This window comes from Klebsiella sp. HMSC25G12, assembly GCF_001807705.1.
Lineage (GTDB): Bacteria > Pseudomonadota > Gammaproteobacteria > Enterobacterales > Enterobacteriaceae > Klebsiella > Klebsiella variicola.
On record NZ_KV789910.1, the window covers coordinates 32007 to 89307 of the forward strand.

Genomic DNA, 57301 nt, shown 5'->3' on the forward strand with positions numbered 1-57301 from the left:
CGGCGGGCCCCGCGCGGGCCCGCCGCCCGTTTCCCTCCCCTACCCCGATCGTGACGCTAATATCCCCGCATCTTGCGTGCTATAGTGCCTCTTTTCGCTGATACGAGGTTCATGATGACTACGCCTGATGCTGTTGTTGTGCTCTGTACCGCGCCGGATGAAGCGACCGCCCAGGATCTGGCGGCAAAAGCCCTGGCGGACAAGCTGGCCGCCTGTGCCACGCTGCTGCCGGGCGCCACCTCGCTCTATTACTGGGAAGGGAAACTCGAGCAGGAGTATGAAGTTCAGATGCTGCTCAAAACCGACCTTGCCCATCAGCAGGCGCTGCTGGATTGCCTGAAGTCTCACCACCCGTATCAAACCCCTGAACTGCTGGTTCTGCCCGTCATTCATGGAGACAACGATTACCTCTCATGGCTTACCGCATCATTACGCTGATCCTGCTGCTGTGCAGCACGTCAGCCACCGCCGGGTTATTCGACGCGCCGGGGCGCTCGAACTTCGTGCCTGCTGACCAGGCTTTTGCCTTTGACTTTCAGCAGCAACAGCACGATGTCAACCTGAGCTGGCAAATCAAGGATGGTTACTATCTTTATCGTCAACAGTTTACCTTTCGCGCCGCCGGGGCGACGATCGACGAACCGGCGCTCCCGGCAGGAGAGTGGCATCAAGATGAGTTTTACGGCAAAAGCGAGATTTTCCGCCAGCGCCTGACCGTGCCGGTCACGGTGAAGCAGGCGGAGAAAGACGCCACCCTCACCGTCACCTGGCAGGGCTGCGCCGATGCCGGATTCTGTTATCCACCGGAAACCAAAGTGATCCCGCTGAGCGCCGTGCTGGCGACTTCTGCCGACGGCCAGGCAACCGCCATCGAGCCCATGCCGTCGACGAGCAGCCGTCCGGCGTTCAACCCGCCGCTGCCGGTTGAGCCGCGACCGGCCCCGGAGCTCGCCACATCACCTGAGCCTGCCGCAGTGCCGCCTGCAGACACGCCTGCCCGCCTGCCCTTTACGGCGCTGTGGGCGCTGCTGATAGGTATTGGTATCGCCTTCACCCCCTGCGTGCTGCCGATGTACCCGCTGATTTCCGGCATTGTGCTGGGCGGAAAGCAGCGGCTTTCCACCGCGCGCGCCCTGTTGCTGGCCTTTATTTACGTCCAGGGGATGGCCTTAACCTACACCGCGCTGGGGCTGGTGGTGGCCGCCGCCGGTCTGCAGTTCCAGGCGGCCCTGCAGCACCCGTATGTTCTGGCGGGACTGTCGGTGGTATTTATTCTGCTGGCGCTCTCCATGTTCGGCCTGTTCACGCTCCAGTTGTCCTCGTCGCTGCAGACGCGGCTGGCGCTGCTCAGCAATAAGCGCCAGGGCGGCTCGCCCGGCGGGGTCTTTGCGATGGGCGCCATTGCCGGGCTGATCTGCTCCCCCTGCACCACCGCGCCGCTGAGCGCCATCCTGTTGTATATCGCCCAGAGCGGTAATCTCTGGTTGGGCGGCGGCACGCTGTACCTCTACGCGCTGGGCATGGGCCTGCCATTGATCCTCGTCACCGTATTTGGCAACCGTCTGCTGCCGAAGAGCGGCCCGTGGATGAGCCATGTGAAGACCGCCTTCGGGTTCGTGATCCTGGCTCTGCCCGTTTTCCTGCTGGAGCGCATTGTCGGCGACCCGTGGGGATTACGTCTGTGGTCAATGCTTGGCGTCGCCTTCTTCAGCTGGGCGTTTATCACCTCGCTGGGCGCTACCCGGCCGTGGATGCGGCTGGTACAAATCATCCTGCTTGCTGCCGCGCTGGTCAGCGCGCGGCCCCTGCAGGACTGGGCATTTGGCGCTCCGGCAGTCGAGCAGCAGGCGCATCTGACGTTCACCCGCGTCAACTCGGTGGCCGAGCTTAACCAGGCGCTGGCGCAGGCAAAAGGCCAACCGGTGATGCTCGATCTTTACGCCGACTGGTGCGTGGCGTGCAAAGAGTTTGAAAAATACACCTTTAGTTCACCTGACGTGCAGCAGGCGCTGAAAGGCACCGTGTTATTACAGATTGATGTGACGAAGAACAGCCCGCAAGACGTCGCGCTGCTGAAACACCTGCAGGTGCTCGGTCTGCCGACGATCTTGTTCTTCAACGCTGAGGGTCAGGAACAGCCTGAGCGGCGAGTCACCGGCTTTATGGATGCCGCGGCATTCAGCGCCCATTTGCGCGATTGGCAAGCGTGAGCGACACTTTAGGAGGAAAGATGGAGGAGAACACCGTGCTACGTGAAGACGTCCTGGCAGAAGCCATTAAAATTCTTGAAATTGAAGGTATCGCCAACACGTCGCTGGAGATGGTCGCTGAGCGCGTGTCCTGTCCGACGAGCGACCTGAAACGCTTCTGGCCCGATAGCGAAGCGCTGCTGTACGACGCGCTTCGCTATCTGAGCCAGCAGGTGGATGCCTGGCGCCGACAGTTGCTGCTGGACGACACCTTAAGCGCAGAGCAAAAGCTGCTGGCACGCTATGCCGCGCTCACCACCTGCGTTAGTAACCACCGCTACCCCGGCTGTCTGTTTATCGCCGCCTGCACCTTCTATCCCGATCCCCAGCACCCCATTCACCAGCTGGCGGAACAGCAGAAGCAGGCTTCGCTGGCCTATACTCATGAGCTGCTGACTCAGCTGGAGGTGGATGACCCGGAAATGGTCGCTAAACAGATGGAGCTGATCGTCGAGGGCTGCCTGAGCCGTCTGCTGATCAAGCGTAGCCAGACGGATGTGGATACGGCCCGGCGGCTGGCAGAAGATATTCTGCGCTTCGCCCAGTGTCGTATGGGCGGCGCCTTAACCTGATTCTGATATCCTAACCGCCACGTCGCGCCTATAATTTCCCCCTCACTGATTGCTGACAGGGATTGATATGCGCGCGTTCTTCTGGGCTGCCTGGCTGGGGCTGTGCTCCACACCTCTGCTGGCGGCTCCCCTGCAAGGTTTTTCCTTTACGCAAAAAGACTGGGAGCTCGCCTGCGATAACACTGGCACCTGCCGGGCGGCGGGTTACGGCGTCCGCATGGGCGAGGTCAGCGTGCTGTTGACCCGCAACGCCGGCAGCGAACAGCGCCTCGCCGCCACGGCCACCTTTGCGCAAATCGAGCACGATATCCCCGCCGACTCCACCGCCAGCCTGCTGATCGACGACCGGGATCTTGGCGCGCTGGACGCCCAGGACGACAGCCACTTCCGTCTGGACAGCGATCAGACTGCCGCCCTGCTACAGGCCCTGGCGAATCAGCGCAAAATCGAATTCACCCTTAACGGCCAGCACCTGCCGCTTTCCAGCGCCGGCAGCCGCGAGGTACTGGGTAAAATGGATGCGTTTCAGCGACGCACCGGCACCGCCGACGCGCTGCTGGATAAAGGCGATGCCGGCGACGATGCCATTTTGCCAGCCACTGCCGCCCCGGAGATTATCGCCGCCCCGGTGATCCATAACGCGCAGCCGGTGGCGCTGAGCATACTTCAGCGCCAGAAGCTGCTGCCCTCCCTGACGCCGCTGCTGAACCAGCGCTGTGACGACTGGCAGAACCCGGCCATCCCGGCGGCAGAGCGCCAGATCACGCTGACCGCGCTGGATAAAACCCATTCTCTGGTGCAGGCGCTCTGCTGGCGAGCGCCCTATAACGACGGCTATGCGCTGTGGCTGGTCGATAACGCCCAGCTGAACAAGCCACGGTTGCTGACCACCGAGGCCTCGAGCTACGCCAACGGCACTATCGTCTTTTTGCACAAAGAACGGGGCATTGCCGACTGCCTAACCGGCGAAACCCGCGTCTGGGACGGTAAAACCTTTACCCCCAGCCTGAAGTACAGCACCGGTATGTGTCGGGAAATCACCCCCGGCGGCACCTGGATGCTGCCGACCTTTGTCAGCCAGGTGATCCCCAGGCAGCAGAAAGAGGCGGATAACCTCGCCCTGCGCACGCTGTATAACGCAGTGTTAAAAGCGCAAAAAAGCGATCCAGAATTGTCGCTGAATAAGGTCGCCGAGCAGTTTCCGTTAACCGGCCATATTACCGACTTCACGCTCACCTACGCCGATGACACCCTGGTTTCGACCAGCAAACCTTCCCCGGATATCAGCGATGACGAGTGGCAGGCGTTTCTGCGCTCCTCGATCAGCGCAGATTCAGAAAACGGTAAAGTCAGCTTTACCCTGATCGATCTCGACGGTGACGGCAAACGCGATCTGATCATCGACAGCTACGTGGGCGGCACCGGGCTCTTCAGCTACACCGGGGTGCTCCGGCGCGGCGATAATGACTTTGCCGCCGTCGACGGCAGCGACAGTGATAACGGCGATGATTTCGATGCCGGGGTGCCCGGCGCCCTCTTTTCTATCAATGGCCGCGGGGCTAACCAATGGAACCACTGGGTCAAAATCAACGGTCAGGTGTATGCCCTGTGGTACAACGGCCAGTTTGGCGAAGATAATCTCTACCTGCTGCGCCCGTTCAGCACTGCGAGCCAGACGCCCGCGGTGACGGTTCGCTATCGCTATACGCTGAACAGCATCCGCTCCCCGGAGAAAGACCAGCCGTTAACCCCACCCCTCAGCGACAGCGATAAAGTGGATCTGCTGCGTTCGCTGGAGGTCATGCAGGGCAGCCTGCTGAAAGACAAACCCGTCAGCGACAACGATGCGCCGATCTGCCCCATCCCACCGGGCACCTCCGCCGACGAGGCGGATAACTACTACAGCGGCGTCGCCATCAACTATATCTATGAGACAGTGGCCTATATTCCGGTCTGGCTGAACGGGAAGTGCTATATCGGCACTATTTTTAGCCACCATGGCGCCTATCGCCACGGCGTGGATGCGGAAATTACGCTGAGCTCCCCGCGCGAGGATGAAGAGGTCATTGGCGATTATATTATCTCCGGGTTGCGCCACGTAATCGCCATTACCAGCGGCTGGAAAACCCGCGAGGGTGATAACGGCATGCAGTGAAGTTAAGCCAAAACGCGCCTTTGAACGCAGAATTGCCGCAAAGATAAGCAATCGATAAGTAATTTAAGAAATTTGGTTGACGGGGTGGGCGGATTACGGTTTAATGCGCCCCGTTGCCCGGATAGCTCAGTCGGTAGAGCAGGGGATTGAAAATCCCCGTGTCCTTGGTTCGATTCCGAGTCCGGGCACCACTTATTCAGAGAACCCAGCCCATGGCTGGGTTTTTGCTTTTCTACGACCGGACTCTCCATCGAACTCCATTCGATTATTCGCCGCACAGCGGCTCACCCCTTCGGGGCCAGCGCGACAAGCGCGCTGTTCAACGCCTGCGGCGTTAGTCCGAGTCCGGGCACCACTATTTAAAGAACCCGCCCAAAAGGCGGGTTTTTGCTTTTCTGCATCCGGACTCTCCATCGAACTCCACTCTATGATCCCCTACCCGGCGGCGCTGCGCTTGCGCGGGCCTACGCTGTTTGAACCTGTGGAGGACCCGTAGGTCGGATAAGGCATTTATGCCGCCATCCGGCACAACCGCAGGTACGGCGTCTGATGTGTATCGCCCGGCGGCGCTGCGCTTGCGCGGGCCTACGCTGTTTGAGCCTGCGGGGGGACCCGTAGGCCGGATAAGGCATTTATGCCGCCATCCGGCACAACCGCGGGTACGGCGTCTGATGTGTATCTCCAGGCGGCGCTGCGCTTGCACAGGCCTGAGGGATGAGGAAACGCCTGCGCAAACGCAGGCCGGATAAGACGAAGCCGTCAGGCAAACGCCATGAAGAAAGGGATTACTCGGCGGCCGTTTTCCCTTTGCCGGGCAGCCTGAACGCTTCGCCATAGGGCTTCGCGATACCCATGCGATATTGTGTCTCTTTGGCCGCCTGGTGCAGGTCGGCAAACTCCTCTTTCGGCGCTGGCGGACGTTGCGCCTTTTTCAGACACTGATTACGATGGTGACGGATCCACTCTCTGTCATCATCGTTCAGGCAGCGCTGCATCACCTCAATCCATCTGGATGCCGCCCGACGGTAGAGCCCACTCGCCTCTAACCGTTCAGCAATACTGTCCCTTATTCTCATCCACCTCGCTCCTCTGATGCTTTCACGATATCCCATGGTATTCCGACACCTGAGCCGGAATACCATGGTAGAGTTAATTTATGACAAAACTATTCCTGTGCAGCGCAAGGAATATATTCATTATAATAATCGCTGTGCATAGCAAACCGCATTCGCGGTAATTACTTCCAAAGAGCTCCGGAATTATATGTCGAACGCCGCCATGGATACCGGACGGTATCGACGGTTGTACCTATCAATAGCTATTTAATTTATTATATTTCCGTTATCAAATACCTTGCGATGTCATCCACTCCCTGTACAACCAAGCCTCATGGCGACCTAACGGAGTGCTCCAGCAGTTTATTTCTGAAGATAAATAAGCAGGCTTCATTAAAATTATCTAACCCCAGTCGCTCATAAAGCGCAGTGCGCTTCCGGTAAAGGCTTTTTACCGAGGTATTCAGATTCACCGCCACCTCCTCCATGGTCATACCCGCCCCAAGCAAACGTAGCATTAACTGTTCAGACAAACTTAAGCGCAGATCGTCAAACCACTCTTTGGTCAGCCGCTTGCTCTTCATCTCCAGAAAAAGCCCAAATAATGTCGCCATATCGGCGGGTGATAATGACATGTTTAAAAACGATTTCAGACTCAGTAAATGCTCTTCCCGATGGCGCATATCGAGGACGATACAACATATTCGCTTTCTGGATTGTGCCGCCTCCATCACCAGGTAATCGTAATGACAAAGCGGCGAACGGCTATCAACCAGCAGAGAGACCTCATCAACCTCATTATCTAAAATCGTTTTTCCGCTAGAATCTAACTGAATGATATCAGGAAAGAAATTCTTAACCCCTTGAAAAAGATAGTAATCCTGAGTAACCAATATCATTGAAGTTGCCACAAATCGTCCCTTTAACATTTAATCAACAAATTCTCGTCAACCAGACGTTTTCCTTCCCCCTTTGGACGCTTCGCATGGCGGTAAAAATAACGAGACCTGTGATTTATCATTAGCGCGGCATCTGACTCTGGCTGTGAAAACCCTCCTTGCGTTCTGATGGAAAATAAACGGATTAATTATAAATAAAAAAAAACCACAGAAAAGATGCTTTTTTTGGCATTGAGAATTTTTGTCAGAAATCATCTTAAATATCCAGTGAAAACCACCAACCTCTTCACAATATAAGCAGCACATCAATTTTGAAACAAAATTCCAACCCTCTTTCTTTTTTATTTATTTCAGTAAGTTAAAGAAATCAACTTCAACAACGCCGCTCGAATTAAGTCGATTTTACAGAATTATCTTAAAACGCAGCTCATCATTTACTCATATTTATCCGCTGCCGTATCGGGTATAAATTATCCATTCAATTATCGACAGGAGATATGTTTATTACTTTGCAATAAGTCATTCACCCGCAGTGCCAGTCAGCTAAATGGGACCATCCTCATCCTTTAACTCACCGTCAAAGGACGGTCGTGTTGTGCAATGGATTCTTGATGAACATATGGCAAATAGAAATGGAAAGATCACCTTATTCAAATACGTTATTGTTTAATCGCAACACGAAACTCTCGCTGTCAATCGGCTTGCTTTTGCTCTTCCCGGCGCTGGTTCAGGGAGCAGACTCGCTCTATGACCAGCAGATCCTGCAAGCGCGTCAAGGCCAGTACGCCCCCTTTCTCTCTTATCTTCAGCAGTACCAGCTGCGGCATGCCTTAACCCCTTCTCAGGTGGCGGACTGGCTGCAGGTAGCTCTCTGGGCCGGCCAGGACGATGAAGTGGTGAAAGTCTGGCGACGCTATCAGGTTTATATGCCGCTTCCCGCACGCGGTACCGCCGCGGCGGCACAGGCCCTGCGTAACCAGAAACAGTGGCAAGCCTCGCTCACCCTCTGGCAGCAGGCTCTCAGCCAGGCCCCTGACAGTGACGATTATCGTATCGGCTATATCAAAACGCTGGCCGATGCCCGCAAGGACGGCGAGGCGCTCAGCGAAGCGCGTCGCCTGGTAGCGGAGCAGGCGAGCGTTGCCCACCTGCAGACGCTCTCTTATGTCTACCTGCGGCTTGGCAAAAGCTGGGACCAGCTGTTGGTGGACACGCAGATCCTCGATCGTGAGCCGCAAAACAAAGCCGCGCTGGCCAGCCTGATGGCGACCCTGACCCGCAACCGGATCGATTCCCCTGCTCTCGGCCTGGCGGATAGCGTCGAACTGACGCCTGCGGAAAAGCGCAATCTGCAGTTGAACGCCGCCGCCGAACTGGTGCGCCTTGCCGATACCCCTTCCCGCGAAGAAAACGCGCGTTACGCGCTGGCCCGCACGGCGCTCACGCAGTATGACGCGATGATTGCCGCCTGGCACCCCGACCCACAGGCTGCGCCCGACATCATCCGGGCGCGCATTGATCGTCTGGGTGCGCTGTACGCCAATGCAGATTACGCGCAGGTCATCCGTGAATACCAAAATCTCATCGCGCAGCAGCAGACCGTTCCCGACTGGGCCATCGGCTGGGTCATCTCCTCTTATATCGCCCTTAAGCAAATTGAGCCTGCGCTGACGCTTATTCACCAGCATCCCTCGTGGCTGACAAGCCAACAGAATGAGGAACACGAGCTTTTCTACGCCCTGCTGGACACCGGTCAGTACCCGGCGGCGCAACAGTATGTCGCCCGCTTCACCCGGAATGCACCCTACATCCGTCGTCTCTACGGTTCGCCGACGCCGCAGCCGAATGACGACTGGCTCACTGCACAGTCGCTTAACGTGCACTATTTAGCGGCCACCAACGCCCTGCCGCAGGCCGAAGCCCGGATGCAGCGCCTGGCGGCAACGGCCCCCGGCAATCAGGGCCTGCAGATAGATTATGCCGCCCTTCTGCAGGACAGAGGGCTACCGCGAGCCGCCGAAAGCCAGCTAAAAGCAGCGGAATCTCTGGAACCCGCCAGCCTGCAGCTGGAGCGCCAGCAGGCCTGGGTCGCCCTCGATCTGCAGGAGTGGCGGCAAATGGATCTGCTGACTGACGACGTCGTCGCCCGCTCGCCACGGGATCTGAATACCCAGCGCCTGGCCAGAGCGCGCGAGGTCCATCATCTTTCCGAACTTCGCCTGAGCGTTGGCAAAGGGCTGCACTCCGACAACCCGGTGAGCGGCACCCACGACCTCAGTTTTGAGACGGCGATCTACAGCCCGCCGCTAGCCGACAGCTGGCGGTTGTTCGGCGGGCACCGCTTCGCTGAAGGCAATTTTGAAGAGGGGAAAGGCAGCCGTCGCCAGCTGTTCGCCGGCGTTGAATGGCGCCCGCGCGACTACTGGGGCGAGCTTGAACTCTCCAGCGTCAATTTTCACGGCGAGAACAAGCCCGGCGTCCGCCTTTCCGCCGCCCACGACGTCAGCGATCGCTGGCAGCTGGGCGGCGAACTGGAGCGGATTTCGCAGCAGACTCCGCTGCGCGCGTTACGCAACGGCGTCAGCGCCAACCGCGGCGAAGGCTGGCTGCGCTGGTATCAAAACGAACGCCGGGAATACCGCGTCAGCGTGGCCGCCAGCCGGTTTACCGATCGCAACCGCCGCCAGGAGTACACCCTCTCCGGTAAAGAGCGCCTCTGGCAGACGCCGTGGTTAACGCTGGATCTGCAGCCCGGTCTGTCGGCCAGCGCCAATAGCCGCACCGACACCGCCTACTACAGTCCGGCACGGGACCTCGCCGCCACCGCGGCGCTGGCCGTCGATCACACGCTTTACCAGCGCTATGACACCGTCTGGAGCCAGCAGCTGCTCGCCGGCGGCGGCAGCTACTGGCAAAAAAATCACGCCGCCGGGGCGATCACGGTGCTGGGTTATGGGCAGCGCCTGCGCTGGAACAACGTCGTCGACACCGGGGTGATGCTGAACTGGGACAAACGCCCCTACGACGGTAAACGCGAAAACAACCTCGCCATCACTCTTGATGCAAATATACGGTTTTAAGGATGACCATGCTGAACACGACCCTGCGCAACGGCCTGATGCTTCTCGTCTGGCTGTGCCTTATCTTCAGCGTGCGTGCTGAGGAAGTCCCCTTCCTCGCCCCGCAGCAGCGCCCCCAACCGGAGGCCAATCAACCCTGGCCGGCGGATCGCTTTCTGGTGCTGGCCTACCATGACGTCGAAGACGATGCCGCCGACCAGCGTTATCTTTCAGTGCGCACCAGTGCGCTCAACGAACAGATCGCCTGGCTGCTGCATCACGGGTACCATGCGGTGAGCGTCCAGGACATTCTCGATGCACACCATGGCGTTAAGCCGCTGCCGGCCAAGGCTTTTCTTCTCAGCTTCGACGATGGCTATAGCAGCTTTTACACCCGCGTCTGGCCGCTACTTAAAGCCTGGAATGTTCCGGCGCTGTGGGCGCCGGTGGGCAGCTGGGTGGACACTCCCGCTGGCCAGCCCGTTAATTTTGGCGGCCTGATGACGCCGCGCGAGCGCTTCGCTACCTGGGAGATGGTGCGCGAGCTCAGCCGCTCGCCGCTGGTGGAGATCGGCGCGCACACCTGGGCCTCGCACTACGGTCTGCCGGCCAATCCGCAGGGCAGCCGCGAGCCCGCCGCCGCCAACCGCGGCTGGGATAAAACCACCGGCCGCTATGAAAGCGACGCGCAGTTTACCCGGCGCATGGCCGATGACGTGCAGAAAGTGACGGCGAAAATCCACGAGGTCGCCGGGAAAGCGCCGCGCGCCTGGGTGTGGCCCTATGGCGCCGCCAGCGGCAGCACCCTGGCTATCGCCAAACAGCAGGGGTATCAGCTGGCGTTTACGCTGAACGACGGCCTGGGCAATGTGAAAGATCTGGACAATATTCCGCGCATGCTGATCGCCGGTAACCCGTCGATCAAGGCCTTTGCCAACGCCGTAACCCAGATTCAGGAAGCCGATCCTGTTCGGGTGATGCATGTGGATCTGGACTATGTCTATGACCCCAATCCCGTCCAGCAGGCGAAAAATATCGATAAGCTGGTGCAGCGCGTCTATGACATGAAAATCAGCCATGTCTTTCTGCAGGCCTTTTCCGACCCGCAAGGCGACGGCACGGTCAAGTCGCTCTATTTCCCCAACCGCTGGCTGCCGATGCGCGCCGACCTGTTTAACTTCGTCTCCTGGCAGTTGCAGACCCGCGGCGGGGTGAAGGTCTATGCCTGGATGCCGGTGCTGGCCTTCGATCTCTCGTCCGATCTGCCGCGCGTTCAGCGCTGGGATCCGCAAACCGGGAAGGCGTTACTTGCCCGCCAGCCGTACGTTCGCCTGTCGCCCTGGGATCCCCGGGTTCGCCAGCAGATCACCGACATCTACGAAGATCTGGCCCGGCACGCCAGCTTCAGCGGGATTCTGTTTCACGATGACGCCGTGCTGACCGATTTTGAAGACGTGAGCCCGGAGGCGGTCGCCGCCTGGCGGCAGACGGGTCTGGGGCACGATGCCGGCCCGGTGCCCCAACGTCCGCAAGAGCGCCAGGCATGGATGCGTTTCAAAAGCCAAACCCTGACCCGCTTCACTCTGGATCTACGCCAGGCGGTGCAGGCCATCCGCGGCCCGCAGGTGAAAACGGCGCGTAATCTCTTCGCCCTGCCGATCCTGGAGCCGCAGAGCGAAGCCTGGTTCGCGCAGAATCTGGATGACTTCCTTGCCGCCTATGACTGGACGGTACCCATGGCGATGCCGCTGATGGAGTCCGTACCGATTGACGCCAGCCAGGCCTGGCTGACGCGGCTGGTCCAGGCCGTCGCCAGCCACCCGGGCGCGCTGAAGAAAACCATCTTTGAACTGCAGGCCCGAGACTGGAACCGACGCCAGCAAAACGCCATTCCCGACCAGCAGCTGGCGGACTGGATGCGTTTGCTGCGGCTGAACGGCGTCAAAAACTACGGCTACTACCCTGACGATTTTATTAACAACCAGCCTGATATCTCCCGTATCAGGCCGCAATTTTCTTCCTGGTGGTACCCTGACCATGACTGATCGCATTATCGCATTGTGCATTTTATGCCTCGTATTCGGGCTGCCGTTAGGCGTCGCAGCGGTATTTACCGGCGAGCTTATCCTCGACTTTGTCTTCTTCTGGCCGCTGTTTATGTCAGTGCTGTGGATCACCGGGGGCCTTTATTTCTGGTTTCAGCTGGAACGCCACTGGCCGTGGGGGGAGGATACCCCGCCGCCGACGCTGCCGGGCAATCCGCTGATTTCGATCCTGATCCCTTGTTTTAACGAGGAGAAAAACGCTCGGGAAACCATCAGCGCGGCGCTGGCCCAGCGTTACGCCAATCTCGAAGTGATCGCCATTAACGACGGCTCTTCGGACAACACCGCCCAGGTGCTCCAGCAGCTGGCGCAGGAGGAGCCGAGGCTGCGGGTGATCCACCTTGCCGCCAATCAGGGAAAAGCGGTAGCGCTCAAAGCAGGCGCCGCCGCCGCCCGCGGCGATCTGCTGGTCTGCATCGATGGCGACGCCCTGCTGGACCGGGATACCGCGGCCTGGCTGGTCGCGCCGTTGATCCACTATCCGCACGTCGGGGCGGTCACCGGCAATCCGCGGATCCGCACCCGATCCACGCTGATCGGCCGCATTCAGGTGGGTGAGTTCTCGTCGATCATTGGGCTTATCAAGCGGACGCAGCGGATCTATGGCCGGGTCTTTACCGTCTCCGGTGTGATTGCCGCCTTCCGGCGCCAGGCGCTGGCGGACGTCGGCTACTGGAGCCCGGATATGATCACCGAAGATATTGATATCAGCTGGAAGCTTCAGCTCCGCCACTGGGACATCTTTTTCGAGCCGCGGGCGCTGTGCTGGATCCTGATGCCGGAGACCCTCAAAGGGTTATGGAAGCAGCGTCTGCGCTGGGCGCAGGGCGGCGCGGAGGTTTTTCTGGTCAACCTCCGTCGCCTGTTTCACTGGGAGCATCATCGGATGTGGCCGCTGTTTCTGGAGTATGCCTGCTCCACGCTGTGGGCCTTTGCCTACGCGGTTACCATTCTGCTGTTTATCCTCAGCCGCCTGATGCCGCTGCCTGACAATCTGGCGGTGCACAGCCTGTTTCCGCCGGAGTTCACCGGCATGCTGCTTGGCGTGATGTGCCTGCTGCAGTTCGTCGCCAGTCTGTATATCGAGCGACGCTACGAGAAAAAGGTCGCCAAATCACTGTTCTGGGTGATCTGGTTCCCGATGGTCTACTGGATGATCGGCCTGCTGACCACGCTGGTCGCTTTTCCGAAAGTGATGGTGAAACGTCAACGTTCCCGCGCGCGCTGGGTGAGTCCGGACCGGGGAAAAGGAAGCCTGTGATGAATGAAAATACGCTCATCTTAACCGAACACCGTGTGCTGCCCCGGCTGGTCGACGCCGGTTTAACGCTGCTGGCCTGGCTCGGTTTTCTGTTCTTTCTGTACGCCAATTTGCTGATGCAGTTCATCGCGCCGCCCTCTCCGCGCTGGGAGTCGCTGATGGCTTCACTGAATACGGCGCTGGTGTATCTGCTGATTGCCGCGCTGAACGGCTGGCTGTTGATCCTCTGGTATCATTACAACCGGCGCCGCGCTCGCACCCGGCATCATACCGCGGTGCTCACCCTGCGACATGATGAGCTGGCGAGCAGCTTTAACGTTGCGCCGCAAATTATCTCGGAGATGAGCCGCTATAATTTGCTCACCGTTTACCACGATCAAATCGGGCAGATTATTGATTTAAAAAGCCACGCGTTACCGCCGCCGCAGGAAGAGAGCGATCGCGCATGAGAGCAAGGCCGCCGTCGGCGGCCTGTATGGGTTACGACGCCGTGGATCAGCCGCCGGCTTTTTTGATGGCGGCTTCCAGCGAGGCCTGATCCGCCAGCCCCGGGAAGACGGTGATGCTGGCTTCCGTGGCGCCGGTGGTCGGCATCACGATCACGCCCGGCGTGCCGCTCAGACCAATCTCCTGCGCCAGATCGTTAATGCTCTGCAGCACCGGTTCGACGTCGGTGGCCTTCTTCGCATCAAAGCCGGCTTTCTTCGCCTGCTGCTGGATATCCGCCGTCGTCAGCTTACCTTCGTTATGGCCGGTAGCGTAAATCCCGTTATGGTAGGCCAGATAGGCATCCGCCCCTTTCTGCTGATAGATCTGCAGGCCGGTTTTTGCCGCCTCCAGCGAGCTTTCCCAGCGGCCGCCGAAAATCGGCCACTCTTTAAAGGCGAAACGGGTCTGCGGGTGCGCTTTAATCACCTGCTCCATCACCGGCGCCAGACGGCTGCAGTACACGCACTGGTAGTCGAAGAATTCGATCACCGTGACTTTGCCGTTGGCCGGGCCGTAGGTCGGGGTATTTTTATCCTGGGTCAATACAGCCGCGTTTTTCAGCACTGCCTGAGTGGCCGCGCTGGCCTGCTGTTCAGCCTGTATTTGCTGCAATTTCTGGCTCGCCTGCAGGAGGACTTCCGGGTGGGCGACCAGGTAGTCGGCGGCGATTTTGCCGATTTTCGCCTCCTGTTCCGGGGTGAAGGTCGCCGGCGCGTCAGCGGCAGAGGCCATCGCCGGCAGTAAGACAGCGCTCAGCAGGGCGACAGAGAGGTATTTCTTGTGGCCAGACATAGTGGGGATCCTTGCGATAAGTGAACGGCAGGTGAGTCTGGGTGACAAAATATCACCCTTTTTCGCCGAAGCCTTGCCCAACGGCGCGTTGATTCGTAACTTTATTTTTCAGGCACGCTTTTCCCGCGCGACGGCGTGGGTCTGCGTCAGTGGTCAATGCGCCCCAGGCGGAGTACCCTGCGCAGCGGTTTTTCTTGCTCTTTTTTCAGGTGGTTTCTCTCGAAATGAATGCGTTACTCCAACAATGGGACATGGCGGTGATTATGCTGCAGATTGTCGCCATCGATTTACTGCTGGGCGGCGATAACGCCGTGGTGATAGCCATGGCTTGCCGCAAACTGCCGCCACAAAAGCGCACCAAAGCGATCATCATCGGTACCGTGGGGGCGATCCTGGCGCGCGTGCTGCTGCTGGCGCTCGCCCTGTATCTTCTGTCGCTACCGTGGCTGAAAATAGTCGGCGCGTTGCTCCTGCTGTGGATTGGTATGAAGCTGGTGAGTAATGAGGAAGAAGAGAGCGAGGTCGGCAGCTCCGCGAGCCTGTGGCGCACCGCGATCACCATCACCGTCGCCGATGTGATCATGTCGCTGGATAATGTGTTGGCGGTCGCTGCGGCGGGAAAAGGGCACATTGCGCTGGTCGCCCTCGGCGTGGCGATCAGCATTCCGATTATCGTCGCGGGCAGTAAACTGGTCCTGGTCCTGCTCACCCGCTTTCCCGCCGTGGTGCTGTTGGGCGGAATGCTCATCGGCTGGATTGCCGGCTCAATGCTGGTCAGCGATCCCACCATTCAGCAACTGTTTCCCGCCGCCGGGGACGGCACCGCGCGCGTGGCTGGCGCCGTCGGCGCGCTGCTGGTGCTGTTTGAAGGATGGCGCCGCCGCCCACGGCCGCAGGCGAAAGAGTAGCCTCGCCCACGACGCCGCCGACCCCGACGGCGTCAAGTTTCCGCCACTTTTCTTCCCCTTCAGGGCGCATTTGCCCTACGCTTTATACTGACGCCTGTTCCAGGGAATATGTAACCACCGCACTGAGCATAGATGAGATAAAATCATGGAATTGAAGGATTATTATGCCATTCTCGGGGTGCAACCAACCGACGATCTGAAAACTATCAAGACCGCCTACCGCCGCCTGGCGCGCAAATATCACCCCGACGTCAGTAAAGAAAGCGATGCCGAAGCCAAATTCAAGGATCTCGCCGAAGCCTGGGAAGTCCTGAAAGATGAGCAGCGGCGCGCCGAATACGATCAGCTCTGGCAGCATCGCAACGATCCCGGCTTCGGTCGCCAGCAGCAGACACACGAGCAGAGCTACAGCCAGCAAGATTTCGACGACATCTTCTCCTCCATGTTTGGCCAGCAGGCGCATCAGCGTCGCCGTCAGCATGCCGCACGCGGCCACGATCTGGAGATCGAAGTGGCGGTGTTCCTTGAAGAGACGCTGGCCGAGCAGACGCGCACCATCAGCTATAACCTGCCGGTGTACAACGTGTTTGGCATGATCGAAAGTGAAACGCCGAAAATGCTGAATGTGAAGATCCCCGCCGGGGTAGTCGATGGTCAGCGTATCCGTCTGAAAGGCCAGGGAACGCCGGGCGAAAACGGCGGCCCGAACGGCGATCTGTGGCTGGTTATCCACATCGCTCCGCATCCGCTATTCGATATTGTCGGCCATAACCTGGAGATCGTCCTGCCGCTGGCGCCATGGGAGGCCGCGCTGGGCGCGAAAGTCACGGTGCCCACCCTGAAAGAGAGCATTCTGCTGACGGTGCCGCCGGGCAGTCAGGCAGGGCAGCGACTGCGTATCAAGGGCAAAGGGCTGGTGAGCAAAACCCACACTGGCGATTTGTTCGCCGTCATCAAAATTGTCATGCCGCCAAAACCAGATGAAAAAGCGCGTGAGCTCTGGCAACAATTGGCCGCCGCCGAAGCCAGCTTCGATCCGCGTAAGACATGGGGGAAAGCCTGATGGCTACAGTAACAGTGACGTTTACCATTACCGAATTGTGCCTGCGTACCGGGGTATCGGAAGAGGAGCTGACGGAGATCGTCGGCTTGGGGATGATTGAACCGCACCAGCCGCAGGCGGAAACCTGGCTATTCGACGACAGCGCGGTGACGATTGTCCATCGCGCGGTGCGCCTGCGTAACGAGCTGGAGCTGGACTGGCCGGGGATCGCGGTGGCGCTGACCCTGCTGGATGAAAACGCGCGGCTGACTCGCGAAAATCGCCTGCTGCAGCAGCGCCTGGCCCGCTTCCTCGCCCACGGATAGGGCGACATCCCGGGTGGCAGCGTTCCGCCTTCGTGCCGGATGGCGGCTACGCCTTATCCGGCCTACAAACGGCACTGGGCCCACCATTACATTGGATCCGTAGGCCCGCGCAAGCGTAGCGCCGCCGGGCATGGCCACAGGCAGGGAGCCGCCTGTATGCCGGATGGCGGCTACGCCTTATCCAGCCGACAAACTAAGCACAGCGCAAGCCGGGGAATTTCCCGGGTCGCGGCGTTCCGCCTTACCCGGGCTACCGGACAGTGCAAACAGTAGCCCGGCTAAGCGTAGCGCAAGCCGGGGAGTTTCCCGGATAGCGCAAACCGGGAATAGCGCTTAATCCGGTAACGAACCGGCGAGATTACGCGCGGAGACGCTCTCGCTGACCGGCGCGGGCGGCTCCGGCGCCTTAGCTGGAGCCGCCGCTGGCGCGGATGCCGGGGCGGAAGAGGCCGGCTGGATCTCAAGGAACGAAGCCAGCATCTTACGCAGCGTTTCCGGTTTAGTATCTTCCGCCAGCAGCGCCGCCAGCATCGACGGCAGGCGGCTATCGACTTCCCCTAACGCCAGCCCCGCCAGCAGCGCCGTACGCGACATATCGCCGCGGTCGCCACGGTGATGGGCCTCAATTTTTGCGTCCGCGAAGCGCTCGCTGGCGCTGATATCCGGGCGCAGGTAAATCAGCACTTTTCTGCGATCCAGAGTCATAGACGCTCCTTAGCCAATAATTTTCAGACCACGCACCAGGGCAAACTGCGGCTCTTCAGCCACCACGAAACGGTCCTCGCGCAGCCCCATACGTTCACGAATCGCATCGGCCACCAGCGGCGCGCCGCCGCCAATCACGATGGCGTGCGAATAGCCTTTAAAGCTATCAATCGCCGTCAGGACGCGGGTGGTCAGACGTTCAATGCTGCTATTGATCACCTTCTTCACCTCAGAAACCGCATCCGGATCGTTGATGTTGTCGGTCAGGTATTCTTCGTCGTGGCGGTTGATGATTATCTGGTCAACGTTATAGCTGGAAGTGTCGGTATTCGCCCGGGCCAGCGCCAGCTTAACGGCATCGGTCACCAGCGACACGCCCAGCTTCGGATCGCCGTAAATGCGCGAAACCGAGGTCATCTGCCCGGCGACCATTGAAATATCCAGCGTGGTGCCGCCAAGGTCGATAATCAGCACCGAATGCGACGGTTTCAGTTCATCGCACAGGCTGATCCCCGCCGGAATGGATTCCGGACGCACGGTAACTTTCGTGATATTGAACACCACGCCTTTGTTCAGTTTAACGTCGCGCAGCAGGCTCTTTTTCTTACGCTCAATGTTATCAAGACGATATTGCGCATCTTCGTCGTAAAATTCGGTCAGCGGCAGGGTGACCACAATCTCGACATCCTGCGGCTCAAGACCGCTGGTCAGCAGCGCGTGATGGACAGCGATGGAGTTCAACGGGCTATATTGCCAGTCAATGTTATTGGTGGGGAGCGCATCGGGAGTGATCAGGTCGAATGAGTACTTTTCATCATCCACGGTGTAGTTAAAAGGCTTCCCGGAACCGAAGGTGGCAGACCAGCCGCGTTTGAAACTGTTGGGGCTGATATGGGTGAAAGTTTCGCCATCTTGCTCCCACAGCATTTTGATATTGGTTGAACCATCATCGATAAAAATGCGCATCGCATTGCTCCATCACTGAGACAAATAAGAGAAAAATGTAAGACCCAAAAAGAGTAGCAAGAGTTAAAAAGCCGCGCAAGTGCACGAAAAAGAGACAATTCAGAGTTTTATTTGAGAAAAAATGGAGAAACGAACAATTCAATGCGCCCTGAAAGAGAAATAACTGAGACAAAATAGAGAAATACAGTTTCTCTCTTTCTGTCTGTTTCAGACACTGTTCTTGTACAAAAAGAGAGCATCCCTCCCCTCTTTCCTCAGCGGTTTTCGCACGCTTTTTACACCTGGTTGGGTACCACAATCGGCCGTTCCGGCTCGACGACATTTTCCGGTACCCGGCGATATTTATCCAGCAGGTGAATCTGAATACGGCGCAACATATCGCCATTCAGTTTGTAATAACGGAAATAGAGAAACAGCGTCAGGGCGAAAAAGAGCGTCGGCAGCGCAATCATAATCGCCTGCATCCCCAGCAGCGTGTGAGATGACTGCACAACATTCGGCACGTAGCCGATGATACCGAGCACGATGGCAATAAACCAGGCCGCAAACGCCGAGCCCGCTTTCACCACCAGCGTCTGTACCGAGTAGGCGATGCTTTCGCAGCGGATATTCATCGTATATTCGCCGTAGTCGACGGTATCGGCCACCATAATAACCTGCAGCACCCAGAACAGCGCGGTGCCGATATTCAACAGCACCCCGGCCAGCGAAATCAGCGCGATGTTGTAAACGCCGCTCAGCGCCATCAGCAACAGCACGCCGCAGCCCAGCACGGGCATGATCGAAGCACCCGCCCACAGAATGCGCCGCGACAGCCCTTTCACCAGTCGTGGGAACAGGATCAGCGTCAGCAAATTCGCCGCCCCCGCGTAGGACATGTAATACGGGAACATCTCCGCGCTGCCAATCACGTAGGTAAAGTAGTAAATGGCAAAGCCAGCGATAATGTTCGCCGCCGTGTTATAGGCCAGCGCCATGCCTAACAGGCAGGCCAGCTGATCGTTTTTATAGATGAGCGCCACCATCTGGCGCAGTGAAAGATGGCTGGAATCCTCGCTCACGCCGCTATCCGAGGAGTAAACCTCATGCACGTTACGCAGGGTGACCAGGGTGGAAATCACAAAGAAGGCAATCAGCACCAGGGTAAACATCTGGAAACCGAAACCGCGGTCGGCGCCGCCCACGGCGCTGACAAACGGCAGCGTGACGCCGGCCGTCACAAACCCAGCAAGGCTGGCGAAAAAGCGCGGGTAAGGCACCAGTTGTTCACGTTCACGTTTATCGAGGGTAATGGTCGGCACCAGCGACCAAAACGGCACATCCATGATGGTGTAGGTGAAGCCCCACAGCAGGTAGGTTAGCCACACCCACGCCAGTAGGGCCCCGCCGCTGAAGTGATGGGCGCTGAACAGCATATACAGCACCACCGAGTTGGTTATCGTGCCGATCAGGATCCACGGTTTAAACTTCCCCCATCGCGATCGCGTACAGTTGACGATCCATCCCATGATCGGATCGGCTATCGCATCGAGGATCCTTGCCACCAGGAACAAGGTGCCAACCACCCCAACCGACAGGCCAACAATATCGGTGTAGTAATACATCAGATACATGTAGACGATACCGATAGCGAAATCTTTACCAAAGGCACCAAATCCGTAGCTGAGCTTTGTTGTCATTGAAATACTCATAGGGTCCAGGTCGCTGTCGCCAGCGCCTCCTTCAGCGTTTGATAGAGCGTGACAGGCACCGCCGGGTTCGTTGCCCCCGGCGGCATGAGAGGATTAACGGTGCAGCCAGGCCGGCAGCCAGTCGCCGTGGCTGGCGATCAGATCGTCCACCAGCGCGTAGATCTCTTCGATCCCCAGCACCGCGGCGGTGTGCGGATCCATCATCGTGGCGTAATAGACGTAATCGCGATTTTCAGTGAGGATCGCCTGCGTCAGCAGCGTCTGCACGTTGATATTGGTCTGCATCAGCGCCGCCAGATGCGCCGGCAGCGCGCCCACTTTCGTCGGCTGAATACCGTTGGCGTCCACCAGGCAAGCCACTTCCACGCAGCAACCCTGCGGCAGGTTGTCGATGAGATCATCGTTGCGCACATTGCCGTACACCACGCTTGGCTCGCCGGTCCAGATGGCGTTCATGATGGTGCTGGCATACTCGCGGGATGGTTTCACCTCGATGCGCTCGCCGCGCTGATAGCTCTCCAGCTCCTGATGCCAGTTGGCCAGTTGCTCGACGCAGCGTTTCGGGTATTCATCCAGCGGCACTTTATAGCGAGCAATAAGGTCATCGCGGCCCGGCTTGATAAACCATGGCGTATATTCCGCGAAATGCTCCGACGATTCGGTGACAAAGTAGCCCAGCTTTTTGAACATTTCGTAGCGGACGATGTTTTCGCAACGCGGGTTGCCGTGCAGGTTAGGCTTCGGCGCCCGGCCCTCGGCGTAGGCCTGCAGCAGGTCGGGATAGAGACTGCCGTAGCTGCCATCCGCGAGCTTTTTCTCCAGCGACAGATAGAACGCCATATGGTTGATTCCCGCGCAGCGGTAGCGTAAATCCGCCGGATCGAGATCGAGGTCGCGCGCCAGCTCTTCCACCGTCCCCTGTACCGAATGGCAGAGGCCAACCTGCTTGATATGCGGGTAGCGGGCGTACATGGCCCAGGTATTCATCGCCATCGGGTTGACGTAGTTAAGCAGGGTGGCGTCCGGGCAGACCTCGGTCATATCGTCGCAGATAGCCCACAGGTGCGGGATGGTGCGCAGCGCGCGCATAATGCCTCCCGGCCCCAGCGTATCGGCAATGGTCTGCTCCAGGCCGTGGCGCTTGCAGACGGTAAAATCGGTGACCGTACAGGGCTCATAGCCGCCAATCTGGAAAGCGACCACAACGAAATCGGCACCCTGCAGGGCGGTTTTACGATCGCGATGGCAGCTGATTTCGCCGTTCGCGCCCACCGAATCCATCAGCTTGCGCACCACGATATGCGACTCTTCCAGCCGGGTTTCATCGATATCCATCAGCGCGATATGCGCCGATTTCAGCGCCGGGCGCTGGAAAACATCACCGAGAATATTTTTGACGAACACCGTCGAACCGGCGCCGATAAAAGTAATTTTTGGGGCGGTCATCACGCACTCTCCATCAGGTCATTGAACACTTGCAGAGTGGCACGTCGTTCAGCGTTACGCTGCCCTGTTCCCGCCGGAGCATTCCCGTAAACTCAGATCGGCCATTAAGCGCCACAAAATCTGAGTTTTTGGCAATAGATCGACTTAAAAGGAGAGAAAACGGGCCGGTTATTCCGCTAAGCTGTAGTCAGTTCTGGCGAAAAATGCAGCCACTCTGACAATCCAGGAATACGTTAATCATGGAACACCGCTTTACTTCCCTGCCCCCCGATCCCTTTATGTGCAGCAGCGACGAAAAGCAGAGCCGCAGCCCGCTGGCGCTCTACTCCGAGTATCAGCGTATGGATATCGAACTGCGCCCGCCGCACGCCATGCCCACCAGCCACTGGCACGGCCAGGTGGAGGTCAACGTGCCGTTCGACGGCGATGTAGAGTATTTGATTAATAACGAAGTTGTGCGCATTGAGAAAGGCTATATCACCCTGTTCTGGGCCTGTACGCCGCATCAGCTGACCCGCCCCGGCGATTGCCAGCAGATGGCGATATTCAACCTGCCGATGCATCTGTTTCTCTCATGGCCGCTGGACCGGGAGCTTATCAACCACGTCACCCATGGAATGGTAATTAAGTCCCTCGCCGCGCAGCAGTTAAGCGCCTTTGAAGTGCGCCGCTGGCAGCAGGAGCTGAACCACGACAATGAACAGATTCGCCAGCTGGCGATCGATGAAATCGCCCTGATGCTCAAGCGGCTGAGCCTCTCCGGCTGGCAGCCGATTCTGGTCAACAAAACCTCGCGCACCCACAAGAACAGCGTCTCGCGCCACGCGCAGTTTTATGTCAGCCAGATGCTGGAGTTTATCGCCGCCCACTACGACCAGGCGCTGACCGTCAATGCCGTTGCCGAGCACGTGAAGCTCAACCCGAACTACGCGATGGGGGTCTTTCAGCGGGTGATGCAGCAGACCATGAAGCAGTATATTACCGCCATGCGTATCAATCATGTGCGGGCGCTGCTGAGCGATACCGACAAGACCATCCTGGATATTGCCCTTACCGCCGGGTTCCGCTCCAGCAGCCGCTTCTACAGCACCTTTACCCGCTACGTGGGCATGCCGCCGCAGCAGTACCGTAAACTTAGCCAGCAGCGACGTCACGGTCTGGCCTTGCCGGAGGCATAAAAAATGCCGCCGGGGTCTCCCCAGGCGGCATGATTAACAGTGAAAACGGTTAGTCGTTGATACGCGGATGCTGCTGCACCAGACGCGACCGTTTTGCCTGCAGATCGGCGATCTCCTGATCGATATCTTCGATTTTTTGTTCGATGTTATCGTAGTGCTCGCCAAGGATTTCTTTCGCTTCCTGGATATCCGACGCCGCCGGGGTCGCCCCTTTCAGCGGGCGGTTAGCCGTCTCTTTCATCGACAGACCCGTCGCCATCCCCACCACCGCGATGACCATCAGGTAGTACGCCGGCATCATCAGGTTCTGAGTGGTTTCCACCAGCCACGCCGCCAGGGTTGGCGTCAGACCAGCAACCAGCACCGAGATGTTAAAGGCGCTGGCCAGGGCGCTGAAGCGGATGTGCGTCGGGAACATCGCCGGCAACGAGGAGGCCATCACCCCGATAAAGCAGTTCAGCACGACCGCCAGCAGCAGCAGACCAGCGAAAATCAGGCCAATCACGTTGCTGTTAATCATAATGAAGGCCGGGATCGCCAGGGCAAACAGCGCCACGCTACCAATCAGGATGAACGGACGACGGCCAAAGCGGTCGCTGAGCATACCGATAACCGGCTGCACAAACAGCATCCCGACCATGATGGCGATGATGATCAGCACCCCATGATCTTCCGAGTAGTGCAGGTTATGCGACAGGTAGCTCGGCATATAGGTCAGCAGCATGTAATAGGTCACGTTGGTGGAAATCACCAGACCAATACAGGTCAGCAGGCTACGCCAGTGCTTGGTGGCAATCTCTTTAAAAGAGACCTTCGGCCCGTCCTGCAGTCCTTCACGGTCGCCCTGCTCCATGGTGTCCACATGCTGCTGGAACACCGGGGTCTCTTCCAGCGCATGGCGCAGATAGAGACCGATGATGCCTAACGGCAGCGCCAGGAAGAACGGGATACGCCAACCCCAGTCGAGAAAGTTCTGTTCCCCCACCACGCTGGAGATGAGAACCACCACGCCGGCCCCCATCACAAACCCGGCGATGGAGCCAAAGTCCAGCCAGCTGCCCATAAAGCCGCGTTTACGGTCAGGAGAATATTCCGCGACGAAGATCGATGCCCCGGTATATTCACCGCCGACCGAGAAGCCTTGCGCCATTTTACACAGCAGCAGCAGGATCGGCGCCCAGATGCCTATCGTGGCATACGACGGAATCAGGCCGATACAGAAAGTACTTATCGACATGATCACGATGGTTATTGCGAGGATTTTCTGCCGACCATATTTATCGCCCAGCATCCCGAAAAACAGGCCGCCTAACGGACGAATTAAAAATGGAACGGAGAAGGTACCCAGTGCGGCAATCATCTGCACGCTTGGGTTGGCATCGGGGAAGAAGACTTTACCTAAGGCGTAGGCCACAAAGCCATAGACGCCGAAATCGAACCACTCCATCGCGTTACCCAGGGAGGCCGCGGTGATCGCCTTTTTCAGTTTACCATCATCGATGATGGTCACATCCTTAAGGGTGATGGGCTTTATTTTTTTCCTTTTAAGCATATTTTTCCTCTGCTACTCCGCCTTGAGTACACGCATCATCGCCGAATGACAAGGCCATTCGTATCGTGCGTCAGGAGCGGTGAATTGCTGTGCTCCTCATTTCAAGCGTAGCAGGTTTGCCTGCACTGTCTGCTGACAGAATGTACAACCGAACCTGTTGACGCCTGCTCTGGCTACTGGTGAATAAATAGAGCGGCCGATCGTGATACCTGATGAAATTGACCTGCTCCCCTTTTTTACCCTAACAGCGTTTATATCTGCGATCAACTTCACATAAATTTACCGCCTTATTACAGAGTGTCCGAAAATAAATAAGTTCATTTTACTGGCTGCTCGCAAAAATTATTTCCGCACTCCCCCTTATCCTCTGGCGGATAATTTTGGCGGTTATTCTGCTTTCACCCGAATAGTGTGATGGGTAATTTTTACTAAAAAAACACCCGACAAAAGTGGGTGATTGCGCTATAATCAGCCACACTTTCGGCTATCAGCCGCTGTTTAGAGGACCAACGTCCTGTTTTCCGACGACATCACGAGGAACGTCATGCAACTGCCACACTGCCCAAAATGCGATTCGACTTACACTTATGAAGATAACGGCATGTACATCTGCCCGGAATGTGCCCATGAGTGGAACCCTGCCGAGGCGACAGAAGAGAGCGACGTTCTGATCGTTAAAGATGCCAATGGCAATTTACTGGCCGATGGCGATAGCGTTACCGTCGTGAAAGATCTGAAGGTAAAAGGCAGCTCTTCGATGCTGAAAATCGGCACCAAAGTGAAGAATATCCGTCTGGTCGAAGGCGATCACAATATTGACTGCAAAATTGACGGTTTTGGTCCGATGAAGCTCAAGTCGGAATTCGTCAAAAAGAACTGATTTATTTCCGGGAGGTCGGCGTCATTATTTTCCTGCACCACCGTCGCCGCTCCCGATATCATCGTGCCCCACCCGCTCCCTGTGCAACCTGTTATTTTCCGCCTCAGTCCCCGCTATTTTCACTGACCATTTCGCCGCTATGCCGCTACACATTTTCGCGCTGCCGTCTGGCTCAACAGCGTCCCCGGCGACTACGCTTTACGGGTTACGGTCACTGAGGTATTCACCATGTCCTTAAGTCCCTACCTTGCCTTTGCAGGCAACTGCGCCGAGGCAATCGCCTTCTATCAGCAGACGCTGGGCGCGGAGCTGATGTTTAAAATGACCTTTGGCGAAATGCCGCCCCCGGCGCAAGAAGCGTCAGACGGCTGCCCGTCTGGCCAGAAGATGGCAGATGATGCCATCGCCCACGCCAGCCTGCGCATCAATAATGGCGAGCTGATGCTGAGCGACAGCGCCTTCGGGCCCGATGTGCATTACGCCGGCTTCACCCTCGTCCTCGATCCCAGCGATGTCGCTGAAGGCCAGCGCTGGTTCGACGCACTGGCCGTCGGCGGGCGCATTGAGATGGCCTGGCAGGAAACGTTCTGGGCCCACGGCTTCGGCAAAGTCGTCGACCGCTTTGGCGTCCCCTGGATGATCAACGTGGTCAAACAAGGCTGACCCCGCCAGGGCGGCCCGGCCGCCCTGTCATCCGTCTGGCACCAACTCTTCATCCTTTGGTCATCATCACTTAACCGAAATGCAACATAAACCGGTCAGGATCGGCCCACAACGCGAGGGACCTCCTCGCCTATGCTGTGTGAGGCTTGATGACTATGCACCTGTCCAGACATCCGACCAGTTATCCCACGCGCTATCAGGAAATCGCCGCCCGACTTGAGCAGGAGCTGCGCCACCACTATCGCTGCGGCGACTATCTGCCCGCCGAACAGCAGCTGGCGACGCGCTTTGACGTTAACCGCCATACCCTGCGCCGGGCTATCGACCAGCTGGTTGAACGCGGCTGGGTCCAGCGCCGTCAGGGCGTCGGCGTGCTGGTGCTGATGCGGCCGATCGATTACCCGCTTAATGCTCAGGCGCGGTTCAGCCAGAACCTGCTGGAACAGGGCAGCGATCCCACCAGCGAAAAGCTGCTGTCGGTGCTGCGCCCCGCCAGCGCGCATGTTGCCGAGGCCTTTGGCATCAATGAGGGCGAGAACGTCATCCACCTGCGCACCCTGCGCCGGGTCAATGGCGTCGCCCTGTGCCTGATCGACCACTACTTCGCCGACCTGCGTTTCTGGCCGGTATTGCAAACCTTTAGCCACGGATCGCTGCACGACCTGCTGCGCGATGAGCTCGACGTCAAACTGACCCGGGCACGCACCAAAATCAGCGCCCGCCGCGCGCAGGCGAAAGAGAGCAAGCTGCTGGAGATCCCCAACATGGCGCCGCTGCTCTGCGTACGCACCCTCAACAGCCGCCAGGGCGAGCAGACCCCCATCGAATACTCCGTCAGCCTGACCCGCGCCGACATGATTGAATTTACCATGGAGCACTGAATGCACTTCGATACCGCCACCCGCCAGCGCTGGATGTCCGTGCTGGCCCACAGTGAACCGCAAGATCTTCTGGCGCGCATGCAGTCCCTGCAGCTGGCGCCGGCGTATGAATTGATTCGCACCCCGGAAACCGGGCTGGTACAGCTCCAGGCCCGCATGGGTGGCATCGGCGACCGTTTCTTTGCCGGCGACGCCACGCTCACCCGCGCGGCGGTACGTCTGGCCGACGGGACGCTCGGCTACAGCTGGATCTTAGGCCGCGACCGCCCGCATGCCGAACGCTGCGCGGCCATCGACGCCCTGCTGCAGTCGCCTCGCCATTTTCATACGTTAATGGAAACCCTGATAACCCCGCTGGAAGCGCTACGCAGCGCGCGCATTGAAGCCCGACGCGCCGAAGTCAACGCCAGCCGGGTCGACTTCTTTACCCTGGTTCGCGGAGATAACGCATGACCTTACAACCCGCTTTTACCCTGGCTGTGCAGGATGCCCAACACAGTTTTCGTCGCCTGCTGAAAGCGATGAGCGAGCCGGGGGTGATTGTCTCCCTGCAGCAGCTTCAGCACGGCTGGCAGCCATTGAACGTGGCCTCCACCAGCCTGCTGTTGACCCTTGCCGATCATGAAACGCCGGTCTGGCTCGCCAGCGCTCTGCATAACGATCTGGTGGGACAGAATCTGCGCTTTCATACCGGCGCGCCGCTGGTGGACCAGCCGCAGCAGGCGGTTTTTGCCGTCGCCAATGACGGCATCAGCGCCGAGCAGCTCAACGTCCTTTCCGCTGGCACCGTCACTGCTCCGGAAACCGGCGTCACGCTGATTGTTCAGCTCGCCAGCCTCAGCGGCGGACGCATGCTGCGCCTGACCGGGGCAGGCATTGCCGAAGAGCGAATGATTGCGCCGCAGCTGCCGGACTGCATCATCGACGAATTAACTGAACGCCCGCATCCGTTCCCGCTGGGCATCGACCTGATCCTCACCTGCGGCGAGCGCCTGCTGGCGATCCCGCGCACCACCCACGTGGAGGTTTGCTAAATGTATGTAGCCGTCAAGGGCGGCGAGAAGGCGATCCTCGCCGCTCACGCCTTACAGGAACAGAAACGGCGGGGCGATGGACGGCTTCCCGAACTGAGCGTTGATCAGATAGGCGACCAGCTCAACCTGGCGGTGGACCGGGTGATGACCGAGGGCGGCATCGCCGACCGCGAACTGGCGGCGCTGGCGCTCAAGCAGGCCAGCGGTGATAACGTCGAAGCGATCTTCCTGCTGCGCGCCTACCGCACCACCCTGCCGCGGCTGGCGGTCAGCGAACCGATTAACACTGCGGAGATGCGCCTCGAACGCCGCATCTCCGCAGTGTACAAAGACATTCCCGGCGGCCAGCTGCTAGGCCCCACCTACGACTACACCCATCGCCTGCTCGATTTTACCCTGCTGGCCAACGGCGAAGCGCCGTCTGTGCAGCAAGCCGATGGCGAAGCAGAGCCGACGCCGCACGTCTTTAGCCTGCTCACGCAGCAGGGGCTGGCGAAGGCCGAGGAAGATCGCGGCACGCCGCCCGACGATATCACCCGCACCCCGCCGGTCTACCCCTGCTCGCGTTCCTCGCGCCTGCAGCAGCTGATGCGCGGCGATGAAGGTTACCTGCTGGCGCTGGCCTATTCGACCCAGCGCGGCTATGGCCGCAACCATCCGTTTGCCGGCGAGATCCGCAGCGGCTACGTGCAGGTGGAAATCGTGCCGGAAGAGCTGGGCTTTAGCGTCAATATTGGCGAGCTGCTGCTCACCGAATGCGAAATGGTCAACGGCTTCGTCGCCCCGCAGGATGAGCCGCCGCACTTCACCCGCGGCTACGGTCTGACCTTCGGCATGAGCGAGCGCAAAGCAATGGCCATGGCCCTCGTCGACCGCGCCCTGCAGGCGCCAGACTATGACGAAGAGATTGCTGGCCCGGCTCAGGATGAAGAGTTTGTGCTGGCCCATGCCGATAACGTCGAAGCGGCCGGCTTCGTCTCGCATCTGAAACTACCGCACTATGTCGATTTCCAGGCCGAACTGGCGCTGTTGAAACGCCTGCAACGGGAGAACGAACGTGGCTAACCCACTGACTGGCTATAACTTTGCTTATCTCGACGAGCAAACCAAGCGCATGATCCGCCGGGCGATCCTCAAAGCGGTGGCCATTCCCGGCTACCAGGTGCCGTTCGGCGGTCGCGAAATGCCAATGCCCTACGGCTGGGGCACCGGCGGCATCCAGCTGACCGCCAGCGTCATCGGCGAGAACGACGTGCTGAAGGTGATTGACCAGGGCGCGGATGACACCACCAACGCGGTGTCGATTCGTCAGTTCTTTAAGCGCGTCACCGGCGTCGCCACCACCGAGCGTACCGAAGACGCCACCCTGATCCAGACCCGCCACCGGATCCCGGAGACGCCGCTGGTGGAGGATCAGATCCTGATCTATCAAGTGCCGATCCCGGAGCCGCTGCGCTTTATCGAGCCGCGCGAAACCGAAACCCGCACCATGCACGCGCTGGAAGAGTACGGCGTCATGCAGGTGAAACTGTATGAAGATATCGCCCGCTTCGGCCATATCGCCACCACCTACGCCTACCCGGTGAAGGTCAATGGCCGCTACGTGATGGACCCTTCGCCGATCCCGAAATTCGATAACCCGAAAATGCACATGATGCCGGCGCTGCAGCTGTTCGGCGCCGGGCGCGAAAAGCGGATCTACGCGGTGCCGCCCTATACCCCGGTGGAAAGTCTCGATTTCGATGACCATCCATTTACCGTGCAGGAGTGGGATGAGCCCTGCGCCATCTGCGGCTCGCGCCACAGCTACCTCGACGAAGTGGTACTGGATGACAGCGGCCAGCGGATGTTTGTCTGCTCCGATACCGACTATTGCCGCCAGCAGAGCGAGGGGCAGAAAAAATGAGCCAGCCATTACTTGCTGTGAATAACCTGACCCATCTCTACGCCCCGGACAAAGGTTTTCGCGATGTCTCCTTCGAACTGTGGCCGGGAGAAGTTCTCGGCATCGTCGGGGAATCCGGCTCCGGTAAAACCACCCTGCTGAAGGCGATCTCTGCCCGCCTGACGCCGCAGCAGGGCGAGGTGCTGTACCAGCAGCGCTCGCTGTATGCCATGAGCGAAGCCGAACGCCGCCGCCTGCTACGTACCGAATGGGGCGTGGTGCATCAGCACCCGATGGACGGCCTGCGTCGCCAGGTCTCCGCCGGGGGCAACATCGGCGAACGGCTGATGGCCACCGGCGCCCGCCACTACGGCAACATTCGCGCCACCGCCGAAAAGTGGCTGCAGGAGGTGGAGATCCCGCCCTCACGCATCGACGACCTGCCCACTACCTTTTCCGGCGGCATGCAGCAGCGTCTGCAGATCGCCCGCAATCTGGTTACCCAGCCGAAGCTGGTGTTTATGGATGAACCCACCGGCGGGCTGGATGTGTCCGTGCAGGCGCGGCTGCTTGATCTGCTGCGCGGCCTGGCGGTGGAGCTGAATCTCGCGGTGGTGATTGTTACCCACGATCTCGGCGTCGCCCGTCTGCTGGCGAACCGTCTGCTGGTGATGAAGCAGGGCCAGGTAGTCGAGAGTGGCTTAACCGACCGGGTGCTCGACGATCCGCATCACCCTTATACCCAGCTGCTGGTGTCGTCGGTGTTGCAGAATTGATGCTGTTTTGCCGGGTGGCGGCTACGCCTTACCCGGCCTACAGGTGCGTTATTCGTAGGCCGGGTAAGCGAAGCGCCACCCGGCAACCCAACCCCGCGAGGGCTAACATGATCCGCGTTGAAAACATCCATAAAACCTTTGTTCTGCACCAGCAGCACGGCGTGCGCCTGCCGGTGCTGGCCGACGCCTCGCTGACCGTTAACGCCGGGGAGTGCGTGGTACTCCACGGTCACTCCGGCAGCGGCAAATCGACGTTGCTGCGTTCGCTGTATGCCAATTATCTGCCGGACAGCGGCCATATCCACATCCGCCACGGCGAGGAATGGGTGGATCTGGTCACCGCCACCCCACGCAAGGTACTGGAAGTGCGCAAAACCACCATCGGCTGGGTCAGCCAGTTTCTGCGGGTGATCCCGCGCATTTCAGCGCTGGAGGTGGTGATGCAGCCGCTGCTCGACCTTGGGACGCCGCGTGAAGCGAGCGCCGCGAAAGCCGCCCAGCTCCTGACCCGCCTCAACGTTCCGGAACGCCTGTGGCACCTTGCGCCGTCGACCTTTTCAGGCGGCGAGCAGCAGCGGGTCAACATCGCCCGCGGCTTTGCGGTCGACTATCCGATTCTGCTCCTTGATGAGCCCACCGCCTCACTGGATGCCAAAAACAGTGCTGCCGTGGTCAACCTGATCCACGATGCCAAAGCGCGCGGCGCGGCCATCGTGGGGATTTTCCATGACGAAGGGGTACGCCGTCAGGTCGCCGACCGACTGCACCCCATGGGAATGACAGCATGATTATCAATAACGTAAAACTGGTTCTCGACGACGACGTGGTCCACGGTTCACTGGAAGTCCAGCACGGTCGCATCCTCGCTTTCGCCGAAAGCCAGAGTCGGCTGCCGCAGGCGCTGGATGGGGAAGGCGGCTGGCTGCTGCCGGGCCTTATCGAACTGCATACCGATAACCTCGACAAGTTCTTTACCCCGCGACCGAAGGTAGACTGGCCGGCCCACTCGGCGATGAGCAGCCATGACGCCATGATGGTCGCCAGCGGCATCACCACCGTGCTCGACGCCGTGGCGATTGGCGACGTGCGTGATGGCGGCGATCGTCTTGAGAATCTGGAGAAGATGGTCAATGCGGTGGAAGAGACGCAAAAGCGCGGCCTCAACCGCGCCGAGCATCGCCTGCACCTGCGCTGCGAGCTGCCGCATCACACCACGCTGCCGCTGTTTGAAAAGCTGATTGACCGCGAGTCGGTGAGCATGGTCTCTCTGATGGACCACTCGCCAGGCCAGCGTCAGTACGCCGATCGCAGCAAGTACCGCGATTACTATCAGGGCAAATACCATCTCACTCACGACGAAATGGACCGTTTTGAAGCCGAGCAGATGGCCCTGGCCGCCACCTGGTCGCAGCCGAATCGTCAGACCATCGCCGCCATGTGCCGCGCCCGTCGTATCGCCCTCGCCAGCCACGACGATGCCACCGAGGCGCATGTGGCCGAATCCAGTCAGTTAGGTAGCGTCATCGCCGAGTTTCCCACCACGCTGGCCGCAGCGCAGGCTTCACGTCAGCATGGGATGCACGTCCTGATGGGCGCCCCCAATATCGTGCGCGGCGGTTCCCACTCTGGCAACATCGCGGCGCACCAGCTGGCGAGCAGTGGTTTGCTGGACATTCTCTCGTCTGACTATTACCCCGCCAGCCTGCTGGATGCCGCTTTCCGCATCGCCGACGCCGAGGATAACGCCTTCACCCTGGCGCAGGCGATCCGTCTGGTCAGCAAGCATCCGGCGCAGGCGCTGGGCCTTGACGATCGCGGCGTCATCGCCGAGGGGAAACGCGCCGACCTGGTGCTGGCGCACCGTCGCGGCGAGCATGTGCACATCGACCATGTCTGGCGCCAGGGAACGAGGGTCTTTTAATGCCGGGAAAACTGATTTGGCTGGTGGGCCCCTCTGGCTCCGGTAAAGACAGCCTGCTGGCGGCGCTGCGCGAGCGCGAGCACCCGCAGCTGCTGGTGGCCCATCGTTACATTACCCGCCCGTTTAACGCGGGCAGCGAGAATCATATCGCCCTCAGCGAACATGAATTTTTTACCCGCGCCGAGCAGCATCTTTTTGCTCTCAGCTGGCACGCCAACAATACTTACTATGGCATTGGCGTGGAGATCGACCTGTGGCTGCACGCTGGCTTTGACGTGGTGGCCAACGGCTCCCGCGCCCACCTGGCGCTGGCCCGGGAACGCTACGGCGAGGTGCTGGTGCCGATCTGTCTCGCCGTCTCGCCGCCGGTGCTCCGCCAGCGGCTGGAGCAGCGCGGCCGGGAAAACGCACTGGAAATCGCCCAGCGTCTGGATCGCGCCGCGCGCTATAAGCCGGACAATTGCCTGACGTTGAATAATGACGGGAGTCTTCGACAATCGGTTGACGATTTCTTCCGCCTGCTGCGCAGCCACGTGGCACGCGTAGAGGATCAGCCGGTATGAGTGAAAGGTGACACGATGAGCCTGACAATCCGTTTAACCGGCACCGGCGGCGCCCAGCTGGTGCCCGTCTTCGGTTGCGACTGCGCGGCCTGCCGCCGCGCCCGCCGCGAGGAGAGCCACCGACGCCGCCCCTGTAGCGGCGTGGTCACGTTCAACAGCGCCGTGACGCTGCTTGATGCCGGACGACCGGATCTGATGGAACATCATCCCGCCGGTAGTTTTCAGCAGGTGCTGCTGACCCACTACCATCTGGATCATGTGCAGGGGCTGTTTCCGCTGTGCTGGGGAGTCGGCGCGTCGATCCCGGTCTATGGCCCGCCGGACGACGCCGGCTGCGACGATCTGCTCAAGCACCCCGGCCTGCTCGATTTTAGCCATACCGTCACGCCGTTTGTGGTGTTTGACCTGCAGGGGTTGCGGGTAACGCCCCTGCCGCTCAACCACTCGAAGCTCACCTTCGGTTATCTGCTGGAGTCGGCCCACAGCCGGGTGGCCTGGCTCTCGGATACCGCCGGGCTGCCGGACAAGACGCTGAAGTTTTTACTCAACAACCGCCCGCAGGCGATGATCATTGATTGCAGTCATGAGCCGCGCGCGCAGACCCCGCGTAACCACAACGATCTAAACACCGTCCGCCACCTTAACCAGGTGATTGGCTGTCCGCGGGTGATCCTCACCCATATCAGCCACCAGTTAGATGTCTGGATGATGGATAACCCGCTGCCGACAGGTTTCGAAGCGGGATATGACGGGATGGAAATCGTGCTGGATTAAGTGCAGGTCCGTTGCGGAGCGATCAGTAGCTATCATCCAGACGACGCTGGTCGCTTTCTAACTGGCGACGATCCTGATCGAGCTGGCGCTGGCGTTCGTCAAGCTGGCGGCGGCGATCGTCCAGTTGCCGTTGTCGATCGTCATACTGACGCTGGCTGTCGCGGCTCTGCTGACGGCTCCCCTGATAGCGCCCGTCATCATACCGGCCATCATCATCGTATCTGTCGTCGTCATCGGAGCGGTTGCTACCCGGGTTATAGGCGTCGTTAATGGCTTGCTGAATATTGCCGATCGCGTCATCGATAATATCGGCGCGAGCGGCCAGGCTGGTCAGCGACAGGGTGCAAAAGAGCAGTGCGGTTGCGTAACGTTTCATCGGGGCCAATCTCGTCAGAGTCCTGCCGCTACCTTAATCAAGCGTACAACCCCCGAGTAGCGGAGGAATCTCAAATCCTCGCGTACGCCGCGCTCAGCGCCTGCGCCAGCTGGGCGCGGGTAAACGGCTTACGCAGCCACTCTACTTCCGGCAGGGCCGGATTCTGCGCCGGACGCAAATCCTGGCCGCTGATCAGCAGCACCGGCAGCGCCGGAAAGCGGCGTCGGGCGGTATGGATCACGTCGGCGCCGCTCAGCGCGCCGGGCAGCATCAGATCGCTAATCAACAGAGCGATATCCGGCGACGCCTCCAGCAGCTGCAGCGCCTCTTCGCCACTCGGCGTCTCCAGCGTCAGCCAGCCCAACTGATGCAGCTGTTCACACAGCGTCTGGCGTACATCTTCTTCATCTTCCAGCACCAGCGCCAGCCGTTCTCCCGCCGGCAGCGGCTCGTCCTCCGCTGGCGCCACCGTCGTCTCAACCTCGGTCATCGCCCGCGGCAGCTGCAGCCGCACCGTCGTCCCCTGCCCCGGCGCGCTCTCCAGCGCCACCCGGCCGCCCGACTGGCGCACAAAACCATACACCATCGACAGTCCCAGACCGCTGCCGCTGCCGGTGGCTTTGGTGGTGAAGAACGGTTCAAACACCCGGGCTTTCACCGCCTGCGACATCCCGCTGCCATGATCGATCACCTCCAGGGCCACCATATCCTGCCGCTGACCGCTGCTGCGGGTGACCCACTGATTCCATGTGCGTATTTTGATAACCCCGTCGCGCCCGGCCATGGCGTCGCGGGCGTTCATCACCAGATTGATCAGGGCGTTTTCCAGCTGGCCAACGTCTATCCATGCCGGCCACGCCGGCGACTGCGCCTCAATCTCCAGACTTAAGGTCGCTGGCAGGGAGTGACGCATCAGCTCGCTGAGGTTCTCCAGCAGCGGCGCCATCGCCACCGCCTGGGGATGCAGCGCCTGTTTGCGCGAAAAGGCCAGCAGCCGCTGAGTCAGAAGCGCCCCACGCTCCGCCGCCTTCAGCGCCCTGGAGAGGCGCGGCGCATCGCGTGCGTCCGGTTCCACCAGCTCGAGGCTGCCGATGATCACCGCCAGCAGGTTGTTAAAGTCATGCGCCAGCCCCCCGGTCAACTGGCCGACGGCCTTCATCTTCTGGCTGTGCAGCAGCGCCTCTTCCAGCTCCTGGCGCTTAATCCGATCGATCTCCATCTGGGTGGTCTTCTCTTTCAGCAGCCGGGTGGTGTGCTCCAGCGACGCCGTATTGCGGGCGAAAACGTTAAAGGCTCGCGCCAGCTCGCCCAGCTCATCGCGCCGCTGCAGGGCCGGCACCGAGACGTTCGGCTCCCCCTGAGCCAGCCGCGACATCGCCAGGGAGATGGCGGTCAGGTTCGAGCCAAGGTTACGGTAGATATACCACCCGGCGCAGCCGGTGATCGCCAGCGCCAGCAGCGCGGAAAGCAGAATAAACATGCTGATGGAGCGCAGCTCCCGATGGCTCTGCGCTGCCCGCTGCTCTGAGGCTTCCGCCACCCGGGTCACGTACTGATTGATATCCTCGTTAAGCAACGCGACCAGCGCTTTGATGTGGTACATGTACCAGCTGATCGTCAGGTCGCTCTCCTCCAGCTGGGCCGACAGCGGGGCCAGCGTCGCCAGTTCCCGGGTGACGTCGGGCAGGAAAAACGCCAGCGCGGGATCGGCGCTGCCTGCCGGCAGGTCGCCGCGCAGCTGGTCGAGCTGCAGAACGATCGACCGCGGCGTAACGGTATGGATCGCGGCCACGATCAGCCGGTCCATCTCGGCCAGCCGGCGCGGATCGATCGCCTTATCCCCGCCGCGATCGTTAAGATCGGCGAGATGGCGCAGATTGCTCTGATTCTGGTAAAGCGAACTCAGCAGCGCATTGCGCTGCAGATGGCGGCGCTGGCCGCGCTCCAGCATCTCCGCCACGCTCTGCTGCAGCGCGTTGCTGCGTCGAATAATATTGGCCACCCGCGCCTGCTCCTGCTGCGCCAGCGGGGCCGCCGCCAGCTGGGCCAGCGAGTGCTTCAGCGCCTGCTGCGTCGCCAGCAGCCGTTCCGCTTCGCTTTTGTACTCCAGCGCCCCCACCACCTGCGACAGGCGCACCGCCGCCGTGGCGACATTCGCCGTGTCCCGCGCCAGATCCATACTGCCGCGCATGTCGTTGAGAGTCTGGCGCTGCACCTGCTCCTGCAGCTGGCTGGCGTGGTGAAAGCCGAACACCGCCACGCCGCTCACCAACAGGGTGACCACGCCCATCAATAGATTAAAGGAGAGCAGGCGGCCACGGGCGCTGGTGAAAAACGGGTGTCGGCGAGCGGTCATAGCAACTCCAGTGAAGGATAGGTCGGCATATAGGCGTGACGGTGCAGAAAATGACGCCGCGTAACTGTGATCGCGGTTAACTATTTATCACTATGACAAATATGAATGGATTCTGACATTCTGCATTTATTTTCCGGTGGTGGACTGCAGCTATTGTTCTCATAGACAGGAGCGCCGCGATGACCGCCACCCCGGTACTGGAAATGCGCCATATCGCCAAAGCTTTTGGCAAATTCTACGCGCTGAAGGGCGTCGACCTGACGGTCTGGCCAGGGGAGATCCATGCCCTGATGGGAGAAAACGGCGCCGGAAAAAGCACGCTGATGAAGATCCTTGCCGGCGCCTATACCGCCACCAGCGGCGAGATCCTGATCGACGGAAAACCGCAAACCATCCGCGGCCCCAAGGACGCGCTGGCCGCTGGGATCACGTTGATCTATCAGGAGATGCAGCTGGCGCCGAACCTGACCGTCGCGGAAAACATTTTCCTCGGCAGCGAGCTGGCGCGCGGTGGCCTGGTGCAGCGCAAAGCCATGCTCAGCCAGGCGCAGGCGGTGATCGACCGTCTCGGCGCCCAGTTCAAAGCCAGCGACCGGGTGATGACCCTGACCATCGCCGAACAGCAGCAGGTGGAGATCGCCCGGGCGCTCCACCGTCAAAGCCGCATTCTGGTGATGGATGAACCCACCGCCGCCCTCTCCTCGCGGGAAACCCAGCGCCTGTTCGAGCTCATCCTGCGCCTGCGCGATGAGGGGATGGCGATTATCTATATCAGCCACCGCATGGCGGAAGTGTATGAGCTCTCCGACCGCGTCAGCGTCCTGCGCGACGGGCAGTATGTCGGCAGCCTGGTGCGCGACAAGCTCAACGCGCCGGAGCTGGTGCGCATGATGGTCGGCCGCCCGCTCAGCGATCTGTTCAATAAAGAACGTGACATCCCCCGCGGCCAGCCGCGCCTGCGGGTCGAGGATCTGACCGATGGCGGCAAGGTGAAGCCCAGCAGCCTCGTGGTGCATGCTGGCGAAATCGTCGGCCTCGCCGGGCTGGTCGGCGCCGGGCGCTCCGAACTGGCGCAGCTGATCTTCGGCGTGCGCAAAGCCACCGGCGGGGTGATTGAGATCGACGGCGAGCCGGTGGTGATCCACTCGCCGCGCGAAGCCATCGACCTCGGGATCGGCTTTCTGACCGAAAACCGCAAAGAACAGGGGTTGTTTCTCGAACTGGCAGCCCAGGAAAACATCACCATGGCGACGCTGGAGCGCGACGCGAACTGGGGGATGCTCAACCGCCGGAAGGCGCAAACCATCTCCGATGACGCCATCCAGTTGCTTAACATCCGCGTGCCGCACGCCCAGGTGCGCGCCGGCGGGCTGTCCGGCGGCAACCAGCAGAAATTATTGATTTCACGCTGGGTGGCGATTGGCCCGCGCATTCTGATCCTCGATGAACCCACCCGCGGCGTCGACGTCGGCGCGAAAAGCGAGATTTACCGCATCATGAACGACATGGCGCGCCAGGGCGTCGCCATTCTGATGATCTCCAGCGAACTGCCCGAAGTGGTGGGCATGAGCGACCGGGTCTATGTGATGCGCGAGGGCGCTATCGCCGGCGAGTTACAGGCCGGCGATATCAGCCAGGAAAGTATCATGACGCTGGCCACCGGCGTGAACGATTCTCACCTTAAGGCAGGGCAACTATGAGCATACCGAAAGAGACCTCCGCGCCAGTCGCGAAATCCGCTTCGGCGAAAAAAATGTTGATGGGCGACCTGATGCAGACCGTCGGCATTCTGCCGATCCTCATCCTGATCGTCGCCGTTTTCGGCTTTATCGCCCCCAACTTTTTCACGGAAAGCAATCTGCTGAATATCACCCGCCAGGCCTCGATCAACATTGTGCTGGCGGCGGGAATGACCTTCATCATTCTTACCGGCGGCATTGACCTCTCCGTCGGCTCCATTCTCGGCACCACCGCGGTGGCGGCAATGGTGGTGTCGCTGATCCCGGAGCTGGCGTTGCTGTCGATTCCGGCGGCGCTGATGCTCGGCCTGCTGCTTGGGCTGTTCAACGGCGCGCTGGTCGCCTTCGCCGGGTTACCGCCGTTTATCGTCACCCTCGGCACCTACACGGCGCTGCGCGGCGCCGCCTATCTGCTGGCTGACGGCACCACGGTGATCAACTCCGATATCAGCTTTGAGTGGATCGGCAATGACTATCTCGGCCCGGTGCCGTGGCTGGTGGTCATCGCCCTGGCGGTTATCGCGGTGTGCTGGTTTATCCTGCGCCGCACTACCCTTGGGGTGCATATCTACGCGGTGGGCGGCAACATGCAGGCGGCGCGGCTGACCGGCATCAAAGTCTGGCTGGTGCTGCTGTTTGTCTACGGCATGAGCGGCCTGCTCTCCGGTCTTGGCGGGGTGATGAGCGCCTCGCGGTTATACAGCGCCAACGGCAACCTCGGCGTCGGCTACGAACTGGATGCCATCGCCGCGGTCATTCTCGGCGGCACCAGCTTCGTCGGTGGTATCGGCACCATCACCGGTACGCTGGTGGGGGCGCTGATTATCGCCACCCTCAATAACGGCATGACCCTGATGGGGGTCTCCTACTTCTGGCAACTGGTGATCAAAGGGGCGGTGATCATCATTGCGGTGCTGATCGACAAATACCGTACCCGACACCATCAAAGTGCATAACAACACCATCTTACCTGCGAGGAAAAGCGAATGCGTTTAAAACCGATAGTGACCGCGCTGTGTGCTGGCGCGCTGCTGGCCGCCTCCCCCTTTGCGTCGGCCAAAGAACTGAAAGCGATTGGCGTGACAGTGGGCGACCTTGCCAACCCGTTCTTTGTGCAGATCACCAAAGGGGCGGAGCTGGAGGCCCGCAAGCTGGCGGGAGATAATGTCAAAGTGACGCTGGTCTCCAGCGGCTACGATTTGGGCCAGCAGGTGGCGCAGATCGATAACTTTATCGCCGCCAAAGTCGATATGATCATCCTCAACGCCGCCGATTCGAAGGGCATTGGCCCGGCGGTGAAGCGGGCCAAAGAGGCCGGGATCGTGGTGGTGGCGGTTGACGTCGCCGCCGAAGGCGCCGACGCCACCATTACCTCCGATAACACCCAGGCGGGCGAGCTGGCCTGTAAATACATTAGCGACCGCCTGAACAACAAAGGCAGCGTGGTGATCATCAACGGGCCGCCGGTATCTGCGGTACAAAACCGCGTCGAAGGCTGCGAAACGGAGTTCAAAAAACACCCAGATATAAAAATCCTCTCCTCCAACCAGAACGCTAAAGGCAGCCGGGAAGGCGGCCTGGAGGTGATGACCTCCCTGCTGGCGGCCAATCCGAAGATTGACGGCGTGTTCGCGATCAACGATCCGACGGCGATTGGCGCCGATCTGGCGGCGAAACAGGCGCAGCGTAGCGAATTCTTCATCGTGGGCGTCGACGGCAGCCCGGACGGCGAAGAGGCGCTGAAGCGTAAGAACTCCCTGTTCGTCGCGACGCCGGCGCAGGATCCGCAGGTGATGGCGGCGAAGGCGGTGGAGATTGGCTACGACATCCTGCAGGGCAAACCGGCGCCGACCGCGCCTGTGCTAATCCCGGTGACGATGATCGACAAAAACAACGTCAGCTCTTACAAAGGCTGGACCGTGAAATAAGCGCAACCCGGCGCACAATCGTTCCGCCGATTGTGCGCTACGCTTAACGAGTATGACGGCGCGGAGTAGCGATCATGGAACGTAAAGGGATTATTGCCGCAGGCAACATGCTGGTCGATCATGTCCATCAGATCAGGCAGTGGCCGGAGCGCGGCTGGCTGGTGGAAATTGTCCATAGCGAACGCGCCACCGGCGGCGCCCCGCTGAATGTCCTGCTGACCCTGGCTAAAATGCATGCCGGACTGCCGCTGCAGGCGGTTGGCCTGATTGGCGAGGATAACGACGGCGACTACATTACCGCCATGCTCGATCAGTACCATATCAATCGCCAGCTCGTGCAGCGCACCAGCTCCGCCCCCACCTCGATGACCCAGGTGATGACCGACGCCGACGGTCAGCGCACCTTCTTTCACTCTCCCGGCGCCAACCGACTGCTTGACCTCCCGGCCTTTGAGCCGCTGGATACGCCGCTGAAGATTTTTCATCTCGGCTATCTGCTGCTGCTCGAAAGCCTTGATCGGCCCGACGAGGCGTTCGGCACCCGCAGCGCACGACTGCTGGCGCAGATGCGCGATCGAGGCTATGAAGTGTCCCTCGACCTGGTGTCGCGCAAAGGCGATCCGCACTACCGCCCGCGGGTCCTGCCGGCGCTGGCGCATCTCGACTACCTGACCATCAATGAGCTGGAGGCCAGCGAGTTTAGCGGGCTGGAAATCCGCCTGCCCAACGGTGAGCCGCACGTCGCTAATATCGCCCGCGCCGCCAGCGCATTACTTGACGCCGGCGTGCGCCAGCGGGTAGTGATCCATTGTCCGGAGGGCGCATGGGGCGTATCCCGCACGGAAGCCGGGCGCTGGGTACCGTCATGGCGGCTGCCGCCGGAGGAGATTATCGGCAGTGTCGGAGCCGGGGACGCCTTCTGCGCCGGCCTGCTGTACGGCAGCCACGAACGCTGGCCGTTAACCGACAGTCTGCAGCTGGCCCACGCCTGCGCCCGCGCCAGCCTGCAGGCCGCCAACGCGATCGACGGCGCCAAAACGCTCCCTGAGCTGCAGGCGTTTATTCAGTTGCAGAATGGTTAGACTGGGTAGATCCCGCTATCAGGGCGATGCCACAGGAGAACGACGTATCATGGCGAGAAAAGGGATACGGTTTATTCAAATCACGCCTGTTTTACGCTGAGTTCAACAAGGGCGGGCCAGATGACTAACTGCGCCACTCGGCCAACACCTTTTCCAGTTTATCTAACGACTCAGCGCGTTTTATCGCTGGCATCTGATGAATATTGCGCAATTTCCACTGCACGGCAGGCAAATCCTGAATACGTGTTTCCGGCGCTAACCGCCAGTCTGGTTCGCCTCGTTTAAATGACAGCAAAAAATCGATATCCTGTTGCGTGAAACAGGATTTTAACGCATCAATCATCCTGTAGGGGACTGCTGTCAGTTCCTCCAGGGCTATCGTCTCAAATGTCATCCCGCTGAATTCACGGTAAAAGGGTTCAGCAATATCTTTCCAGCGAGGACTAAGCACTTCAGCCAGAGGCCGATTATGGCTAAGTAAATACGCGATAAACCCATTGAAAATGGGACGGTTAAGCTCCTGCGCATCAAGAAGTAATTTCACATCATAAAAATCTCTGGGATGCTGGCGATCCAGCGCCGCGCATAATTTTCCACCGTAGAGATCGGGCAACGAAACCACCGGAAGGCTGGCATAGCCAAAAACGTCCTCTACCGCCCCCACCACCTCTCGCTCCTGTGGTGGATATAATGTTCCCCGTGCGACCGGTGAGACCTCTATCTTTATTTGTGCGCTATCGGTAGTAACAACGACACGCATCTCATCGGAACGATTAGCTTGTAATACAGCGTTCATACCTGCCTGTTGTTGCAGATTAGCGGCAATACGTGCAAGCGCATCCCGTATATGAGGTAAAGCGATCGTTCTGCTTTCCAGGGGCACCCAGGCGAGGTCGATATCCACCGATAATCGTGGGAAATCACGGATAAAGAGATTGATTGCCGTGCCACCTTTCAGCGCAAATTCCCGTTCGACGGCAACATAGGGTAAAACCTGCATTAACAGAGCAACCTGCCGATAATAGGGCACCTGTATATCCATATTTTTTATTCCTTTTGAAAGCGTTCAGGCACAGTGATTTGATATTGAGCATTGAACTTGCCATTTACCACGATTTGCCGCTTACCCGCACCCAGATCGATTTTTTGGCTATCGATTCGTCTGAGCCAACCATGCTCGTAAAAACTGGCGAAAAAGAGATACAAACGCTTGGTCTGCACGGACTGGCTGACAGAAAGCAGATACTCTACTTTACGAGGATTAAGATTAACTAGTCCCTGGAAAAGCTCTGCCGCGTGGTTAAATGAGAGGGTCCCCGGTACCGCGCTCAACAACTCGTAAGCAGCCAGTTCCGGCGCACTGCCGGTGAGTCTTTTCCCTTTTACATCAAGCGTTACGCGGTATTTATCATCCAGCACCGGCAGTTTTTGCCCCGATATGACTATCCACTCCACACCCGGGAATTCCCTGAACCATTTTGGCAGCAGCGCTTTATTTTCCATACTCAACCAGCACTGGTTTTGTTTGAGCTGTAGATAGTGTGAACGACCCTGCCAGACTAAGCTACTGAGCCCCGCGACATACACCGGAGCGGCTAGCTGATTTTGCAAACATGCTAATGCATCGTTCCACTCCGGCTCACGTCCCGCACGCGCGTATACGCCGTTGCCTCGTTTTTTTAACCAGCCACTTTGCGTGTATTTAAAGGCCAGAGAGGGAGAGATGGCATGCCGGCTTAACCAGGACTGAAGGATCACATCTCCGGGAGCACTGTTTTGCAGCAGCCAGTTTAATTTTGATGGCATAGATTAACCCAAGGTGTCACTTTAATAAAAAAAGTAAACTCGCCGCGCTAAATAAAGTCAAGAGCAGGTTGGCAGCACCTCGCCCTACGCCGCCTTATCGCTGTGGGTCACATCGGCGGAAAAGACATAGCCCAGACCGCGTAGGGTTTTAATCAACGTCGGCTGATGCGGGTTTAACTCGATTTTGCGGCGCAGGCGCATGATCAGCACGTCGATAGTCCGGTCGAACACCTCAGTGCTTTCATTATGAGTCAGCGCCAGCAGCTGTTCGCGATTCAATACCCGGCGCGCGTTCTGCGCCAGCGCCAGCAGCAGGCCATATTCTCCCTGGGTCAGCGGGATCGCCTGCTGCTGCGGGTTATACAGTTCGCAGCGCGTGGTATCCAGCCGCCAGCCGTTAAACGTCAGGCCGCTGCCGACGCCCGACGTCTCGCCGGCCAGCGCCCCGCTGCGTCGCAGTACCGCTTTCACCCGGGCGACCACCACCCGCGAGCTGAAAGGTTTGGCGATGTAATCATCGGCGCCCATCTCCAGGCCCACCACTACATCAGACTCACTGCCCAGACCAGACAGCATCACCACCGGCAACTCAGGCCGCGTGCGCTGCAGCTGCTGAAGCACCTGCAGACCATGGGTATCCGGCAGGATCATATCCAGCAAAACCAGCGCGATGTCTGCCCGCTGCGCCACCCTCGCCAGCGCGTCGCCGCCGGTCTGGCAGACCAATACTTCAAACGCGTGCGCGCCAAGCACATCGCTGAGCAGTTCGCCCATCGCTATGTCGTCATCCACCACCAAAATGACTGGTTTCATCTTTGCCTCTGCCCGCGGGGAATTAGTGTCAGTCTGATCGATTCTGCAAGCCTGCGCCGACAAATTCCTCTCCCGGTGACATTTTTTCAAGCGCCGTCACATCTCCGGCGTATCGACACGTCAAATCTGTCGACAGGCTGTTTTTCGTCAGCATTTCGCCCAAAAAAGCCGCGTATCATCAAGGAATATCCACAATGAAAATATGGCATAGAAGATGCATAGTGACGGCGCGATAGCGCAAACGCGCCCATTGAATAACTGGAGCAAGACCGATGAAAAAAGTCGTCACGGTTTGCCCGTATTGCGCATCAGGTTGCAAAATCAACCTGGTGGTCGATAACGGCAAAATCGTTCGGGCTGAAGCGGCGCAGGGGAAAACCAACCAGGGAACCCTGTGCCTGAAGGGCTATTATGGCTGGGACTTTATTAACGATACCCAGATCCTGACGCCGCGCCTGAAAACCCCCATGATCCGTCGTCAACGCGGCGGCAAGCTGGAAGCTGTCTCCTGGGATGAGGCGCTGGATTACGTCGCCACTCGCCTCAGCGCCATTAAAGCCAAATATGGCCCGGATGCGATCCAAACCACCGGCTCCTCCCGCGGCACCGGTAATGAAACCAACTATGTGATGCAAAAATTCGCGCGCGCCGTTATTGGTACCAATAACGTCGACTGCTGCGCTCGCGTCTGACACGGCCCTTCGGTTGCAGGTCTGCACCAGTCGGTCGGTAACGGCGCCATGAGTAATGCCATCACGGAGATTGATAACACCGATCTGGTGTTTATCTTCGGTTATAACCCGGCGGATTCCCACCCTATCGTGGCGAATCACGTCATTAACGCCAAACGCAACGGGGCGAAAATCATCGTCTGCGACCCGCGCAAAATTGAAACCGCGCGCATCGCCGACATGCACATTGCGCTGAAGAACGGCTCGAATATCGCGCTGCTCAACGCCATTGGCCATGTGATTATTGAAGAGGATCTGTACGATAAATCCTTCGTCGCCAGCCGTTCCGAGGGCTTCGAGGAGTATCGCAAAATCGTTGAAGGCTATACGCCGGAGTCGGTGGAAGCGATCACCGGGGTTAGCGCCCAGGAGATCCGCGCCTGCGCCCGGATGTACGCCAGCGCCAAATCCGCCGCCATCCTGTGGGGCATGGGTGTCACCCAGTTCTATCAGGGCGTGGAGACGGTCCGGTCGCTGACCAGCCTGGCGATCCTCACCGGCAACCTCGGCAAGCCGAGCGTCGGCGTCAACCCGGTACGCGGCCAGAACAACGTCCAGGGTGCCTGCGATATGGGCGCGCTGCCGGATACCTATCCGGGCTACCAGTACGTCAAATTCCCGGAGAACCGCGAGAAGTTCGCCAAAGCCTGGGGCGTCGACAGACTGCCGGAACATACCGGCTATCGCATCAGCGAGCTGCCGCATCGCGCGGCGCACGGTGAAGTGCGGGCAGCGTACATCATGGGTGAGGATCCGCTGCAGACCGATGCCGAACTCTCGGCGGTCCGCAAAGCGTTCGACGATCTGGAACTGGTTATCGTCCAGGACATTTTCATGACCAAAACCGCCTCCGCGGCCGACGTCATCCTGCCGTCCACATCGTGGGGCGAGCACGAAGGCGTGTATACCGCAGCGGACCGCGGCTTCCAGCGCTTCTTTAAAGCCGTGGAGCCGAAGTGGGACCTGAAAACCGACTGGCAGATCATCAGCGAAATCGCCACCCGGATGGGCTATCCGATGCACTACAACAATACCCAGGAGATCTGGGATGAGTTGCGGCATCTGTGCCCGGACTTCTACGGCGCCACCTATGAAAAAATGGGCGAACTCGGCTACGTCATGTGGCCATGCCGCGATGAGTCCGACGCCGACCAGGGGACGTCGTATCTGTTTAAAGAGAAGTTCGATACCCCGAACGGGCTGGCGCAGTTCTTCACCTGCGACTGGGTCGCGCCGATCGATAAGCTCACCGACGAGTACCCAATGGTGCTGTCGACGGTGCGCGAAGTCGGCCACTACTCGTGTCGTTCAATGACCGGTAACTGCGCGGCGCTGGCGGCACTGGCGGATGAACCTGGCTATGCGCAAATCAACACCGCCGACGCCGAACGGTTAGGCATCGAAGATGAAGCGCTGGTGTGGGTGAATTCGCGTAAGGGTCGGATCATCACCCGCGCGCAGGTCAGCGACCGGCCGAACAAAGGCGCGGTGTATATGACCTACCAGTGGTGGATCGGTGCCTGTAACGAGCTGGTCTCAGAGAACCTGAGTCCGATAACCAAAACGCCGGAGTACAAGTACTGCGCGGTCAACGTTGAGCGGATTGCCGATCAGCGCGCGGCGGAACAGTACGTGATTGATGAGTACAACAAGCTGAAAGCCCGCCTGCGCGAAAGCGCGATGGGTTAAGGTTCGAACCTTTGTACCATTGAGTAGCCCCGGTAAGCGGTAGCGCTACCGGGGATTTTCCCCGGAGGCGGCGCATTGCGCCTTCTCCGGGCTACCAAATCGCACAACGCTGTAGCCCCGGTAAGCGGTAGCGATACCGGGGATTTTCTCCGGAGGCGGCGCGTTGCGCCTTCTCCGGGTATTTACCCCGCTAATTCCCGCCATTTTCTTCTTTTTCGCCTCCCTTTATACTGCGCGCTATGTTCCTTGCTGATAATAAATACAAATGAAATACCTCTTTTTATTTCTACTGGTTTTCACCAGCGGCGCAGCGGTCGCCACCGAACCGGGCAGCCAGTATCAACAGCAGGCGGAAGCCGGCGATCGACGCGCGCAATATTACCTTGCCGATACCTGGGTCAGCTCCGGTGATTATCAGAAAGCCGAATACTGGGCGCAGAAGGCCGCCGCCCAGGGCGATGGCGATGCACTGGCGCTGCTGGCGCAGCTCAAAATTCGCAACCCTCAGCAGGCGGACTATCCGCAGGCCCGCCAGCTGGCGGAAAAAGCCGTCAAGGTCGGCAGTAAATCCGGGGAGATCGTTCTGGCGCGGGTGCTGGTGAACCGTCAGGCTGGCCCCACCGATGTGGCGCACGCCATCACGCTGCTGCAGGATGCCGCCCGGGATAGCGAAAGCGATGCAGCGGTGGACGCCCAGATGCTGCTGGGGCTGATCTACGCCAGCGGCGTGCACGGCCCGGAAGATGATGTGAAAGCGAGCGAATACTTCAAAGGCAGCTCGGCGCTCTCACGGACCGGCTATGCCGAATACTGGGCCGGGATGATGTTCCAGCAGGGAGAGAAAGGCTTTATCGAACCGAATAAGCAGAAGGCGCTGCACTGGCTTAACGTCAGCTGCCTGGAGGGGTTTGATACCGGCTGCGAAGAGTTTGACCGGATCAGTAAAGGATAAGAAAAAGCCCGGCGTTCGCGCCGGGCTTTGTGTTTTATTGGGCGGTTTTATCAAACTTGCCCAGCACTTCGCGTTCATACGCCAGCGCTTTTTTGCGGTCGAACTTATGCTCCCATTTGGCGATAACCAGCACCGCCAGCGCATTGCCCACCACGTTCAGCGCGGTACGCGCCATGTCGAGAATACGGTCGACACCGGCGATAAAGGCGAGGCCTTCCAGCGGGATCCCCACGCTACCCAGGGTTGCCAGCAGCACCACGAAGGAGACGCCCGGCACGCCAGCGATCCCTTTCGAGGTCACCATTAAGGTCAGCACCAGGGTGATCTCCTGCCAGATAGAGAGGTCGATACCGTACAGCTGGGCGATAAAGATCGCCGCGATGCTCTGATACAGCGTTGAACCATCGAGGTTAAAGGAATAACCGGTCGGCACCACAAAGCTGGTGATCGACGCCGGCGCGCCATAGGCTTCCATCTTCTCGATAATGCGCGGCAGCACGCTCTCCGAGCTGGCGGTGGAGTAGGCCAGAATCAGCTCATCTTTCAGGATACGGATCAGGATCCAGATGCTCAGGCCACACAGACGCGCGACAATCCCCAGCACCACCAGCGCGAAGAACAGGATCGCGAAGTAAACCAGCAGTACCAGCTTGGCCAGCGGCCACAGCGAGGCGAAACCAAAGGTGGCGACGGTCACCGAAATCAGGGCGAACACCCCGATCGGCGCATAGCGCATCACCATGTGGGTGACTTTAAACATGGTTTCGGAGATGGAGCGGAAGACCGTCACCAGCGGCTCACGGTGGGTCGCCGGCAGCGAGGAGAGCCCCAAACCAAACAGCACCGAGAAGAAGATAATCGGCAGCATATCGCCTTTCGCCATCGACGCCACGATGTTGGTCGGGACCAGCGACAGGATAGTGCCCATCAGGCCATGCGCATGGCTTTGCACCTCGGCAGTCGTGCTCTGATATTTCGAAATATCAACCGCCGCCAGCTGTGACATATCAATGCCGGTCCCCGGCTGAAAGACGTTGGCCAGGGTGATACCCAGCACGATCGCCACCGTGGTGATCACTTCGAAATAGATAATGGTTTTGGCGCCGATCCGGCCTAACTGCTTGGCATCGCCCACGCCGGCAATCCCGACCACCAGGGTCGAAATGACAATCGGGACCACGATCATTTTAATCAGATGGATAAAGATATCGCCCGCCGGCGTCAGCAAATTGCTAATCAACCAATCGCGACTTTCGGCGTGGTAATGCAGATAACTGCCCAGAAGGATACCCAGCACCAGGGCTAGCAAGATTTGCCAGGCCAGACTGACTTTTTTCGTTTTCTTCACTACTGACTTCCTCAATGAAAGGCACCATTCCTTTTCGTCATGGTACCCACTGCAGGGGGTATGAATTGTGTTGCGTTGCTTTGTGGGGTTATTTAACGCGCAATATCAGTATCATTTGCACGGCATGCTGCGCAAGCCTTTAAGAATAGGGCTTTCTTCTGGTTTTCTGCATAAAGTCACGAATTTTCCCCAGTTACAATGCATAAGTATTTGTAATAAAAAATATTTCACACCTTCCGTTTCTATAAATTCATTTACGTAATTATTTCACTTCAAAGTTTCATTTGATGAAATTTCACTCAGTTGAATCATTGCGTGATCTGCCCCCCAATTAACAAACAAAGCTGTCAAAACCCCTACTCTTAACGTTTGTTTGACATATATTTAACAAGTTCAAAGGAGAAAAAAAGCCATGAGCCAAATACACAAACACCCTATTCCCGCTAATATCGCGGAACGTTGCCTGATTAACCCGGAACAGTACAAGGCGCAGTACCAACAATCCATAACCGACCCTGATACATTTTGGGGCGAGGAGGGCAAGATCCTTGACTGGATACGCCCCTATACCCGCGTGAAGAACACCTCTTTCGCGCCGGGTAATATTTCCATCAAATGGTATGAAGATGGCACCCTGAACCTCGCCGCCAACTGCCTCGACCGCCATCTCGCCGAGCGCGGCGATCAAACCGCCATCATCTGGGAAGGCGACGACGCCAGCCAGAGCAAGCACATCACCTACCGTGAACTGCATGCGGACGTGTGCCGCTTCGCCAATGTGCTGCTCGACCTTGGGATTAAAAAAGGCGATGTGGTCGCCATTTATATGCCGATGGTGCCGGAAGCCGCGGTGGCGATGCTGGCCTGCGCCCGCATCGGCGCTATCCACTCAGTGATTTTCGGCGGCTTCTCGCCGGAGGCGGTGGCCGGACGCATTATCGACTCCAGCTCGCGCCTGGTGATCACCGCTGACGAAGGGCTGCGCGCTGGTCGCGCCATCCCGCTGAAGAAAAACGTTGATGACGCGCTGAAAAACCCGAACGTCAACAGTATTGAGCATGTCGTGGTCCTGAAACGTACCGGCGGCAAAATCGACTGGCAGGAAGGCCGCGACCTGTGGTGGAGCGACCTGATGGCCAATGCCAGCACCGAGCACCGGCCCGTCGAGATGAACGCCGAAGATCCGCTGTTCATCCTCTATACCTCCGGCTCCACCGGCAAACCGAAAGGGGTGCTGCACACCACCGGCGGCTATCTGGTCTACGCGGCCACCACCTTTAAATACGTTTTCGACTACCATCCGGGCGATATTTACTGGTGCACCGCCGATGTGGGCTGGGTCACCGGCCACAGCTATCTGCTGTATGGTCCGCTGGCCTGCGGCGCCACCACCCTGATGTTCGAAGGGGTACCGAACTGGCCAACCCCGGCGCGTATGTGCCAGGTCGTCGATAAGCATAAGGTCAGCATTCTCTATACCGCCCCGACGGCTATCCGCGCCCTGATGGCGGAAGGCGACAAAGCTATCGAAGGCACAGACCGTTCCTCGCTGCGCATTCTCGGCTCGGTCGGCGAACCGATTAACCCGGAAGCCTGGGAGTGGTACTGGAAGAAGATCGGTAACGAGAAGTGCCCGGTGATGGACACCTGGTGGCAGACCGAAACCGGCGGCTTTATGATCACCCCGCTGCCGGGCGCAATCGAGCTGAAGGCCGGCTCCGCGACGCGTCCGTTCTTCGGCGTCCAGCCGGTGCTGGTGGATAACGAAGGCCTGCCGCTGGATGGCGCCACCGAGGGCAATCTTGCCATCGCCGACTCCTGGCCCGGCCAGGCGCGTACCCTGTTCGGTGACCATGAGCGCTTTGAGCAAACCTACTTCTCCACCTTCAAAAATATGTACTTTAGCGGCGATGGCGCGCGTCGCGATGAAGATGGTTACTACTGGATCACTGGCCGCGTGGATGACGTGCTGAACGTCTCCGGCCACCGTCTGGGTACCGCGGAAATTGAATCCGCGCTGGTGTCGCACCCGAAAATCGCTGAAGCGGCGGTGGTGGGGATCCCGCACAACATCAAAGGCCAGGCCATCTACGCCTACGTGACGCTCAATCACGGCGAAGAACCAACACCGGAGCTGTATGCCGAAGTGCGTAACTGGGTGCGCAAAGAGATCGGCCCGCTGGCGACGCCGGATGTGCTGCACTGGACCGATTCGCTACCGAAAACCCGCTCGGGCAAAATCATGCGTCGCATTCTGCGTAAGATTGCCGCGGGCGACACCAGCAACCTCGGCGATACCTCGACGCTCGCCGATCCTGGCGTCGTGGAAAAACTGCTCGAAGAGAAGCAGGCCATAACGATGCCATCGTAAGCAAGGACCGATTCCCTACACCCTCTCCCCCGCCGGGGAGAGGATAAAAATAAGTCCCTCCCCCAGGATTCCACTCGCAGGAACGCCGTCAGCAAACCGTATCCCGGCTCCATCGCCGGAGGGGTTGCTGTCGCCAGCGTCCGCTGAGTGGATGACGAAAGGGAGACCTCTGGAGACGCTAAGATGAATGAACAACTTTGTCAGCGGATAGAAAATAGTGCGCATTTCAGGGAGTTAGTTGCATCACGGCAACGGTTTGCCGCCATTCTGTCAGTGATTATGTTAGTGATCTACGTGGGCTTTATTTTGCTTATCGCCTTCGCGCCCGGCTGGCTCGGCACTCCGCTGCACGCCGGTACCAGCGTCACCCGCGGGATCCCGCTCGGCATTGGCGTGATCGTCATTTCGTTTATCCTGACCGGTATTTATGTCTGGCGGGCCAATGGTGAATTCGACCGTTTGACCAAGAGCGTTCTCAACGAGGTAAAAGCATGATCAAGAGAGTCCTGACGGCGCTCGCCGCCACGCTGCTGCCCCTCGGCGCTCACGCGGCAGACACCATTACCGGCGCGGTACAGCGCCAGCCGACCAACTGGCAGGCGATTGTCATGTTCCTGATTTTCGTCGCCCTGACGCTTTACATCACCTACTGGGCCTCAAAACGGGTACGTTCGCGCAGCGATTATTATACCGCCGGCGGCAATATTACTGGCTTCCAGAACGGGCTGGCGATTGCCGGCGACTTTATGTCGGCAGCGTCGTTCCTCGGTATTTCCGCGCTAGTGTATACCTCAGGCTACGACGGCCTGATCTACTCGCTGGGCTTTCTCGTCGGCTGGCCGATTATCCTGTTTCTGATTGCCGAACGACTGCGCAACCTTGGCCGCTATACCTTTGCTGACGTCGCTTCATACCGCCTGAAGCAGGGGCCGATCCGCACCCTCTCCGCCTGCGGATCGCTGGTGGTGGTAGCGCTGTATCTGATCGCGCAGATGGTGGGCGCCGGCAAGCTGATCCAGCTGCTGTTCGGCCTCAATTACCATGTCGCCGTGGTGCTGGTTGGCGTGCTGATGGTGCTCTATGTCCTGTTCGGCGGCATGCTGGCAACCACCTGGGTGCAGATTATTAAAGCGGTTCTGCTGCTGTGCGGCGCCAGCTTTATGGCCTTTATGGTCATGAAGCACGTCGGCTTCAGCTTCAATAACCTGTTTACCGAGGCGATGGCCGTCCATCCGAAAGGGGCGGCGATTATGAGTCCCGGCGGACTGGTGAAAGATCCGATATCAGCGCTCTCTCTGGGTCTGGGTCTGATGTTCGGTACCGCCGGCCTGCCGCATATTCTGATGCGCTTCTTTACCGTGAGCGATGCCAAAGAAGCGCGTAAAAGCGTCTTCTACGCCACCGGTTTTATGGGCTATTTCTATATCCTGACCTTTATTATCGGCTTCGGCGCCATCATGCTGGTCGGCGCGAACCCGGCGTTTAAAGACGCGGCCGGACAGCTTATCGGCGGCAATAACATGGCGGCGGTGCATCTGGCGGATGCGGTGGGGGGCAATCTGTTCCTCGGCTTTATCTCCGCGATCGCTTTCGCCACTATCCTGGCGGTGGTGGCTGGCCTGACGCTCGCCGGCGCCTCAGCGGTGTCGCACGACCTGTACGCCAACGTCTTCCGCAAGGGCGCGACCGAGCGTCAGGAGCTGAAGGTCTCCAAGATCACCGTGCTGATCCTCGGGGTGGTGGCCATTCTGCTGGGTATTCTGTTTGAAAATCAGAACATCGCTTTCATGGTCGGCCTGGCCTTCTCCATTGCCGCCAGCTGTAACTTCCCGATTATTCTGCTGTCGATGTACTGGTCGAAGCTGACCACCCGCGGCGCGATGGTCGGCGGCTGGCTGGGCCTGCTGACTGCGGTCATTCTGATGATCCTCGGCCCGACCATTTGGGTGCAGATCCTCGGCCATGAGAAAGCGCTGTTCCCGTATGAATATCCGGCGCTGTTCTCCATCGCCATCGCGTTCATCGGTATCTGGGTCTTCTCCGCCACCGATAACTCACCGGAAGGGATGCGCGAGCGCGAGCAGTTCCGCGCCCAGTTTATCCGTTCACAAACCGGGATCGGTATCGAACGCGGCCAGGCGCATTAATCGTTCTCTCCCCTTCCCCGGCGCCGTCCGGAGAAGGGGCTCACCCCCGACCTCTTAGTTATAGGTTAAGGTGATCACCCCGGTGGCGTTTGCCGAACCCGCGGTCACCGCGCTCCCCGTCTTGTAATAGTTAGTGGATAAGGCAAGCGTCTGCATGGCCGCGGCCCCGCCTGGGCTGTCGGGGTTGGTGAAATAGCTATAGCTGGCGTCCGCGCCGCTGTTGGTCACCGTCGTGCGGCTCGAAGTATAGAGGCTGATATCGGTATTTAACGGCAGCGCTTCGCCATCCATATTCAACTGAACCCCCACCCCGGTGGCAACATTCTCCTCTGCCGTTAAGGCCATCACCGTGTTGCCAGGGTTATCCCCACTCGCTTGCGCCGCCGCCACACGCATCGAAACGTTGGTTCCCGGCTCGCAGGCAAGGGTCAGGGACTGCCGCGCGTTCCCCACCTTCGTCGCGGTGTTGAACTCGCTGGCATTGATGCTGCCCATGGCAAAACTGAGATTATTGCTACCGACAATACACCCCATCGGGATCATCTGGATGCTGGTGGTGCCGCTGATGTGCAGCCGGGAAATGGAGAGCGTCGCCTTACTATCCTTCGCCGAAACCGTAGCCACCGGATCGCTGAACGATAATTGACTGTTGCTGGCGATAGCGCCGCCGGTGGCCACCAGCTGCAGCTGATATGCCGGGGTGTAATGGGTCGAGGCATAATAATCAAACAGGCCGGTGGGCTTACCGAGATAGTAATTCACATCGCCGATATAATGCACCTGCGAGTCGGGGCTGAAATCATCGGTATCACCGTCATATTCACCGCTGATATTGAGCCACACCTTGACGCGGAGGCCGATCCCCTGCACCGAGGTGGCATAGATATTATCCCCTATCAGCGCCCCGGCATTGTTCGAGGACCAGGCAAACACCGCGTAGGTGCTTCCCTCGCAGTTAATCAGCTCCGTTTGCGCGCGGGTAATTTTCCCCGAGTCATACAGCACGGTGCCCGCGGTGTAGCTCCCGGCGTTGACCAGAATCTTTTCCGGCAAGTTAGTCATCGAGACATCGCCATAGTTGGTTCCCGTGCAGGCCGCCCAGCTATAGAGGGGACACAGTACCAGCATGAACAAGAAGATCAGTTTTTTCATACCCATCCCTGTCGAAACGTTATTTGTAAGCCACATCGAACGTGGCGGTAAAGCCGACAATCCCCGGCCTTACCTGGCCATAGGGCGAAAACATGCGTGCTACCATATTGAAGATATGGACGTCGGCACGGTCACCAAAGGTATAAAGATACTGGTCGCCAGGCCCGAGGGGCTGCTGATCGGCAAGAGTGAGAAGTTGCATACCGACGCCGCTGGCCCCGTCGCTGCCTGTGCGGAAGTTTTTATAAACCGAGGTGTAAGTGTTATCGAATTTTGCTCCGCTAAATGCGATGGTTACCGCCGACGCATCGGCGGAACAACTGGAAAAGACCAGCTTAACCGGCACGCTGGCGCCGCTCGACCCGGCATTTCCGGAGAACGTCTGCGAGGAGACGGTGCCTAAATCGATACTGTTCGACGGTTCCACGGCCACCTCGCAGGAAGGCGCTTCGATGGTGCCCGTGACGTTAAAATTGACCGTGCTGCTGCCTTCATAAGCCAGCGCCGGAAGGGAGAGCAGCAAAAGGCTGGCCACCAGGATGCCCCTTGTGCTGCCGTCTCGCATATTCATATCAGCCCCTTCTTCCATGTTGAAAACCTGCATCCATTACCGGCATTCGGCCTGATAGAACAGAATATCGTCGCCAAGAGCCATGCTGGAGAAGTCGTAATGAACGGTGCACTGCTCACTGCTTTTCTCCCCCCAGCGCGCTAACAGCTGGCCTTTTTTCTGCAGCCCCGTGAGATACACCTGCCCCTCATCGCCGACAATATTGCTGCGCGCCGCGCTGGCGCGATCATTATCAAGGGTCACCAGCGCGCCGAAAGGCACCACACCGTTGCGAGTACGCAGGGTGAGCATCGCCTTATAGCCAATTCGGGTGTCATACTGCACTTTGACGATTGCATTGCGCGTTGGGACCACCGTTCTGGCGACGTTATCCACCTCGGCGCCAGCCATCTGCTGTTCATCCAGCGCCAGGCTGTTGCGATGGTAAGGGCGAACATACGGTACGACGGCATACCCGGCGGCATCCGTCGTCACGTTGGTCTGGCCCTGCACCCGCACATCGCTGACGCCGGGCGTTTCGATCAGTGCAGCACTCTCACCCAGAAAGCGCGACAGCGTGAGCCCGCCCGCGTGAGCAACCATGCCGCCGCGCAGCGAATAATTGTAGTGATTGCTGTAGTGGTCGTAGCCATAGCCGCCGGCGACATCGCCTTTTGCTCCCTGATAATTGACGCTGAGGTTGCCGGAGGTGCTCTTATCCTGGGTGTTGTAACCCTCCTGGAGACTCCAGTTGAGAGAGCGATCCTCGAACGCCGAGCCATTGAGCCCCACGCTGTGCGTGGTGTCGTTATGCCGACCATGGTTCAAGGTGTAATTCGCCGAGAGCGTCTCGCCAAGCGGGATGCTTAGCGTCAGGGAGACGATGGTATCGCTGGCCGGCCGGTTATTGCCGCTGTCATCGGTACTTTGCACATTGCGGTTATAGGAATAGTTAATAAAGTAGGAGGCCTTGCCAATCGACCCGCTATAGCCCACGCCTACCGACTCCATGCGCGAGCTGTCCCAATAGGTTTCATTGACCAGCGAAAGCGAGAGCGAACCATAGCCAAACAGCGTCTGCGACAGCGAAGCGTCAAACCGGCCTTTCGTTCTGCCGCTCTGCGTACAGCAGTCGCGCTGCGTGGAGGCGTTATCGACAAAATCCTGAAACGAATAGTATCCCGCGGTGGAGTAGCGATAGCCGGCCACGGAAAAGCTGGTGCCCGTCTGCAGAAAGCTTTTGCTGAAGCGGACGCGATACGATTGCCCCTGTTCTTTGCGGGTTGACGAGGCCGTATCGCTGGTTTTCACGTCGGCCCACGACTGAGAGCCGTCAAACGACAGCGCGCCGATGGTGCCAAGGTTAAAGCCAGCGCCTAACAGCAGGTTGGTGTATTTATCTTCCGCCTGCTGAAAGCCGGTATAGAGAGTAAAGTTACTGGTGGCGCCATAGGCCAGGGAAGACTGAATAAAGTTGTATTCTTTATCGTCGGAGCTGCCTGAGCGCGTCCTGCCGCTGCTCAGCGCATAGTCCAGCTGGCCCTCGCGCTGCAGGACCGCCAGCGAGGCAAAAGGCACCACAAAGTTTTGCTCGCTGCCGTCAGACTCTTTAACGGTGACGTACAGATCGCCGGCGCTGCCGGTGGCATACAGATCGTTAATCTCAAAGGCGCCGGGAGCGACGGTGGTTTTATAAATGCTGTAACCATTCTGATAAACCGAGACCTCCGCGGTGGTGCGCGCGATCCCTCGAATCGTCGGCGCAAAGCCATGCAGGCTATCCGGCAGCATCTCTTTGTCCGAACTGAGCTGCAGGCCGGTAAAGCTCACACTGTCGAAGATGCCGGAAGAGGTATAGGTATTACCGACCACCAGTTGACTGCGCAGGGTGTGAATATCGCGGGCAAGGTACGAGTAAACCGACTCCCAGCGGCTGCTGTTGTCGCTGTGGCTATAGGTGCTGTAGTTGCGCAGACGCCATGGCCCCAGATTCACCCCAGGCTGCAGGCTAACAAACTGGCTGTCTACGGTCGCGCCATTATGCCGCGGCGCATTGCGCTGCCCGGTGACACTATAGTTGAGAAGACCGGCGTTGATCCCCTGCTGCCACTGGCTCTCCGGTATATAGTCTCTTGGGCGATTCAGCATCGCGGCCTGCGGAACGGTAAAATCGATTCGCTGTTGGGCAAGAGACACCGAAAATGTCATCCCGGGGATCGCCGACAGCCGGGCGCAGGTTTCCCCTGCCGCGAACAGCTGGGGATAGGCGGTGGTATTAATCAACCACGAATTCAGATACTCCGCGGAAAGACAGGGAGAAGCGGTCGCGCCTGCGTCATGGCCAATTTCCTGAAAGGTCAGCGATTCTGAACTGACATACTTATCATTGATGTAAACATCCAGATGATAGGTGCCCGGCGGTACGCCATCTTGC

General features: G+C 58.9%; 50 protein-coding genes, 1 tRNA gene and 4 pseudogenes (1 of these 55 running past the window's edge). 35 read left to right on the top strand and 20 right to left on the bottom strand.

The genetic code is table 11. The features are described from left to right. Positions 1-114: 114 nt before the first annotated feature. From cutA to HMPREF3096_RS21070, 5 genes are all read left to right on the top strand, one after another. Complete coding sequence (gene cutA / locus HMPREF3096_RS21050; RefSeq protein WP_008807222.1) at positions 115-438, top strand: divalent cation tolerance protein CutA; 324 nt, start codon at positions 115-117, stop codon at positions 436-438. Continuing rightward, positions 414-2210: a protein-disulfide reductase DsbD gene (locus tag HMPREF3096_RS21055; RefSeq protein ID WP_032731744.1), complete on the top strand. Its 1797-nt coding sequence runs from the start codon at positions 414-416 to the stop codon at positions 2208-2210. Before cutA ends, HMPREF3096_RS21055 begins: the two co-directional genes overlap by 25 nt. A 35-nt stretch (positions 2211-2245) precedes the next feature. Further along, positions 2246-2821: a transcriptional regulator gene (locus tag HMPREF3096_RS21060; protein ID WP_032731863.1), complete on the top strand. Its 576-nt coding sequence runs from the start codon at positions 2246-2248 to the stop codon at positions 2819-2821. 67 nt (positions 2822-2888) lie between these two features. Beyond that, a complete protein-coding gene (locus tag HMPREF3096_RS21065) occupies positions 2889-4976 on the top strand; it encodes a DUF1176 domain-containing protein (protein WP_008807225.1) in 2088 nt (695 codons plus the stop codon). Between the two features lie 115 nt (positions 4977-5091). After that, positions 5092-5167: transfer RNA gene (locus tag HMPREF3096_RS21070), tRNA-Phe, on the top strand. A gap of 594 nt (positions 5168-5761) precedes the next feature. Here the strand turns inward: HMPREF3096_RS21070 and HMPREF3096_RS21075 are convergent. Beyond that, positions 5762-6118: a PerC family transcriptional regulator gene (locus HMPREF3096_RS21075; protein WP_306047856.1), complete on the bottom strand. Its 357-nt coding sequence runs from the start codon at positions 6116-6118 to the stop codon at positions 5762-5764. Between the two features lie 119 nt (positions 6119-6237). Here HMPREF3096_RS21075 and HMPREF3096_RS31575 point away from each other — a divergent pair. Then, positions 6238-6366 (top strand): annotated as a pseudogene (locus tag HMPREF3096_RS31575) (hypothetical protein); the annotation flags it as partial. Here the strand turns inward: HMPREF3096_RS31575 and HMPREF3096_RS21080 are convergent. After that, positions 6364-6930: a helix-turn-helix transcriptional regulator gene (locus tag HMPREF3096_RS21080; protein WP_012969132.1), complete on the bottom strand. Its 567-nt coding sequence runs from the start codon at positions 6928-6930 to the stop codon at positions 6364-6366. The pseudogene HMPREF3096_RS31575 and the gene HMPREF3096_RS21080 sit on opposite strands and share 3 nt — an antisense overlap. A 632-nt stretch (positions 6931-7562) precedes the next feature. On the opposite strand from HMPREF3096_RS21080, the gene pgaA reads away from it, so the two are divergent. Genes pgaA through pgaD form a run of 4 tightly spaced genes read left to right on the top strand, consistent with a single transcriptional unit; the run spans position 7563 to position 13804 of the window. Then, the gene (pgaA, locus tag HMPREF3096_RS21085) at positions 7563-10010 is read left to right on the top strand and encodes a poly-beta-1,6 N-acetyl-D-glucosamine export porin PgaA (protein WP_162822770.1); all 2448 of its coding nucleotides are present in this window, start codon (positions 7563-7565) and stop codon (positions 10008-10010) included. A gap of 8 nt (positions 10011-10018) precedes the next feature. Continuing rightward, a complete protein-coding gene (pgaB, locus tag HMPREF3096_RS21090; protein WP_012969134.1) occupies positions 10019-12034 on the top strand; it encodes a poly-beta-1,6-N-acetyl-D-glucosamine N-deacetylase PgaB in 2016 nt (671 codons plus the stop codon). Next, a complete protein-coding gene (pgaC, locus tag HMPREF3096_RS21095) occupies positions 12027-13355 on the top strand; it encodes a poly-beta-1,6-N-acetyl-D-glucosamine synthase (RefSeq protein ID WP_008807230.1) in 1329 nt (442 codons plus the stop codon). Before pgaB ends, pgaC begins: the two co-directional genes overlap by 8 nt. Then, complete coding sequence (gene pgaD / locus HMPREF3096_RS21100; RefSeq protein ID WP_012543140.1) at positions 13355-13804, top strand: poly-beta-1,6-N-acetyl-D-glucosamine biosynthesis protein PgaD; 450 nt, start codon at positions 13355-13357, stop codon at positions 13802-13804. The genes pgaC and pgaD overlap by 1 nt, the downstream gene beginning before the upstream one ends. 46 nt (positions 13805-13850) lie before the next feature. Here pgaD and HMPREF3096_RS21105 read toward each other — a convergent pair whose 3' ends face one another. Continuing rightward, on the bottom strand, positions 13851-14636 hold the full coding sequence (locus HMPREF3096_RS21105; protein WP_008807232.1) for a DsbA family protein: 786 nt from the start codon (positions 14634-14636) through the stop codon (positions 13851-13853). Between the two features lie 224 nt (positions 14637-14860). On the opposite strand from HMPREF3096_RS21105, the gene HMPREF3096_RS21110 reads away from it, so the two are divergent. Then, the gene (locus HMPREF3096_RS21110) at positions 14861-15544 is read left to right on the top strand and encodes a TerC family protein (protein ID WP_008807233.1); all 684 of its coding nucleotides are present in this window, start codon (positions 14861-14863) and stop codon (positions 15542-15544) included. Here HMPREF3096_RS21110 and HMPREF3096_RS31045 read toward each other — a convergent pair. Next, positions 15507-15614 (bottom strand): annotated as a pseudogene (locus tag HMPREF3096_RS31045) (hypothetical protein); the annotation flags it as partial. The gene HMPREF3096_RS21110 and the pseudogene HMPREF3096_RS31045 sit on opposite strands and share 38 nt — an antisense overlap. Positions 15615-15689: 75 nt before the next feature. Between HMPREF3096_RS31045 and cbpA the strand changes: the two are divergent. Together cbpA and cbpM are read left to right on the top strand one after the other, a co-directional pair. Continuing rightward, positions 15690-16607, top strand: a complete 918-nt coding sequence (cbpA, locus tag HMPREF3096_RS21115; RefSeq protein ID WP_022064628.1) for a curved DNA-binding protein — start codon at positions 15690-15692, stop codon at positions 16605-16607. Beyond that, entirely contained in the window at positions 16607-16912 is a 306-nt protein-coding gene (cbpM, locus tag HMPREF3096_RS21120; RefSeq protein ID WP_012543142.1) for a chaperone modulator CbpM, read from the top strand. The genes cbpA and cbpM overlap by 1 nt, the downstream gene beginning before the upstream one ends. A gap of 333 nt (positions 16913-17245) precedes the next feature. On the opposite strand, the gene HMPREF3096_RS21125 is transcribed toward cbpM, so the two are convergent. From HMPREF3096_RS21125 to HMPREF3096_RS21140, 5 genes and pseudogenes are all read right to left on the bottom strand, one after another. After that, positions 17246-17617, bottom strand: a complete 372-nt coding sequence (locus HMPREF3096_RS21125; RefSeq protein WP_016160127.1) for a plasmid partitioning/stability family protein — start codon at positions 17615-17617, stop codon at positions 17246-17248. A gap of 9 nt (positions 17618-17626) precedes the next feature. Beyond that, positions 17627-18583 (bottom strand): plasmid segregation protein ParM domain-containing protein, encoded by a 957-nt coding sequence (parM, locus tag HMPREF3096_RS21130; RefSeq protein WP_032731740.1) that lies wholly within the window; start codon positions 18581-18583, stop codon positions 17627-17629. 138 nt (positions 18584-18721) lie between these two features. Further along, positions 18722-18853: pseudogene (locus HMPREF3096_RS31950) on the bottom strand (hypothetical protein). A gap of 5 nt (positions 18854-18858) precedes the next feature. After that, a complete protein-coding gene (gene melB, locus HMPREF3096_RS21135; RefSeq protein ID WP_008807237.1) occupies positions 18859-20274 on the bottom strand; it encodes a melibiose:sodium transporter MelB in 1416 nt (471 codons plus the stop codon). Between the two features lie 93 nt (positions 20275-20367). Next, the gene (locus HMPREF3096_RS21140) at positions 20368-21720 is read right to left on the bottom strand and encodes an alpha-glucosidase/alpha-galactosidase (protein ID WP_032731738.1); all 1353 of its coding nucleotides are present in this window, start codon (positions 21718-21720) and stop codon (positions 20368-20370) included. A gap of 239 nt (positions 21721-21959) precedes the next feature. Here HMPREF3096_RS21140 and melR point away from each other — a divergent pair, with 239 nt between their 5' ends. Continuing rightward, positions 21960-22898, top strand: a complete 939-nt coding sequence (melR, locus tag HMPREF3096_RS21145; protein WP_008807239.1) for a transcriptional regulator MelR — start codon at positions 21960-21962, stop codon at positions 22896-22898. A gap of 49 nt (positions 22899-22947) precedes the next feature. On the opposite strand, the gene proP is transcribed toward melR, so the two are convergent. Next, complete coding sequence (gene proP / locus HMPREF3096_RS21150; RefSeq protein ID WP_070544576.1) at positions 22948-24450, bottom strand: glycine betaine/L-proline transporter ProP; 1503 nt, start codon at positions 24448-24450, stop codon at positions 22948-22950. A gap of 544 nt (positions 24451-24994) precedes the next feature. On the opposite strand from proP, the gene HMPREF3096_RS21155 reads away from it, so the two are divergent. The 12 genes from HMPREF3096_RS21155 (at position 24995) to phnP (ending at position 33827) form a co-directional block, all read left to right on the top strand. Continuing rightward, the gene (locus tag HMPREF3096_RS21155; protein WP_008807241.1) at positions 24995-25330 is read left to right on the top strand and encodes a zinc ribbon domain-containing protein YjdM; all 336 of its coding nucleotides are present in this window, start codon (positions 24995-24997) and stop codon (positions 25328-25330) included. Between the two features lie 228 nt (positions 25331-25558). Continuing rightward, positions 25559-25993, top strand: coding sequence for a VOC family metalloprotein YjdN (yjdN, locus tag HMPREF3096_RS21160; RefSeq protein ID WP_002885221.1), 435 nt, complete (start codon positions 25559-25561; stop codon positions 25991-25993). A 155-nt stretch (positions 25994-26148) separates the two neighbouring features. Further along, positions 26149-26874: a phosphonate metabolism transcriptional regulator PhnF gene (phnF, locus tag HMPREF3096_RS21165; RefSeq protein WP_012543146.1), complete on the top strand. Its 726-nt coding sequence runs from the start codon at positions 26149-26151 to the stop codon at positions 26872-26874. Further along, on the top strand, positions 26875-27327 hold the full coding sequence (phnG, locus tag HMPREF3096_RS21170) for a phosphonate C-P lyase system protein PhnG (protein WP_008807243.1): 453 nt from the start codon (positions 26875-26877) through the stop codon (positions 27325-27327). It begins immediately after the preceding gene. Further along, complete coding sequence (phnH, locus tag HMPREF3096_RS21175; RefSeq protein ID WP_008807244.1) at positions 27324-27908, top strand: phosphonate C-P lyase system protein PhnH; 585 nt, start codon at positions 27324-27326, stop codon at positions 27906-27908. The genes phnG and phnH overlap by 4 nt, the downstream gene beginning before the upstream one ends. Continuing rightward, entirely contained in the window at positions 27909-28973 is a 1065-nt protein-coding gene (locus HMPREF3096_RS21180) for a carbon-phosphorus lyase complex subunit (RefSeq protein WP_008807245.1), read from the top strand. After that, positions 28966-29814, top strand: a complete 849-nt coding sequence (locus tag HMPREF3096_RS21185) for an alpha-D-ribose 1-methylphosphonate 5-phosphate C-P-lyase PhnJ (RefSeq protein ID WP_002885202.1) — start codon at positions 28966-28968, stop codon at positions 29812-29814. The genes HMPREF3096_RS21180 and HMPREF3096_RS21185 overlap by 8 nt, the downstream gene beginning before the upstream one ends. Further along, positions 29811-30569 carry a phosphonate C-P lyase system protein PhnK gene (gene phnK, locus HMPREF3096_RS21190; protein WP_012543148.1) on the top strand — a complete coding sequence of 253 codons (759 nt, stop codon included), beginning with the start codon at positions 29811-29813 and terminating at the stop codon, positions 30567-30569. Before HMPREF3096_RS21185 ends, phnK begins: the two co-directional genes overlap by 4 nt. 107 nt (positions 30570-30676) lie before the next feature. After that, complete coding sequence (gene phnL, locus HMPREF3096_RS21195) at positions 30677-31357, top strand: phosphonate C-P lyase system protein PhnL (protein ID WP_008807247.1); 681 nt, start codon at positions 30677-30679, stop codon at positions 31355-31357. Next, positions 31354-32490 carry an alpha-D-ribose 1-methylphosphonate 5-triphosphate diphosphatase gene (gene phnM / locus HMPREF3096_RS21200; RefSeq protein ID WP_016160122.1) on the top strand — a complete coding sequence of 379 codons (1137 nt, stop codon included), beginning with the start codon at positions 31354-31356 and terminating at the stop codon, positions 32488-32490. The genes phnL and phnM overlap by 4 nt, the downstream gene beginning before the upstream one ends. Next, on the top strand, positions 32490-33053 hold the full coding sequence (phnN, locus tag HMPREF3096_RS21205) for a ribose 1,5-bisphosphokinase (protein ID WP_012543150.1): 564 nt from the start codon (positions 32490-32492) through the stop codon (positions 33051-33053). The genes phnM and phnN overlap by 1 nt, the downstream gene beginning before the upstream one ends. A gap of 15 nt (positions 33054-33068) precedes the next feature. Beyond that, positions 33069-33827, top strand: coding sequence for a phosphonate metabolism protein PhnP (gene phnP, locus HMPREF3096_RS21210; RefSeq protein ID WP_032731734.1), 759 nt, complete (start codon positions 33069-33071; stop codon positions 33825-33827). A gap of 22 nt (positions 33828-33849) precedes the next feature. Here phnP and yjdP read toward each other — a convergent pair whose 3' ends face one another. Continuing rightward, on the bottom strand, positions 33850-34203 hold the full coding sequence (gene yjdP, locus HMPREF3096_RS21215; RefSeq protein ID WP_012543151.1) for a DDRRRQL repeat protein YjdP: 354 nt from the start codon (positions 34201-34203) through the stop codon (positions 33850-33852). Between the two features lie 70 nt (positions 34204-34273). Next, positions 34274-36559 carry an ATP-binding protein gene (locus HMPREF3096_RS21220; protein ID WP_032731732.1) on the bottom strand — a complete coding sequence of 762 codons (2286 nt, stop codon included), beginning with the start codon at positions 36557-36559 and terminating at the stop codon, positions 34274-34276. Between the two features lie 179 nt (positions 36560-36738). Here HMPREF3096_RS21220 and HMPREF3096_RS21225 point away from each other — a divergent pair, with 179 nt between their 5' ends. The 4 genes from HMPREF3096_RS21225 (at position 36739) to HMPREF3096_RS21240 (ending at position 41308) form a co-directional block, all read left to right on the top strand. Continuing rightward, positions 36739-38259 (top strand): sugar ABC transporter ATP-binding protein, encoded by a 1521-nt coding sequence (locus tag HMPREF3096_RS21225; protein WP_008807253.1) that lies wholly within the window; start codon positions 36739-36741, stop codon positions 38257-38259. Next, on the top strand, positions 38256-39254 hold the full coding sequence (locus HMPREF3096_RS21230) for an ABC transporter permease subunit (protein WP_004206363.1): 999 nt from the start codon (positions 38256-38258) through the stop codon (positions 39252-39254). The genes HMPREF3096_RS21225 and HMPREF3096_RS21230 overlap by 4 nt, the downstream gene beginning before the upstream one ends. 30 nt (positions 39255-39284) lie before the next feature. Further along, on the top strand, positions 39285-40226 hold the full coding sequence (locus tag HMPREF3096_RS21235) for an ABC transporter substrate-binding protein (RefSeq protein WP_012543155.1): 942 nt from the start codon (positions 39285-39287) through the stop codon (positions 40224-40226). A gap of 74 nt (positions 40227-40300) precedes the next feature. Then, positions 40301-41308, top strand: a complete 1008-nt coding sequence (locus HMPREF3096_RS21240; RefSeq protein ID WP_022065799.1) for a carbohydrate kinase family protein — start codon at positions 40301-40303, stop codon at positions 41306-41308. Positions 41309-41432: 124 nt separating this feature from the next. On the opposite strand, the gene HMPREF3096_RS21245 is transcribed toward HMPREF3096_RS21240, so the two are convergent. The 3 genes from HMPREF3096_RS21245 to HMPREF3096_RS21255 form a co-directional block, all read right to left on the bottom strand. After that, positions 41433-42350, bottom strand: coding sequence for a nucleotidyl transferase AbiEii/AbiGii toxin family protein (locus HMPREF3096_RS21245; RefSeq protein WP_032731730.1), 918 nt, complete (start codon positions 42348-42350; stop codon positions 41433-41435). 5 nt (positions 42351-42355) lie between these two features. After that, positions 42356-43114: a type IV toxin-antitoxin system AbiEi family antitoxin gene (locus tag HMPREF3096_RS21250; protein WP_008807257.1), complete on the bottom strand. Its 759-nt coding sequence runs from the start codon at positions 43112-43114 to the stop codon at positions 42356-42358. A gap of 84 nt (positions 43115-43198) precedes the next feature. Further along, the gene (locus HMPREF3096_RS21255; protein ID WP_008807258.1) at positions 43199-43927 is read right to left on the bottom strand and encodes a response regulator transcription factor; all 729 of its coding nucleotides are present in this window, start codon (positions 43925-43927) and stop codon (positions 43199-43201) included. Between the two features lie 272 nt (positions 43928-44199). On the opposite strand from HMPREF3096_RS21255, the gene fdhF reads away from it, so the two are divergent. Then, positions 44200-46347, top strand: coding sequence for a formate dehydrogenase subunit alpha (gene fdhF, locus HMPREF3096_RS21265; protein WP_077598908.1), 2148 nt, complete (start codon positions 44200-44202; stop codon positions 46345-46347). Between the two features lie 265 nt (positions 46348-46612). After that, complete coding sequence (locus tag HMPREF3096_RS21270; RefSeq protein WP_016160120.1) at positions 46613-47299, top strand: tetratricopeptide repeat protein; 687 nt, start codon at positions 46613-46615, stop codon at positions 47297-47299. Between the two features lie 34 nt (positions 47300-47333). Here the strand turns inward: HMPREF3096_RS21270 and gltP are convergent, their stop codons facing one another. Together gltP and HMPREF3096_RS29760 are read right to left on the bottom strand one after the other, a co-directional pair. Then, positions 47334-48647 carry a glutamate/aspartate:proton symporter GltP gene (gene gltP, locus HMPREF3096_RS21275; protein ID WP_012543161.1) on the bottom strand — a complete coding sequence of 438 codons (1314 nt, stop codon included), beginning with the start codon at positions 48645-48647 and terminating at the stop codon, positions 47334-47336. Positions 48648-48758: 111 nt separating this feature from the next. Beyond that, positions 48759-48959, bottom strand: a pseudogene (locus tag HMPREF3096_RS29760) (hypothetical protein). A gap of 100 nt (positions 48960-49059) precedes the next feature. On the opposite strand from HMPREF3096_RS29760, the gene acs reads away from it, so the two are divergent. The 3 genes from acs to actP all read left to right on the top strand — a co-directional run bounded on the left by acs (position 49060) and on the right by actP (position 53165). Then, positions 49060-51018, top strand: coding sequence for an acetate--CoA ligase (gene acs, locus HMPREF3096_RS21280; protein ID WP_032731728.1), 1959 nt, complete (start codon positions 49060-49062; stop codon positions 51016-51018). Between the two features lie 183 nt (positions 51019-51201). Continuing rightward, positions 51202-51513, top strand: coding sequence for a DUF485 domain-containing protein (locus tag HMPREF3096_RS21290; protein WP_004177812.1), 312 nt, complete (start codon positions 51202-51204; stop codon positions 51511-51513). Beyond that, positions 51513-53165 (top strand): cation/acetate symporter ActP, encoded by a 1653-nt coding sequence (actP, locus tag HMPREF3096_RS21295; protein WP_070544580.1) that lies wholly within the window; start codon positions 51513-51515, stop codon positions 53163-53165. Before HMPREF3096_RS21290 ends, actP begins: the two co-directional genes overlap by 1 nt. A 54-nt stretch (positions 53166-53219) precedes the next feature. Here the strand turns inward: actP and HMPREF3096_RS21300 are convergent, their stop codons facing one another. The 3 genes in view from HMPREF3096_RS21300 to HMPREF3096_RS21310 are tightly spaced (at most 36 nt apart) and all read right to left on the bottom strand, a layout consistent with a single transcriptional unit that may run on beyond the window. Continuing rightward, a complete protein-coding gene (locus HMPREF3096_RS21300) occupies positions 53220-54317 on the bottom strand; it encodes a type 1 fimbrial protein (protein ID WP_008807263.1) in 1098 nt (365 codons plus the stop codon). Between the two features lie 19 nt (positions 54318-54336). After that, complete coding sequence (locus HMPREF3096_RS21305) at positions 54337-54888, bottom strand: fimbrial protein (protein ID WP_044613841.1); 552 nt, start codon at positions 54886-54888, stop codon at positions 54337-54339. 36 nt (positions 54889-54924) lie between these two features. Next, positions 54925-57301: the 3' portion of a fimbria/pilus outer membrane usher protein gene (locus tag HMPREF3096_RS21310; protein WP_032731720.1), read on the bottom strand. 203 nt of this gene lie beyond the right edge of the window; 2377 of the gene's 2580 nt are visible here — the last part of the coding sequence; the start codon falls outside the window, past its right edge; its stop codon occupies positions 54925-54927.

Bases quoted from the DNA above. Each gene is read 5' to 3' on its own strand.
- HMPREF3096_RS21305 (WP_044613841.1), bottom strand. From the start codon at position 54,888: ATGAATATGCGAGACGGCAGCACAAGGGGCATCCTGGTGGCCAGCCTT.
- melB (WP_008807237.1), bottom strand. From the start codon at position 20,274: ATGAGTATTTCAATGACAACAAAGCTCAGCTACGGATTTGGTGCCTTT.
- HMPREF3096_RS21140 (WP_032731738.1), bottom strand. From the start codon at position 21,720: ATGACCGCCCCAAAAATTACTTTTATCGGCGCCGGTTCGACGGTGTTC.
- phnL (WP_008807247.1), top strand. From the start codon at position 30,677: ATGATCCGCGTTGAAAACATCCATAAAACCTTTGTTCTGCACCAGCAG.
- HMPREF3096_RS21230 (WP_004206363.1), top strand. From the start codon at position 38,256: ATGAGCATACCGAAAGAGACCTCCGCGCCAGTCGCGAAATCCGCTTCG.
- HMPREF3096_RS21240 (WP_022065799.1), top strand. From the start codon at position 40,301: ATGGAACGTAAAGGGATTATTGCCGCAGGCAACATGCTGGTCGATCAT.
- HMPREF3096_RS21155 (WP_008807241.1), top strand. From the start codon at position 24,995: ATGCAACTGCCACACTGCCCAAAATGCGATTCGACTTACACTTATGAA.
- HMPREF3096_RS21110 (WP_008807233.1), top strand. From the start codon at position 14,861: ATGAATGCGTTACTCCAACAATGGGACATGGCGGTGATTATGCTGCAG.
- HMPREF3096_RS21225 (WP_008807253.1), top strand. From the start codon at position 36,739: ATGACCGCCACCCCGGTACTGGAAATGCGCCATATCGCCAAAGCTTTT.
- HMPREF3096_RS21250 (WP_008807257.1), bottom strand. From the start codon at position 43,114: ATGCCATCAAAATTAAACTGGCTGCTGCAAAACAGTGCTCCCGGAGAT.
- phnM (WP_016160122.1), top strand. From the start codon at position 31,354: ATGATTATCAATAACGTAAAACTGGTTCTCGACGACGACGTGGTCCAC.
- cbpA (WP_022064628.1), top strand. From the start codon at position 15,690: ATGGAATTGAAGGATTATTATGCCATTCTCGGGGTGCAACCAACCGAC.
- HMPREF3096_RS21055 (WP_032731744.1), top strand. From the start codon at position 414: ATGGCTTACCGCATCATTACGCTGATCCTGCTGCTGTGCAGCACGTCA.
- HMPREF3096_RS21300 (WP_008807263.1), bottom strand. From the start codon at position 54,317: ATGAAAAAACTGATCTTCTTGTTCATGCTGGTACTGTGTCCCCTCTAT.
- pgaD (WP_012543140.1), top strand. From the start codon at position 13,355: ATGAATGAAAATACGCTCATCTTAACCGAACACCGTGTGCTGCCCCGG.
- HMPREF3096_RS21290 (WP_004177812.1), top strand. From the start codon at position 51,202: ATGAATGAACAACTTTGTCAGCGGATAGAAAATAGTGCGCATTTCAGG.
- HMPREF3096_RS21255 (WP_008807258.1), bottom strand. From the start codon at position 43,927: ATGAAACCAGTCATTTTGGTGGTGGATGACGACATAGCGATGGGCGAA.
- phnP (WP_032731734.1), top strand. From the start codon at position 33,069: ATGAGCCTGACAATCCGTTTAACCGGCACCGGCGGCGCCCAGCTGGTG.
- HMPREF3096_RS21080 (WP_012969132.1), bottom strand. From the start codon at position 6,930: ATGATATTGGTTACTCAGGATTACTATCTTTTTCAAGGGGTTAAGAAT.
- melR (WP_008807239.1), top strand. From the start codon at position 21,960: ATGGAACACCGCTTTACTTCCCTGCCCCCCGATCCCTTTATGTGCAGC.
- HMPREF3096_RS21075 (WP_306047856.1), bottom strand. From the start codon at position 6,118: ATGGTATTCCGGCTCAGGTGTCGGAATACCATGGGATATCGTGAAAGC.
- phnK (WP_012543148.1), top strand. From the start codon at position 29,811: ATGAGCCAGCCATTACTTGCTGTGAATAACCTGACCCATCTCTACGCC.
- HMPREF3096_RS21220 (WP_032731732.1), bottom strand. From the start codon at position 36,559: ATGACCGCTCGCCGACACCCGTTTTTCACCAGCGCCCGTGGCCGCCTG.
- acs (WP_032731728.1), top strand. From the start codon at position 49,060: ATGAGCCAAATACACAAACACCCTATTCCCGCTAATATCGCGGAACGT.
- HMPREF3096_RS21270 (WP_016160120.1), top strand. From the start codon at position 46,613: ATGAAATACCTCTTTTTATTTCTACTGGTTTTCACCAGCGGCGCAGCG.
- phnG (WP_008807243.1), top strand. From the start codon at position 26,875: ATGCACTTCGATACCGCCACCCGCCAGCGCTGGATGTCCGTGCTGGCC.
- pgaA (WP_162822770.1), top strand. From the start codon at position 7,563: ATGGAAAGATCACCTTATTCAAATACGTTATTGTTTAATCGCAACACG.
- parM (WP_032731740.1), bottom strand. From the start codon at position 18,583: ATGCGCATTTTTATCGATGATGGTTCAACCAATATCAAAATGCTGTGG.
- phnH (WP_008807244.1), top strand. From the start codon at position 27,324: ATGACCTTACAACCCGCTTTTACCCTGGCTGTGCAGGATGCCCAACAC.
- HMPREF3096_RS21235 (WP_012543155.1), top strand. From the start codon at position 39,285: ATGCGTTTAAAACCGATAGTGACCGCGCTGTGTGCTGGCGCGCTGCTG.
- cbpM (WP_012543142.1), top strand. From the start codon at position 16,607: ATGGCTACAGTAACAGTGACGTTTACCATTACCGAATTGTGCCTGCGT.
- HMPREF3096_RS21245 (WP_032731730.1), bottom strand. From the start codon at position 42,350: ATGGATATACAGGTGCCCTATTATCGGCAGGTTGCTCTGTTAATGCAG.
- phnN (WP_012543150.1), top strand. From the start codon at position 32,490: ATGCCGGGAAAACTGATTTGGCTGGTGGGCCCCTCTGGCTCCGGTAAA.
- pgaC (WP_008807230.1), top strand. From the start codon at position 12,027: ATGACTGATCGCATTATCGCATTGTGCATTTTATGCCTCGTATTCGGG.
- phnF (WP_012543146.1), top strand. From the start codon at position 26,149: ATGCACCTGTCCAGACATCCGACCAGTTATCCCACGCGCTATCAGGAA.
- proP (WP_070544576.1), bottom strand. From the start codon at position 24,450: ATGCTTAAAAGGAAAAAAATAAAGCCCATCACCCTTAAGGATGTGACC.
- HMPREF3096_RS21125 (WP_016160127.1), bottom strand. From the start codon at position 17,617: ATGACTCTGGATCGCAGAAAAGTGCTGATTTACCTGCGCCCGGATATC.
- HMPREF3096_RS21105 (WP_008807232.1), bottom strand. From the start codon at position 14,636: ATGTCTGGCCACAAGAAATACCTCTCTGTCGCCCTGCTGAGCGCTGTC.
- cutA (WP_008807222.1), top strand. From the start codon at position 115: ATGACTACGCCTGATGCTGTTGTTGTGCTCTGTACCGCGCCGGATGAA.
- pgaB (WP_012969134.1), top strand. From the start codon at position 10,019: ATGCTGAACACGACCCTGCGCAACGGCCTGATGCTTCTCGTCTGGCTG.
- yjdN (WP_002885221.1), top strand. From the start codon at position 25,559: ATGTCCTTAAGTCCCTACCTTGCCTTTGCAGGCAACTGCGCCGAGGCA.
- HMPREF3096_RS21180 (WP_008807245.1), top strand. From the start codon at position 27,909: ATGTATGTAGCCGTCAAGGGCGGCGAGAAGGCGATCCTCGCCGCTCAC.
- HMPREF3096_RS21065 (WP_008807225.1), top strand. From the start codon at position 2,889: ATGCGCGCGTTCTTCTGGGCTGCCTGGCTGGGGCTGTGCTCCACACCT.
- yjdP (WP_012543151.1), bottom strand. From the start codon at position 34,203: ATGAAACGTTACGCAACCGCACTGCTCTTTTGCACCCTGTCGCTGACC.